The sequence below is a fragment of the Ensifer sp. genome (assembly GCF_035999135.1).
GTDB lineage: Bacteria > Pseudomonadota > Alphaproteobacteria > Rhizobiales > Rhizobiaceae > Ensifer.
The window spans coordinates 55,185-111,129 of sequence record NZ_DASYGZ010000100.1; the positions used below are offsets into that span (position 1 = coordinate 55,185).

56 protein-coding genes and 1 tRNA gene (2 of these 57 only partly in view) are annotated in these 55,945 nt (G+C 63.2%); 27 read left to right on the forward strand and 30 right to left on the reverse strand.

Going from position 1 to position 55,945, the window contains the following annotated elements:
* From VGO12_RS11755 to VGO12_RS11785, 7 genes are all read right to left on the reverse strand, one after another.
* A protein-coding gene (locus VGO12_RS11755) for a class I SAM-dependent methyltransferase (protein ID WP_327512928.1) crosses the window boundary here: on the reverse strand, positions 1–211 show its start. Its footprint begins 941 nt before the window's first position; 211 of the gene's 1,152 nt are visible here — the first part of the coding sequence; it begins with the start codon at positions 209–211; its stop codon lies beyond the left edge, outside the window.
* On the reverse strand, positions 208–1,065 hold the full coding sequence (locus tag VGO12_RS11760) for a phytanoyl-CoA dioxygenase family protein (protein WP_327512929.1): 858 nt from the start codon (positions 1,063–1,065) through the stop codon (positions 208–210). Before VGO12_RS11760 ends, VGO12_RS11755 begins: the two co-directional genes overlap by 4 nt.
* Positions 1,066–1,203: 138 nt before the next feature.
* Positions 1,204–1,914: a metallophosphoesterase family protein gene (locus VGO12_RS11765; protein WP_327512930.1), complete on the reverse strand. Its 711-nt coding sequence runs from the start codon at positions 1,912–1,914 to the stop codon at positions 1,204–1,206.
* Positions 1,911–2,909: an ATP-grasp domain-containing protein gene (locus VGO12_RS11770; protein ID WP_327512931.1), complete on the reverse strand. Its 999-nt coding sequence runs from the start codon at positions 2,907–2,909 to the stop codon at positions 1,911–1,913. The genes VGO12_RS11765 and VGO12_RS11770 overlap by 4 nt, the downstream gene beginning before the upstream one ends.
* Complete coding sequence (locus VGO12_RS11775; RefSeq protein WP_327512932.1) at positions 2,906–3,781, reverse strand: NAD(P)-dependent oxidoreductase; 876 nt, start codon at positions 3,779–3,781, stop codon at positions 2,906–2,908. Before VGO12_RS11775 ends, VGO12_RS11770 begins: the two co-directional genes overlap by 4 nt.
* Before the next feature lie 13 nt (positions 3,782–3,794).
* The gene (locus tag VGO12_RS11780; RefSeq protein ID WP_327512933.1) at positions 3,795–4,511 is read right to left on the reverse strand and encodes a WbqC family protein; all 717 of its coding nucleotides are present in this window, start codon (positions 4,509–4,511) and stop codon (positions 3,795–3,797) included.
* Between the two features lie 75 nt (positions 4,512–4,586).
* On the reverse strand, positions 4,587–5,339 hold the full coding sequence (locus VGO12_RS11785; protein ID WP_327512934.1) for a cephalosporin hydroxylase family protein: 753 nt from the start codon (positions 5,337–5,339) through the stop codon (positions 4,587–4,589).
* A gap of 189 nt (positions 5,340–5,528) precedes the next feature.
* Here VGO12_RS11785 and VGO12_RS11790 point away from each other — a divergent pair, with 189 nt between their 5' ends.
* The 5 genes from VGO12_RS11790 (at position 5,529) to VGO12_RS11810 (ending at position 8,665) form a co-directional block, all read left to right on the forward strand.
* Positions 5,529–6,074 carry a dTDP-4-dehydrorhamnose 3,5-epimerase family protein gene (locus VGO12_RS11790; RefSeq protein ID WP_327512935.1) on the forward strand — a complete coding sequence of 182 codons (546 nt, stop codon included), beginning with the start codon at positions 5,529–5,531 and terminating at the stop codon, positions 6,072–6,074.
* Positions 6,075–6,158: 84 nt separating this feature from the next.
* On the forward strand, positions 6,159–6,629 hold the full coding sequence (locus tag VGO12_RS11795; protein ID WP_327512936.1) for an aminoacyl-tRNA deacylase: 471 nt from the start codon (positions 6,159–6,161) through the stop codon (positions 6,627–6,629).
* Between the two features lie 142 nt (positions 6,630–6,771).
* Positions 6,772–7,107 (forward strand): hypothetical protein, encoded by a 336-nt coding sequence (locus tag VGO12_RS11800; protein WP_414650709.1) that lies wholly within the window; start codon positions 6,772–6,774, stop codon positions 7,105–7,107.
* Positions 7,108–7,410: 303 nt separating this feature from the next.
* Positions 7,411–8,112 carry a L,D-transpeptidase gene (locus VGO12_RS11805; RefSeq protein ID WP_327512937.1) on the forward strand — a complete coding sequence of 234 codons (702 nt, stop codon included), beginning with the start codon at positions 7,411–7,413 and terminating at the stop codon, positions 8,110–8,112.
* Positions 8,113–8,125: 13 nt separating this feature from the next.
* The gene (locus VGO12_RS11810) at positions 8,126–8,665 is read left to right on the forward strand and encodes an OmpA family protein (RefSeq protein WP_327512938.1); all 540 of its coding nucleotides are present in this window, start codon (positions 8,126–8,128) and stop codon (positions 8,663–8,665) included.
* Positions 8,666–8,690: 25 nt separating this feature from the next.
* Here VGO12_RS11810 and VGO12_RS11815 read toward each other — a convergent pair whose 3' ends face one another.
* From VGO12_RS11815 to xylF, 5 genes are all read right to left on the reverse strand, one after another.
* Complete coding sequence (locus VGO12_RS11815) at positions 8,691–9,335, reverse strand: hypothetical protein (protein ID WP_327512939.1); 645 nt, start codon at positions 9,333–9,335, stop codon at positions 8,691–8,693.
* 188 nt (positions 9,336–9,523) lie between these two features.
* Positions 9,524–9,600 (reverse strand) — tRNA-Arg (locus VGO12_RS11820).
* Between the two features lie 216 nt (positions 9,601–9,816).
* Positions 9,817–10,602, reverse strand: a complete 786-nt coding sequence (locus VGO12_RS11825; protein WP_065773423.1) for an ATP-binding cassette domain-containing protein — start codon at positions 10,600–10,602, stop codon at positions 9,817–9,819.
* A gap of 12 nt (positions 10,603–10,614) precedes the next feature.
* Positions 10,615–11,952: a sugar ABC transporter permease gene (locus VGO12_RS11830; RefSeq protein ID WP_327512940.1), complete on the reverse strand. Its 1,338-nt coding sequence runs from the start codon at positions 11,950–11,952 to the stop codon at positions 10,615–10,617.
* A gap of 228 nt (positions 11,953–12,180) precedes the next feature.
* Complete coding sequence (gene xylF, locus VGO12_RS11835) at positions 12,181–13,218, reverse strand: D-xylose ABC transporter substrate-binding protein (protein WP_327512941.1); 1,038 nt, start codon at positions 13,216–13,218, stop codon at positions 12,181–12,183.
* Positions 13,219–13,565: 347 nt separating this feature from the next.
* On the opposite strand from xylF, the gene VGO12_RS11840 reads away from it, so the two are divergent.
* Positions 13,566–14,780 (forward strand): ROK family transcriptional regulator, encoded by a 1,215-nt coding sequence (locus VGO12_RS11840; protein WP_327512942.1) that lies wholly within the window; start codon positions 13,566–13,568, stop codon positions 14,778–14,780.
* A gap of 129 nt (positions 14,781–14,909) precedes the next feature.
* Positions 14,910–17,270 carry a bifunctional diguanylate cyclase/phosphodiesterase gene (locus VGO12_RS11845; protein WP_327512943.1) on the forward strand — a complete coding sequence of 787 codons (2,361 nt, stop codon included), beginning with the start codon at positions 14,910–14,912 and terminating at the stop codon, positions 17,268–17,270.
* Positions 17,271–17,361: 91 nt separating this feature from the next.
* On the opposite strand, the gene iolG is transcribed toward VGO12_RS11845, so the two are convergent.
* The gene (gene iolG / locus VGO12_RS11850) at positions 17,362–18,354 is read right to left on the reverse strand and encodes an inositol 2-dehydrogenase (protein ID WP_327512944.1); all 993 of its coding nucleotides are present in this window, start codon (positions 18,352–18,354) and stop codon (positions 17,362–17,364) included.
* A 343-nt stretch (positions 18,355–18,697) separates the two neighbouring features.
* Here iolG and VGO12_RS11855 point away from each other — a divergent pair, with 343 nt between their 5' ends.
* Positions 18,698–18,958: a hypothetical protein gene (locus VGO12_RS11855; protein ID WP_327512945.1), complete on the forward strand. Its 261-nt coding sequence runs from the start codon at positions 18,698–18,700 to the stop codon at positions 18,956–18,958.
* 3 nt (positions 18,959–18,961) lie between these two features.
* Here the strand turns inward: VGO12_RS11855 and VGO12_RS11860 are convergent, their stop codons facing one another.
* Positions 18,962–19,411 carry a hypothetical protein gene (locus tag VGO12_RS11860; RefSeq protein WP_327512946.1) on the reverse strand — a complete coding sequence of 150 codons (450 nt, stop codon included), beginning with the start codon at positions 19,409–19,411 and terminating at the stop codon, positions 18,962–18,964.
* 96 nt (positions 19,412–19,507) lie between these two features.
* Complete coding sequence (locus VGO12_RS11865) at positions 19,508–20,488, reverse strand: LysR family transcriptional regulator (RefSeq protein WP_327512947.1); 981 nt, start codon at positions 20,486–20,488, stop codon at positions 19,508–19,510.
* A gap of 289 nt (positions 20,489–20,777) precedes the next feature.
* Between VGO12_RS11865 and chvE the strand changes: the two genes are divergently transcribed.
* The 8 genes from chvE to VGO12_RS11905 all read left to right on the forward strand — a co-directional run bounded on the left by chvE (position 20,778) and on the right by VGO12_RS11905 (position 30,973).
* A complete protein-coding gene (chvE, locus tag VGO12_RS11870; protein ID WP_113535570.1) occupies positions 20,778–21,845 on the forward strand; it encodes a multiple monosaccharide ABC transporter substrate-binding protein in 1,068 nt (355 codons plus the stop codon).
* Positions 21,846–21,945: 100 nt separating this feature from the next.
* Positions 21,946–23,481: a multiple monosaccharide ABC transporter ATP-binding protein gene (gene mmsA, locus VGO12_RS11875; RefSeq protein ID WP_327512949.1), complete on the forward strand. Its 1,536-nt coding sequence runs from the start codon at positions 21,946–21,948 to the stop codon at positions 23,479–23,481.
* Positions 23,481–24,689, forward strand: coding sequence for a multiple monosaccharide ABC transporter permease (gene mmsB, locus VGO12_RS11880; protein WP_327512950.1), 1,209 nt, complete (start codon positions 23,481–23,483; stop codon positions 24,687–24,689). Before mmsA ends, mmsB begins: the two co-directional genes overlap by 1 nt.
* Before the next feature lie 167 nt (positions 24,690–24,856).
* Positions 24,857–25,852 (forward strand): AraD1 family protein, encoded by a 996-nt coding sequence (araD1, locus tag VGO12_RS11885; protein ID WP_327512951.1) that lies wholly within the window; start codon positions 24,857–24,859, stop codon positions 25,850–25,852.
* Between the two features lie 54 nt (positions 25,853–25,906).
* Positions 25,907–27,340, forward strand: coding sequence for an aldehyde dehydrogenase family protein (locus VGO12_RS11890; RefSeq protein WP_327512952.1), 1,434 nt, complete (start codon positions 25,907–25,909; stop codon positions 27,338–27,340).
* A gap of 53 nt (positions 27,341–27,393) precedes the next feature.
* The gene (araD, locus tag VGO12_RS11895; RefSeq protein WP_327512953.1) at positions 27,394–29,139 is read left to right on the forward strand and encodes an L-arabinonate dehydratase; all 1,746 of its coding nucleotides are present in this window, start codon (positions 27,394–27,396) and stop codon (positions 29,137–29,139) included.
* 465 nt (positions 29,140–29,604) lie between these two features.
* A complete protein-coding gene (locus tag VGO12_RS11900; protein ID WP_327512954.1) occupies positions 29,605–29,997 on the forward strand; it encodes a nuclear transport factor 2 family protein in 393 nt (130 codons plus the stop codon).
* A 295-nt stretch (positions 29,998–30,292) separates the two neighbouring features.
* Complete coding sequence (locus VGO12_RS11905) at positions 30,293–30,973, forward strand: hypothetical protein (RefSeq protein ID WP_327512955.1); 681 nt, start codon at positions 30,293–30,295, stop codon at positions 30,971–30,973.
* Between the two features lie 56 nt (positions 30,974–31,029).
* On the opposite strand, the gene VGO12_RS11910 is transcribed toward VGO12_RS11905, so the two are convergent.
* From VGO12_RS11910 to VGO12_RS11925, 4 genes are all read right to left on the reverse strand, one after another.
* Entirely contained in the window at positions 31,030–31,854 is an 825-nt protein-coding gene (locus VGO12_RS11910; protein ID WP_327512956.1) for a transglutaminase family protein, read from the reverse strand.
* 15 nt (positions 31,855–31,869) lie between these two features.
* Positions 31,870–32,808, reverse strand: a complete 939-nt coding sequence (locus VGO12_RS11915) for an alpha-E domain-containing protein (protein WP_327512957.1) — start codon at positions 32,806–32,808, stop codon at positions 31,870–31,872.
* Between the two features lie 3 nt (positions 32,809–32,811).
* Complete coding sequence (locus VGO12_RS11920; protein WP_327512983.1) at positions 32,812–34,206, reverse strand: circularly permuted type 2 ATP-grasp protein; 1,395 nt, start codon at positions 34,204–34,206, stop codon at positions 32,812–32,814.
* 245 nt (positions 34,207–34,451) lie between these two features.
* Positions 34,452–35,531 carry a YeiH family protein gene (locus tag VGO12_RS11925; protein WP_327512958.1) on the reverse strand — a complete coding sequence of 360 codons (1,080 nt, stop codon included), beginning with the start codon at positions 35,529–35,531 and terminating at the stop codon, positions 34,452–34,454.
* A gap of 80 nt (positions 35,532–35,611) precedes the next feature.
* Here VGO12_RS11925 and VGO12_RS11930 point away from each other — a divergent pair, with 80 nt between their 5' ends.
* The 3 genes from VGO12_RS11930 (at position 35,612) to VGO12_RS11940 (ending at position 38,052) form a co-directional block, all read left to right on the forward strand.
* Complete coding sequence (locus VGO12_RS11930) at positions 35,612–36,481, forward strand: LysR substrate-binding domain-containing protein (protein ID WP_327512959.1); 870 nt, start codon at positions 35,612–35,614, stop codon at positions 36,479–36,481.
* Between the two features lie 57 nt (positions 36,482–36,538).
* A complete protein-coding gene (locus tag VGO12_RS11935) occupies positions 36,539–36,994 on the forward strand; it encodes a GyrI-like domain-containing protein (RefSeq protein WP_327512960.1) in 456 nt (151 codons plus the stop codon).
* Between the two features lie 179 nt (positions 36,995–37,173).
* On the forward strand, positions 37,174–38,052 hold the full coding sequence (locus tag VGO12_RS11940; protein WP_327512961.1) for a DMT family transporter: 879 nt from the start codon (positions 37,174–37,176) through the stop codon (positions 38,050–38,052).
* Positions 38,053–38,152: 100 nt separating this feature from the next.
* Here the strand turns inward: VGO12_RS11940 and VGO12_RS11945 are convergent, their stop codons facing one another.
* The 3 genes from VGO12_RS11945 to VGO12_RS11955 form a co-directional block, all read right to left on the reverse strand.
* Positions 38,153–39,694 (reverse strand): DEAD/DEAH box helicase, encoded by a 1,542-nt coding sequence (locus VGO12_RS11945; protein ID WP_327512962.1) that lies wholly within the window; start codon positions 39,692–39,694, stop codon positions 38,153–38,155.
* A gap of 295 nt (positions 39,695–39,989) precedes the next feature.
* Complete coding sequence (locus VGO12_RS11950) at positions 39,990–41,090, reverse strand: DNA alkylation repair protein (protein ID WP_327512963.1); 1,101 nt, start codon at positions 41,088–41,090, stop codon at positions 39,990–39,992.
* Between the two features lie 14 nt (positions 41,091–41,104).
* Positions 41,105–41,419, reverse strand: coding sequence for a hypothetical protein (locus VGO12_RS11955; RefSeq protein ID WP_327512964.1), 315 nt, complete (start codon positions 41,417–41,419; stop codon positions 41,105–41,107).
* A 151-nt stretch (positions 41,420–41,570) separates the two neighbouring features.
* On the opposite strand from VGO12_RS11955, the gene VGO12_RS11960 reads away from it, so the two are divergent.
* Both VGO12_RS11960 and VGO12_RS11965 read left to right on the forward strand, forming a co-directional pair.
* Positions 41,571–42,245 carry a YafY family protein gene (locus VGO12_RS11960; RefSeq protein ID WP_327512965.1) on the forward strand — a complete coding sequence of 225 codons (675 nt, stop codon included), beginning with the start codon at positions 41,571–41,573 and terminating at the stop codon, positions 42,243–42,245.
* A 126-nt stretch (positions 42,246–42,371) separates the two neighbouring features.
* Positions 42,372–42,824: a host attachment protein gene (locus tag VGO12_RS11965; protein ID WP_327512966.1), complete on the forward strand. Its 453-nt coding sequence runs from the start codon at positions 42,372–42,374 to the stop codon at positions 42,822–42,824.
* A gap of 145 nt (positions 42,825–42,969) precedes the next feature.
* On the opposite strand, the gene VGO12_RS11970 is transcribed toward VGO12_RS11965, so the two are convergent.
* Together VGO12_RS11970 and mnmD are read right to left on the reverse strand one after the other, a co-directional pair.
* Positions 42,970–44,556 (reverse strand): trimethylamine methyltransferase family protein, encoded by a 1,587-nt coding sequence (locus tag VGO12_RS11970; RefSeq protein ID WP_327512967.1) that lies wholly within the window; start codon positions 44,554–44,556, stop codon positions 42,970–42,972.
* 158 nt (positions 44,557–44,714) lie between these two features.
* Positions 44,715–45,434 carry a tRNA (5-methylaminomethyl-2-thiouridine)(34)-methyltransferase MnmD gene (gene mnmD / locus VGO12_RS11975; protein WP_327512968.1) on the reverse strand — a complete coding sequence of 240 codons (720 nt, stop codon included), beginning with the start codon at positions 45,432–45,434 and terminating at the stop codon, positions 44,715–44,717.
* 39 nt (positions 45,435–45,473) lie between these two features.
* Here mnmD and VGO12_RS11980 point away from each other — a divergent pair, with 39 nt between their 5' ends.
* Positions 45,474–46,616, forward strand: coding sequence for an FAD-binding oxidoreductase (locus tag VGO12_RS11980; RefSeq protein ID WP_327512969.1), 1,143 nt, complete (start codon positions 45,474–45,476; stop codon positions 46,614–46,616).
* A gap of 79 nt (positions 46,617–46,695) precedes the next feature.
* Here VGO12_RS11980 and VGO12_RS11985 read toward each other — a convergent pair whose 3' ends face one another.
* Complete coding sequence (locus tag VGO12_RS11985; RefSeq protein ID WP_327512970.1) at positions 46,696–47,085, reverse strand: PRC-barrel domain-containing protein; 390 nt, start codon at positions 47,083–47,085, stop codon at positions 46,696–46,698.
* A 260-nt stretch (positions 47,086–47,345) separates the two neighbouring features.
* Here VGO12_RS11985 and VGO12_RS11990 point away from each other — a divergent pair, with 260 nt between their 5' ends.
* Positions 47,346–48,146, forward strand: a complete 801-nt coding sequence (locus tag VGO12_RS11990) for a DUF1045 domain-containing protein (protein WP_327512971.1) — start codon at positions 47,346–47,348, stop codon at positions 48,144–48,146.
* An 11-nt stretch (positions 48,147–48,157) separates the two neighbouring features.
* Here the strand turns inward: VGO12_RS11990 and VGO12_RS11995 are convergent, their stop codons facing one another.
* Positions 48,158–48,598: an NUDIX domain-containing protein gene (locus tag VGO12_RS11995; RefSeq protein WP_327512972.1), complete on the reverse strand. Its 441-nt coding sequence runs from the start codon at positions 48,596–48,598 to the stop codon at positions 48,158–48,160.
* A gap of 182 nt (positions 48,599–48,780) precedes the next feature.
* Here VGO12_RS11995 and puuE point away from each other — a divergent pair, with 182 nt between their 5' ends.
* From puuE to uraH, 4 genes are all read left to right on the forward strand, one after another.
* Positions 48,781–49,710, forward strand: a complete 930-nt coding sequence (gene puuE / locus VGO12_RS12000) for an allantoinase PuuE (RefSeq protein ID WP_327512973.1) — start codon at positions 48,781–48,783, stop codon at positions 49,708–49,710.
* Positions 49,710–50,213 carry a 2-oxo-4-hydroxy-4-carboxy-5-ureidoimidazoline decarboxylase gene (gene uraD / locus VGO12_RS12005; RefSeq protein WP_327512974.1) on the forward strand — a complete coding sequence of 168 codons (504 nt, stop codon included), beginning with the start codon at positions 49,710–49,712 and terminating at the stop codon, positions 50,211–50,213. The genes puuE and uraD overlap by 1 nt, the downstream gene beginning before the upstream one ends.
* Positions 50,214–50,309: 96 nt before the next feature.
* A complete protein-coding gene (locus VGO12_RS12010) occupies positions 50,310–50,807 on the forward strand; it encodes an ureidoglycolate lyase (RefSeq protein ID WP_327512975.1) in 498 nt (165 codons plus the stop codon).
* Between the two features lie 11 nt (positions 50,808–50,818).
* Entirely contained in the window at positions 50,819–51,181 is a 363-nt protein-coding gene (gene uraH / locus VGO12_RS12015; RefSeq protein WP_275020554.1) for a hydroxyisourate hydrolase, read from the forward strand.
* Positions 51,182–51,366: 185 nt separating this feature from the next.
* On the opposite strand, the gene VGO12_RS12020 is transcribed toward uraH, so the two are convergent.
* From VGO12_RS12020 to VGO12_RS12035, 4 genes are all read right to left on the reverse strand, one after another.
* Positions 51,367–52,503: an alpha-hydroxy acid oxidase gene (locus VGO12_RS12020; protein ID WP_327512976.1), complete on the reverse strand. Its 1,137-nt coding sequence runs from the start codon at positions 52,501–52,503 to the stop codon at positions 51,367–51,369.
* 116 nt (positions 52,504–52,619) lie between these two features.
* Positions 52,620–53,936 (reverse strand): guanine deaminase, encoded by a 1,317-nt coding sequence (gene guaD, locus VGO12_RS12025; protein ID WP_327512977.1) that lies wholly within the window; start codon positions 53,934–53,936, stop codon positions 52,620–52,622.
* Positions 53,933–55,171 (reverse strand): urate hydroxylase PuuD, encoded by a 1,239-nt coding sequence (gene puuD, locus VGO12_RS12030; RefSeq protein ID WP_327512978.1) that lies wholly within the window; start codon positions 55,169–55,171, stop codon positions 53,933–53,935. The genes guaD and puuD overlap by 4 nt, the downstream gene beginning before the upstream one ends.
* Positions 55,172–55,244: 73 nt before the next feature.
* On the reverse strand, positions 55,245–55,945 hold the 3' portion of the coding sequence (locus VGO12_RS12035; RefSeq protein ID WP_327512979.1) for a LysR substrate-binding domain-containing protein. It continues 214 nt past the right edge of the window; only the last 701 of its 915 coding nucleotides appear in the window; its start codon lies off the right edge, out of view; its stop codon occupies positions 55,245–55,247.

Below are 55,945 nucleotides of genomic sequence, written 5' to 3' on the forward strand. Positions count from 1 at the left end.
CGTGGTTGTCGCTGCTCAGCGATATCCGGTACTCCGTGTCATAGAAGGCCTGAATATCCGGAATTTCGTCGCTTTGCGAATGTCCGCAGTCGCCGCACACGAACACGCGGGTCGGCACGTCGAGCAGTGTCGTGCCCGAGGTCAGGGCCGGCGCCGGCGCTTCGTAGGACGGGGCGCCGATGTGGCTGCCACAAACTCGGCATGCGGTCATGCAAGTTCTCCCTCAGGAGCGACCAGTTCCGGCAGCACTTCGGCGAAGTTGACGCCGGCGGCGAACGAACCCTTCCAGCCGATGCGGATACCGACCGGATCGGCGTAGTTGAAGTAGCGGAACTGGATGCTCCAGCGCGGCGTCTGCGACACGTTGTGGCCGGACTGGTGCAGCGTCAGGAAGTCCATCAGGATCAGGTCGCCGGGATTGCTGAGCGGGGCGACATGCTTGTAGCGCGCCAGGCGTTCCTCGCCCTTGTGCAGATACAGCGAATAGGCGCCGGTCTTGCCAAGGTCCGCTCCGTCCTCATAGACCGGAACGAAGCCCTCGGCGTGGGAGCCCTCGGCAATCTGGACAGGACCCATGTCGGCCAAGACAGGCAGCAGCGGCGTCCAGAAGACGACGCCATCGGCGCTGCGCAGCTGCGCCGGAAACTCCTGGTGCCATTGCGAACGGAACTTTTCTTCACCCGGATTGTCGATGCGGATGCCGTAGCCGCCGGCGGCGATGCCGGGCGCACTGCCCGGGCGAAGCGCCTTGAAGACCTCGTCGTTGGCGGCGGCACTGACAAGCCGCATGAAGGCCGGGATCTGCTTGACCGCATCATAGACCTCGCCACCCCAGGAGCGGTTGACGGCGATCAGCTTGCGATAGGCAATGGTCATGGCTTCATGCGCGGTTCCGGTCGGCGCTTCGACGCCGTACTTCTTGCAGAGCAATTCGAGGATCTGGCGGATGCCTTCCTGGATTGGTGCGATCTGTGCCTGAACGTCGTAGAAGCCGGGGACCACATGGTAGCCCTTGGTTTCGAATTCCTGGCGCGCGCTCTCGGAAATGATGGTGCCGTTGTTCATGATACGCCTGTTTCCTCCTTCAGGAATTCCTGCCGTGAGACGGTCGTCGGTAACAAAATGCCGGCGCGCATCAGGCTCGGTGCGCGCGGTCAGGTCCAGGATGAAAATCTAATGGGCGAAGCTTTCCCCAGGCTGTGGCTATCCCTTGGGAATGGCGGCGTCGGCGACAACGATCCTGTCGATCCGGCCGCCGATCTGCGCGCCGGCATAGAGGTTCTCATAGTAGCGGGCAGGGAAACCCGCCTCACGCATGTGGAACGCCGTCCGATCGATGTCGTATTCGACGCGATGCAGTTCGATGTCGCCCGCCGGCGACATGAGCGCGAAGGCTGCGCGCGGATCACCGTCGCGTGGCTGCCCGACCGAGCCGGGATTGCAGAACGTCTTGCCACCGATGTCGAGACGCACCTGCACATGGGTATGGCCGGCAAAAAGCCGCGCGGCGCCTTCAGGGAAATGCACTTCCGAGACCTGGTAGAGATACTCGTCGACTGGATCCTGCCAGCTCCCATGGACAAAAAAGGTCGATCCGTCGACCAGGCGGGATCGCGACCCGGCAAGCCAGGCGTGCTGTTCCGCCGAGATGATGCCCCGCTGATATTCGATGATGTCGTTGACCATCTTCGAGCGCGGGCAGCCTTCGCCGCTCACAATATAATGGTCGTGATTGCCCATGATGTTGACGATGCCGCGGGCCTTCAGGCGGTCGATGCAGTCGCCCGGTTGGGCGTAGTAACCGACGACGTCGCCGAGCGACAGGATCGTGCTGCAGCCGAGTGCATCGATGCGGGCAAGCACGGCCTCAAGCGCGGGGAGATTGCCGTGGATGTCGGAAATGACCGCGATCATTGGACGACCAGATCCTCGGCGTAGCGCCAGGCCCGTCCGGGTCTGATGTCGGGTTCTTCCGGCCTTTTGCCGTAGAGGTAGTAGTCGAGCGCCATTTCCGCCTCGTTGTAGCCGAAGGCTGCGCGCAGCGACGTGCTGCTCGAGAAACGCGGGTTGATCTCCAGCAGATAGGCTGTCGTACCGTCCAACCGGAACTGATAGTTCGTCGGTCCGAGCGGCTTGAAGTGTCGCGCGAGGCGTTGCACGGCCTCGACCACGACAGGTGCGTCGACCACCTCTGCGTACTGGGTATTGCCGGCAACCGACAGCTTGCGCTTGAAGACGATGGGCGAAAGCGTGGTGCCATCGCCGAAGCCGAAGGCTCCAACGGTGTATTCCTGGTCGTTGCTGCCGACATATTTCTGGATGACGAAGTCATCGTCGCTCTTCTTCGTCCAGTAGTCGAAGTCGGCGACATCGCGCAAAAGCGCAATACCGCGCGAACCGTTGCCGCGGCGCGGTTTGAGCAACAGGGGCAGGGGACCGAGTTCGCGCGTGCAGGCGTCAAGCGAGCGGCTGAGCGTGCTCGGGATGGCGGGAAAGCCTGCGTCGAGAAGTGCCTCGCCCATGTCCCATTTGTCCTGCCCGACGTCGATCAGCGACGGCGTGTTCAGGGCAATGCGCGCCTCGGTCTGTGCAAATTTCGCTCGGTTCTCGTGGAAGAAGGTCACGTCCAGCTCGAGGCCGGGCAGCACCAGCGCGACATTCTCTCGCTCTATCAGCGCGAGCCAGAAGTCGAGGTAGTCTCGCGAACTCTCGTCGCAGGCAGGCTTTGTGACAAAGTGGTCGCAGAAGTAGCGGCCGATGCCATTGGCGTCACGGTCGACGCCGATGATCCTGACCGGCGTTTTTGACTTGCGCAGCGACGCCACGATGCCCTGGCCAATGATTGCGCCAACCGCCGTCACCACGACCGTCACCTGCTGCGTCGATTGCTTCGTGTCGTCTTCAGTCATTTGACGTCCATCGGGCCGAATGCATCGGCCGTCCCCATTGTCTTGATCATGGCAATCCCGTCCCTCATCGTGATGAGAGGCTGCATGCCCAGATGCGCGAGCGTGGTTGCTCCGTCCGGGAAATTGACCTTTCGAAACGGCGCCTTTTCCGTCGCGATCACCACCTGGCCGCCGCGCCCGAATGTCTCGTAGGCGAGGGCAGCGATAGCATCCGAGGTCATGGCCTCGGTATGCACGGCGTCCAGCACGCCCAAGGCACCGGTTTCGGCGGCCCGTATCATCAAGTCTGCCGCGTCCTGGACGTGCAGGAAGTTGCGCACGCCGTGTGAGGTCGGCATGCGCAGGTCCATGCCGCGCGAGGCATAGGCGATGATGCGGCCGAACCAGGGTTGATGGGCGCAGCAGCGCCCTTCAACGTCATAGAGCTGCGAGAAGCGGAGGCTGCAAAAGCCAAAGCCGTGTTTCTGCGCGCTCCACTCGAGGATTTTTTCTGCCAGCTGCTTGGACATTCCATAGGAGGTCAGCGGTGCTTCATCGAGTGTCGCGTCCGAGGATAGCGATCCGGCATGGATGAGGGTCCTCGCCCGCAGCCGCTGAGCGAGCTCGGCCACGTGAAGTGCGCCCATGGTGTTGGCCGCGAAATTCTGCCGGATGCCCGAAGGGCCATCGTCACCGAAGCTGGCGGCAACATGGAAGAGTGCGTCCACGGTCAGGCCATCGGGCACGATCGGCGCGCCCTCCACGAGGTCGAAGACGATGTCATCGGTCTGCGCCCTGCCGACGCTGACCGTCTCGACGCCGAGGCGCCGAAGACGCTCGACGAGCGCGTGTCCCAGCATCGAGCGCGGGCCGATGACGGCGGCTTTCTTCATGCGGACCAGGCTTTCACGCGGTGAACTCCCTCCAGTCGACCGTTCCGGAATGCACGAGCTTTGCGCCTTCGGCGCCGCAATTGGCGACGAGGTCCAAAGCGGTCACGTAAGGGGTGAACGCGCCGTGCAGCTGCGGATAGGGCGTGCGCTCATAGTTCATGTAGCGGACCGCTATTCCGTTCTGCCCGAAGAGATCGTGATCGAGATAGTTCCGCGCGCCATGGCCGGTGATGTAAACCGTGCCTTCGAGATGCGCAGTGATGTCGTAGACCCGCTCGCTGCTCGCGCCGCCGATCACCAGGCGGTCCGACGAGACGAAGATCGGCCGGTTCAGGCCGAAATAGGCGGCGAGCGCCAGCATGGAATTGCGGGCGACATCGGCGACCGTCGCGGTGTCCCTGGCGAACACGTCGTCGACCAGGGCGAGCATGTCCTTGACGTACGGCGCCTTGCCGTAGGCCTGGCGCAGGATATCGCGATGACGGCTTTTCCAGTCGGCCCGATCGTCGATCAGCACTTCGTCGATCCGTTGCCCCAGGTGGAAGTCCTTCAGCGGAAGGGTCAGCCAGCGGATGCCGTTGTCAGTCTTGATCTGCACGCGGTTTGTAAAGCTGCCGCGGGAAAACTGAACATCGTCGTAGTGGACGAACACATCCGCGAGCTTGATCTGCTCCAGCATGCCAACCCATGGAAAGTACATGGATTGCGAGATGACAATGTTGCGAGCCATCGGGTCGTCGCCTGGGGTCGGTGTTGTCACGTGTCGCGTGCTGGAAATGGGTGCCAAAGGTCCTTGCGCCCGGGCCTACTTCCGCACGCAGCGCAGGTAGCCGCGCGGCGAGCTGGAGAGGACGAGCTTGCCGTTCAGCGCCTCGTCAATCTCGAAGCGCGTCTCCTCTTCCATGTAAGCCTTGAGCGCTGCATAGGGCTCGTCGCCGGCATGCCAGATCTTGGAGCGCTTAGTCGGCGTCTGCGTGTCGTCGCCGAAGCCGAGCAGCGTATCGGCGACAACCATGTATTGCCCCTCGGTCACCAGCGGGCCGTAGGTGCGCAATTCGTCGAGCACGTGGTCGCGGCTGTGGTCGCTGTCGAGCACCACCATGACCGAGGCGCCCTCGGGGATCTCGGCCTTGACCTTGGCGAGCGTTTCCGCCGTCGTCGAAGGACCTTCGATCAGCGTGATGCGCGACGACATCGGGTGTTTTTCGATCGAATCGCGGTTGTGGGCGCGGATGTCGATGTCGACGCCGATGACCTTGCCCTTGCCGATGAGCTGCAGCATCGCCGCCATGAAGATCACCGAGCCGCCGCGGGCAACGCCCGTCTCGATGATGATGTCAGGCTTGGTGTTCCAGATGACTTCCTGGGTCGCCATGACGTCAGCGGGCATCTGGATGATCGGCACGCCCATGAAGGACCAGAGGTAGGAGTAGTCGTACTTGTCGAGCGTGACCAGGGTGTCGAGCGACTGCTGGAAGGCGTCCCTGTCCTTGCCAAGCGCAAGGGCCATCTCCGTCTTGTGGGCTTCGAATGCGAGACGATCGTCAACTACTGTCATTGCTGCCTGACACCCTTTAGTGAATGCAATCTACGGATGCGCCTCTGGTCGCGAATCGCGATCAATGGCGTTTCAGCGATTCGTAACGTTTTCCTGTGAACGCTTTCATGTCGGCAATTGCAAATACGGTCAAGGCCGGTTTCTTAAGGGCGAAAAGACGGGTAGATCTGGGCCCTGGCGGAAGGTTGCATGTCGCGATTCGAACTGATTTCTACACCTATAGCGGGTCTCACGGTTGTCGAACGTCAACGCAGGGGCGACGACCGCGGATTTTTCTCGCGCTTCTTCTGCCGCGATGCGCTGGCCGACTTTGGGACAGGTGGCACGATCGCCCAGATCAACCATACGCTGACGCAAGCCGCAGGCACGATCCGCGGCCTGCATTTCCAGCGCCCGCCGCACGACGAGGCGAAGTTCGTCTCGTGCCTTTCGGGCGCCGTCTTCGACGTGGCTGTCGACTTGAGGCCCGGGTCCCCGACCTATCTGCACTGGCACGGCGAGGTCTTGAGCGCTCACAACGGCCGCTCGATGATGATCCCCGGCGGTTTCGCGCACGGGTTCCAGACGCTTGAAGACGATTGCGAACTGATCTACCTGCACGACAAGCCCTATGCGCCCGATGCCGAAGGCGGGCTCAACCCGCTCGATCCGGGGCTCGCCATTGCCTGGCCGCTGCCGATCGCGCAGATGTCCGAGCGCGACCAGGCCCTGCCGGTTCTGACCGCCGCGGGCTGACGGTCTTCCCCTGCGTCGTTGACTTCACGGAGGATGGGAGGAGAATGAGATCTCCGCGCCACCACGACAGAAGGGGTGTCGACGATGACGATCGCTAGAAAACTTCAGGACTACATCGACGGTGCGGGGGTCGCCTACGACACCGTTGACCATCACCGCACGGCCACCACCAGCCAGACGGCGCGGGCGGCGCATGTGCCCGGCAGCCGGCTTGCCAAGTCCGTCGTCGTCCACCACGAGATGGGCTACGTGCTCGCGGTGGTGCCCAGCACCCATCGGGTCGAGCTTTCCACCCTGCAGGACGTGATGGACCGCCGCCTGGGTCTCGCCTCCGAGGAAGAAGTCTCAACGCTCTTTGCCGACTGCGATATCGGCGCGGTGCCGCCCGTCGGAACCGCCTATGACGTGCCGGTGCTGCTCGACGAAAGCCTCGGCGAGGTGAACGACGTCTATTTCGAAGGCGGCGACCACCGGACGCTGGTGCATATGAGCGGCGCGAATTTCCGCAACCTGATGAAGGATGCGCGGGTCGCTCGCTTCAGCCACCCGGCGTGATCAGAGCCGATACCGCTTCAGCCGGGAAATGATTGCCAACCGAAGCGAGCACTGTTTTCGCGATCTCGCCGGGCGGACTTGTCAAAACGCGGGCTTGGCAGCACCATCGCAACCTTGGGTCAATCAGGTTTGGGGATCGACGATGCGCATGAGCTCGACGAACATATCCACATGCTTGGCAGCGGTGCTGGTCGTGGCCGGCGCGCAGGCTTTCGGGTCTGCCGCGCACGCCGAAGGCACCATCTTCGATCAGTTTCCGTTTGCTGTCGCCTGCGAATACAAGGGCACCCAGCATGCATTCTATCTGGCGAAAGTCGCGTCGGACGGGACCGCGACCTACATCGCCTCGGACAATTTCGCCGGAACGATCACGTTGCATGGCGAAGCCAAGGCAGTCGGATCCGACGCCGGCGGAAGCTGCCTTGGAAAGACGCTCGCTGAGCTGAGAGCATCAGGCCAGGCGCGCGATATCAAGTAGCTGGCCGGCCCGTCATGCGGGTGCGATCCCCGATCCGGTGCCTGAGGGTCGCGCGAAGAGAATAGCCAAACTATTGTCGGGACACCGCAAAATGCCGCCGGATGGCCGGGCGGCGTGACGGTTGTAACCTGTGCTTGCCGGTGTCGCGACTAAGGCAAAGTCGTTCTGAAAACCGAAGTCTACGAAAGAAGCCTACTTTTCCTGCGGTCGACGAAAGAACTGCTGCTTTAGACTTTTCTGTTGTGGCAATCCAAAAATCTGATTTACTGCACCCCGCTGCTTGGCTTTCGGGGGATATTGCCGATGGAGTTCACCCGCAGGGAAATTATGCTTGGTGGTCTGGCGCTTGTTGGCGCCGCCGCGGTTCAGAGCCCGGTCTTCGCCAAGGCGACATCCTATTTTGGCGGTCCGGCCACCGATAACGGCGTGACCTATCGCAGCACCAATTTCGCCAATATCGACCCGAAATGGCGGCGCCAGGTCGTCAAGTATTTCAGCAGCGAGCCGATCGGCACCGTCGTCGTCGATACCAGGCACCACTTTCTCTACCTGATCATGGAAAACAAGACCGCCATCCGCTACGGCGTCGGTGTCGGCAAGGAAGGCTTCAAGTGGTACGGCCGCGCCACGATCGACCGCAAGTCGCTCTGGCCGCGCTGGACGCCGCCGCCGGAAATGCGCGAGCGTCACCCGGAGCTGCCTGAGTTCGTCGAGGGCGGCTCGCCGAAAAACCCGCTTGGCCCCCGCGCCATGTATCTGCTGCGCGACGGCGTCGATACCGGCTACCGCTTCCACGGCACGCTGGAGCCCGGCAGCATCGGCAAGGATGCCTCCAGCGGCTGCATCCGCATGTTCAACGAGGATGCGATCGATCTCTACCAGCGCTGCCCGATCGGCACCGCCGTGCAGGTTCTGCCGCACATTGCCGACAAGGCCCCCGAGGTCAGCCAGGCAACGCCGGTCGCAACTTCGGCCGCCACCCCTGTCGCCACTCCGGTCGAATGAGGAATATCACCTGATGCCTATCGTGACCGGATTGACGAAGTCGCTTCTTGCGGCCGCCATGCTGATGACGCTTGCTGCCTGCAACACCACCGAGATGGCCGCCGTGGAAGAGCCGGCCGCCGCACCGATGACCGGAAAGACCGACGATCCGGCGCCGGGCTTTGAAACCGTTTCTGTCGGCACCGAAGAGGATTTCATCCTCAATGTCGGCCGCCGCACCTACTTCACCCAGGATTCCTCGGCTCTCGACAGCGTCGCCAAGGCGACGCTCGACAAGCAGGCGACCTGGCTCAACAGCAATCCGCGCTGGCTGGTGAAACTGCAGGGCTTCTCCGATGACAGCGGCTCGGCGTCCAAGATGGAGGCACTGTCACAGAAGCGCGCCGACGCGGTGATGGCCTATTTGGTCTCCAAGGGCGTGGACCCCAACCGCCTCTGGGCCAAGGGCTACGGCAACGACCGCGAAGTGCGCGACTGCACCGAGCGCTCCTGCAAGGTCCAGAACCGCCGCGTGGTGACGAACCTCAGGACGGAACGCGATGACGAGAGTTGAGGGGCGTTGCGGTATTCCGAAGCGTCTATGCCTTGCTGAAAAAGGTCGAGAGGAATCTCTGCACGGTCCGCAGAACACTGTTGTCGAAGATCGTATGCAGTTGATCTTTCCACCCGGCTGAAGGTCGCAGGGTCGCCGCAATATTGGTGACTCTGACCTGACCCAAATAAATTGCGATTTCTGCGTTTTGGCCGTCTGCGTTCGAGCTGGAAATGTGTAGGCAGAGCCTAAACTGTGTATAGGCGTTTTCGATCGTTATGTCTGGGACGGCAACCGGCTCGAAGGAAAATATGGCAGGTTCGATTGCGTTCCCACCAACGCTAAAGGGGGCGGCCGAAAACGCCTCTGCTTCCTTCAATCGGCTGAGCCAGGGACCGCCGAGCCACTTGTTTCCCGCAGGGATTTCACAGTTTTCAGCGGAAGAACTCGCGTCGTAGTAGGCGACGATCCTGTGCACTAGGGCGGGGCTATTTCCGGAATTGATAAAATTAACGCCTGCGATCAGCTTGGGACCTTCATCTTGATGCATCTCTAGATGAGTGACGAGCACGCCCAGCTTATGTCGGTCGCGTGTCTGGTCCCAATAGGTGTACACGGCCAATGCGATTGAGAAGACCGACACAAGCAGTGCCCGGTAGGCGATCTTGTCGGAGTTGGACGTGAGCCGCATGAATACCATCCCGTAACACCCTGGTGACGGGATTGATGTGTTCCATCAATACCATAACAAAGCGTTCATGGCTAAGCTGAGTGAAGGCAATTTCAAAGATCGTCTTCTTTACGCGCCGCGCGAATGGCGCACGGAGTTACGGATCGCAGTTTATGCAGTCCCGTCTGGGTGGAGATTGATCTGGAAAATGGCGCACCCGACAGGATTCGAACCTGTGACCTTTGGAATCGGAATCCAACACTCTATCCAGCTGAGCTACGGGTGCATCCGTTTGCAGCGAGGCCGCCGAAGCGGGCTGTGAAGCGGTCATAGCTTAGCTTGCGCGTCGCTTCAATGGTGAAATGACGGAGTTCGCAGGGGAATTTGTGGGCGGCTCACAAATTCATGGCCGGCCAGGGCACCCGGACAGTTGCAAGGCGCGGCGACCGGGGTCGCTGAAAGCAAATGGCCCGGCGGGGGCCGGGCCATTCGTTCAGTTGGTTCAGGCCATCTGCATGGCGCCGGGGCCGGGGATGGCCTTGGGCGGCACCTTGCCCATGATGATCATGCCGAGCACTTCGTCCTTGGTGACGTCCTCGGTGCGGGCCTGGCCGACGACCTGGCCGTTCTTCATCACCGACACGCGGTCGGCGAGATCGAAAACGTCGTGGATGTCGTGGCTGATCAGGAAGATGCCGATGCCTTCGCGCTTCAGCTGCTTGATGAGATCGCCGACCTGGGCGGTCTCCTGCGGTCCGAGGGCTGCCGTCGGCTCGTCCATGATCAGGATGCGGGCGTCGAACAGGATCGCGCGGGCAATCGCCACCGATTGTCGCTGGCCGCCCGAGAGCGCTTTCACCGGCTCCTTGAAGCGCTGGAAGTTGGGGTTGAGGCGCCCCATGACTTCGCGGGCTTTGGCCTCCATCGCCACGTCGTCGAGCGTGCCCCAGGGGGTCCTGAGCTCGCGGCCGAGATAGAGGTTGGCGGCGGCGTCGACGTTGTCGGCGACGGCGAGCGTCTGGTAGATCGTCTCGATGCCGTATTTCTTGGCGTCGCGCGGGTTGTTGATGTCGGCGGCCTCGCCGTTGATCAGGATCTCGCCGGCATCGCGCTTGTAGGCGCCCGAAAGGATCTTGATCAGCGTCGACTTGCCGGCGCCGTTGTGGCCGAGCAGCGCCACGACCTCACCGGGGTAGAGGTCGACGGAGGCGTTGTCGACGGCGTGGATGCCGCCGAAGGAGATGGAAATGTTCTTCATTTCCACAAGTGGAGTGCGTTGGTCTTTCATGGATCGTACTCCTTACTTGGCGCGGGCGCGGTAGATGGTGTCGAGCCAGACGGCGACGACGAGGACCACGCCGACGACAATGCGCTGGAACGGGCTGTCGATACCCAAGAGCACCATGCCCGACTGAAGGGATTGCATGACAAGTGCGCCGATCATGGCGCCGGCGATCGTGCCGACGCCGCCGGCAAGCGAGGTGCCGCCGATGACGGCTGCCGCGATCGTGTAGAGTTCGTCAAGCTCGCCCTGGGCGTTGGTCGCGGCATTGAGGCGGGCGGTCGAGATCGCCGCGGCGATGGCGCAGAGGATGCCCATCAGCGTGAAGATCTTGACGGTGACCCAACGGGTCTTGATGCCGGCGAGCTCGGCCGCCTCGGGGTTGCCGCCGAGCGCAAAGACGTAGCGGCCGAACCGAAGCCGCGTGGCGATGAAGGTCATGACGATGCCGACGGCGATCGCAATCAGCACCGGAATGGCGATGCCGTGCGAAATCTGCAGGCCTCCGTCCGGCCAGGCAATGCCGTTGGCGTCGGCGTATTTGCGGGCGATGTTGGTCGGCCAGTAATAGTGGTTGGCAACGGCGATCGCGCCCAGGACAAGCACGCAGCCGAGGATCGACAGGAAGTACTCCGCCCAGACCGGCCGCAGCGGGAAGCCGAAGCGCTTGCGCTGCTTGCGCGAGTTCAGGATGGCGCCGACGATGGCGACGCAGGCGAGGATGCCGACGATCCAGCTGGCTGTCGCGCCGATCGAACCTTCGGTGCCGCCGCCCATCAGGCGGAAGGTGGCATTCATTGGCGCAACCGTCTGGCCGCTCGTGACGAACCAGGTGGCGCCGCGCCAGACGAGCAGGCCGCCGAGCGTGACGATGAAGGCAGGCACGTTGAGAAAGGCGATGATCGAGCCCTGGAGCGCGCCGATGGCGGCGCCGACGGCGATGCCGCAGGCGAGCGTGATGATCCAGATGGCCGGATGTTCGAGGCCGAGGAACTGCGGCAGGAATTTCACCTGCATGACGCCCATGACCATGCCGCAGAAGCCGAGCACGGAGCCGACCGACAGGTCGATGTTGCGGGTAACGATGATCAGCACCATGCCGGTCGCCATCACGGCAACGGAGGATGTCTGGACCGTCAGGTTCCAAAGGTTGCGCGGCGTCAGGAACAGGCCGCCGGTCATGATCTGAAAGCCGACCCAGATGATGACGAGCGCGCCGACCATGCCGAGCAGCCGGGTGTCGATTTCGGTTGCGCGGAAGAACCGCTTCACCGGGTTTTCGTCGGCGACACGGGCACGGTTTGCCTGTGTGCCCTGGGTCTTGCCCTGGGTCTTGCCTTGTGTGATGTCGGCCATGGACGTGCCTTCCCCCCACTTATGTTGTTGATGTCGTCGCGTCAGGTGGCACCAAGAGCCGGGATCGACGCGACAAGTCCGGTGCGACGGCAGAAACCGAGCGTTTCCCTCGAGCTGCGGCGGTCACGCATGCGGCATTGTCCGCCGCGTCACCACCTTGTGCAAGCGCCGCAACGGGGTGCGTTGCGGCGCTTGTTTCAGCTCAGCGCTTGGTCTTGGCCGTGCGGCTTACTTGCAAGCCGCAACGTCGCCCTTGACGCCCTGGCACGCTTCAGCCTTGGAGATCCAGCCGGCGTCGATGACGACGTTCAGGTTGTCCTTGGTGATCGGCAGCGGTGCAAGGAAGACCGACTGCATGGAGACACCCTTCGGGCCGCCGTTGAAGGCGGTGACGCCGGCGATTTCTTCCATCTTCTTGCCGCTTGCGAGCTCGGCTGCGATTTCAGCCGCACGCTTGCCGAGTTCCCGGCTGTCCTTCCAGACCGAAACGGTCTGCGTGCCGAGTGCCACGCGGTTCAGGGCCGCCTTGTCGGCATCCTGGCCGGAAACCGGAACGGAGCCGGCGAGACCCTGTGCATCGAGGGCAGCGATTGCGCCGCCGGCGGTGCCGTCGTTGGAGGCGACGACCGCATCGACCTTGTTGTCGTTGGCGGTCAGGAACTGCTCCATGTTCTTCTGGGCGTTTTCAGGCTTCCAGCCATCGGTGTAGGCTTCGCCGACATTCTTGATCTTGCCGGCGTCGACGGCTTCCTTCAGCACTTCCATCTGTCCGGAGAAGAGGAAGTCGGCGTTCGGGTCGGAAGACGAGCCCTTGATGAAGACGTAGTTGCCTTCCGGCTTCACCTTGAACACTTCGCGAGCCTGCATGCGGCCCACTTCCTTGTTGTCGAAGGTGATGTAGAAGGCGGCCGGGTTTTCGATCAGGCGGTCGTAGCCGACGACCGGGATGCCTTCGGCGGCGGCCTTTTCGATGGCCGGGCCGATGGCGTCGCTGTCCTGGGCAAGCACGATCAGTGCGTTTGCGCCCTGGGCGATCAGCGATTCGATGTCGGTCAGCTGCTTGGCGGCGGACGACTGGGCGTCAGCGGAGATGTACTTGTCGCCGGAAGCTTCGAGCGCTGCCTTGATGGCGGCTTCGTCGGTTTTCCAGCGCTCTTCCTGGAAGTTCGACCAGGAAACGCCAACGACCAGGTCTTTCGCCTGGGCAACGGAATGCAGGGAAACGATGACGGCAACGCCTGCCATCAGCTTCAAAACGGATTTCATTTCATCCTCCCGAGTGACAGCCGGCCGAGCGTGCGAACCTCCCGCACCATCCTTGGCCAGCCTTGCGATGCTGTCGTAGATCGTGCCGCTACATCGTGCGGAATTATTTTCTCGACAGTCGAGAAAATGAATGTCATGGATTTTTGAGGCTGTCAACACGGCGTGAACGCGGTGGTTGCGGCATCAACAAAGGGCTTTGCGGGCGGTCGCGTCCGTGGTTTCTCGACCGTCGAGAAAATCGGTGCCACAAGGCTGTCGACAAGGCCGTGCGTGCCTTGTCTTGCCGCTCAACAGATGCTTTGGGAGGGGCATGTGTTCGAAGGATCCGCCACTGACAGGGACGTCTCATGCTGACCAAGTCCAGCACTGAGCTCGTGCGTCAGCAAAACAGCGCGCTGGTCCTGGCCGCGCTCAGGCGTGCCGGCAATCTCTCCCATACGGAAATCTCGGCCGAGACCGGCCTTGCCTCGGCCACGGTTTCGGCGATCACGGCCGATCTGGAAAAATCGGGCGTGCTTGCCAAGGCGGAACAGCATGTCCAGGGCGGGCGAGGGCGCCCGCGGGTGCTCTTCACGCCGCGCCGGGACTATGGCTTCGTCGTCGTCGTCAGGATCTCGTCCGACGTGGTGCAATATTCGCTGACCGATTATGGCGGCACGCTGCTCGACCGCTTCGACGAGGCGCGAAACCACGACGAGCGCGGTACGGCCGCTTTTGCCAGCACCTTCGTCGGGGCGCTCGACCGCCTGCTGCAGCGTTCGCGGCTTGAGCGCGATCGGGTGCTTGCCGTCTCCATCAGCAGCAAGGGCCTTGTCGACGGCGAAACGGCGCGCCTTTTGTGGTCGCCTGTGTTCGGCGGCGAGGAGTTGGACTTTGCCGCCCTGCTTGAGCCGCAGTGGCGGGCCAGGGTCATGCTCAGCAACGAGACGCTGCTGGTGGCGCAGGCGCTTGCCGCTCAGGCGGTGCGCGAGCCCGAGAGCGGCTTCAGGGCGCTTGCGGCCATCTCGCTCGGACACAGCATCGGTCTCGGCGTGGCGCGCAGGGGCCAGAGCGGCGAACTGGATGTCAGCGCTCCGAATTTCGGCCACATGCTGCATGCGCCTTCGGCGGGCCTTTGCCGGTGCGGCGCCTATGGCTGCATCGAGGCGGCGGCAGGCTTCTACGGCATCCTCAGGGCGGCGTTCGAGGTGCCGCCGGACACGATCCCCGCCAAGTTCGTTCCCGTCGCCGAACTCGACAAGATTGCCGCGAGCGCCCGCCAGGGCCATCGCATGGCGGGCTATGCGTTTCGCCAGGCGGGCATCGCGCTTGGCAACGGCATTTCGCGCATGCTCAGCCTCTACGAGCGCATGCCGGTTCATGTCACCGGCCCGGGCATCCGCTATTTCGATCTGATGCGGTCGGGGCTCGACGAGGGACTGGCGCAGTCCATGCAGGTTCGACTTCAGGGCGCGCCGGAGATTTCGGTCGTCACCGACGAGCAGCGGCTCGTCTTCGAGGGGCATCTGGAGCGCGCCCTCGGCGCAATAGACGGCGACATCGCCACGTCGGGTGCTGCGTGATGCACGGTTGAGGCCGCTTTCAGGTGCAACCATTTTTGGGGTTGTGCCGAAGGCGAACAACATCAACGATGCAATTTACAGTTATTTAGCGACTCCTTGTCAATGTGGCGGTGACGCGGGAGACACTTAATGTTTTCAGTGATTGCATGCATACGCGACGATCATGACTGGCGCCTCATTTTGGCCGCCGCGGTCGTCTGCCTCGCAGGCAGCGTCGCAACGATGCTCCTGCTCTTGCGCGCCCAGCGCAGCGAAGGCGGCCAACGCGGCCTTTGGATCGCTGCCAGCGGCTTTGCCTGCGGCGTCGGCGTCTGGTCGACGCATTTCATCGCGATGCTGGCCTATGACGGTGGTGTCCCGGTTGCCTATGGCGCTTGGGGCACGGCGCTTTCGGTGGTCGTCGCGATCGCCGCCTCGTGGCTGGCCTTTGCCATCGGGCTTTCCGGTCGCTCGCGACTGTCGATGACCTCAGGTGGATTTCTGCTCGGCGCCGGTGTCGCGGCGATGCATTTCACCGGCATGCAGGCGATCGAGATCCGCGGGCACATTTCCTACGATCCCCCGATGACCGTTTCGGCAGTGCTCGCGGGGACGCTGCTTGCCGGCGCTGCACTTCACGCCTTCCAGGTCCTGCGCCATGTCCGGCGTCTCGTGGTTTCGACGCTGCTCCTGGTGCTGGCGATCTGCGCGCTGCACTTCACCTCGATGAGCGGCATCACGCTGGTGCCGGAGGCCGAGGTCGCGGTCGAGGGAACCATACATACCTCCTGGCTTGCCGGCGGAGTGATCGTCGCCTCCACGGTGCTGATCGTGCTGGCCTTCGCCGCCGTGTTCCTGGACCGGCACCTGACGGACCTGCGCGGGCTTGCGAATGCTTCGCTCGAAGGCATGGCGATCGTGTTCGACGGCCTGATCGTCGAGGCCAACGAGCGGTTCTGCGATCTGACCGGACGCAAGCTGTGGGAGCTTTCCGGACGAGGTCCGGGAGAGATCTTCGTCTTCGGGGACGAAGGACTTGAAGGGCACAGGCGCGGCGACGGCCCCGGCGAGATCGAACTCCTGAATGCCGAGGGCAAGACGATCCCGGTCGAATTCATGTGCCGGACGATCGAATATCGTGGCCGGGAGTGCGAGGTGATCTTCGTGCGGGACCTGCGCGCCCGCAAGGAAGCCGAACGGACGATCGAGCATCTGGCCCATCACGATGCGCTGACCGATCTGCCGAACCGCGCCTTCTTTGACCGTCGGCTCGGCCAGACGCTGTCGGCGGCCGTTGCCCGGGACGAAGAGCTGGCGATCCTCTGCCTCGACCTCGATCGCTTCAAGGCGGTCAACGACATCTTCGGGCATGGCGAGGGGGACCGGATTCTGCGCAAGGTCGCCGACATCCTGCGCGAGGCGGCCGGCGAGCAGGACACGATCGCCAGGCTTGGCGGCGACGAGTTCGCGATCGTTCAGGTGGGCGGCAAGCAGCCGGAGGCGGCGCGCCAGCTGACCGATCGCATTCTGGCTCTGTTTGCAGCGGAGATGGATACCAACCGCGATCCGACGGCTGTCGGCGTCAGCATCGGTGCTGCGGTCTTTCCTGCCGACGGGCAATTGGCAGATCAGTTGCGCAACAATGCCGACACCGCGCTCTATCGGGCCAAACAGAGCGGCAAGGGCATTGCCTGCTTTTTCGATCGCGAGATGGACGAGGCGGTGCGAACGCGACGGCAGATCGAAAACGACCTGCGCCATGCGGTGGTGCGCCGCCAGTTCTTCCTCGAATATCAGCCGTTGGTCGAGGTGCAAAGCGACAGGGTGATCGGCTACGAGGCGCTGCTGCGCTGGAGCCATCCGCAGCGCGGGCTCATCGGTCCCGATGTCTTCATTCCGATTGCCGAGGAAAGCGGTTCGATCATCCAGATCGGGGAGTGGGTGCTGGAACAGGCGTGCACGGAGGCGGCGAAATGGAATGAGCCGTTGCCGATCTCGGTCAACATCTCGCCGGTGCAGTTCCTGTTGCCGAACCTCTTCGACCAGGTCGCGGGCATCTTGCGCCGGACCGGTCTCGATCCATGGCGGCTTGAGCTCGAGATCACCGAAAAGGCGTTGATGCACAATCGCGAGGATGTGCTGGCGACACTGGTTCGGCTGCGCATCCTCGGCGTCCGGATCGTCATGGATGATTTCGGCACAGGGCATTCGTCGCTGAGCAACCTGCAGACCTTCCCCTTCGACAAGTTGAAGATCGATTGCAGCTTCACCGCAGCGCTCGAAAAGGACCCCTCGGCCCAGGCGATCGTGCGGGCGATCATCGCGCTCGGCCACAGCCTCAGGCTCGCGGTTGTGACCGAAGGCGTCGAAACCGAGCGGCAACGGCAGATCCTGGCCGAGGAAGGTTGCCAGCAGATCCAGGGTTTCCTGCCGGGGCGTCCGGGGGCTGCACCGAGCATGGGGCAGGACGGTTCTTCGGACTATACCATGCCGATGCGGGCCGACGCCTGACGCCCGCTCACCGCGACTGTACTGCGACCAGACAAAAAGGCCGGGCGCGTCACGCCCGGCCTTTTTTGTTTTACGCCTGCTTTGCGCAGTGTCACGCCAGGCTGATCTGGCGCTTTTCAACGACCGACTTCACGGCGGCGTCGGCAAGCGCGAGCGCCGCCAGGCCGTCCTTGCCCGACGGCGTGATCTCCGCGCCCTTTTCAATCGCGGCGATGAAGCTCTCGATCTCGTTGGCATAGGCTTCGGTGTAGCGGGTCATGAAGAAGTCATGCAGCGGCGGGCGGGTGTAGCCGTCGCCATTGGCGATCTCGATCGAGACCGGGCGCTGGTTTTCGGCGGAGACGACGCCCTTCGAACCATGCACCTCGATGCGCTGGTCGTAACCGTAGGTGGCGCGACGCGAGTTGGAGATGATCGCCTGGCGGCCGGAAGCCGTCTGCAGGATGACCGAGACGCTGTCATAGTCGCCGGCTTCGCCGATCGCCTTGTCGACGAGGACGGCGGCGGTCGCCGTCACCGAAACCGGCTCTTCGCCCAGCAGGAAGCGGGCCATGTCGAAATCGTGGATGGTCATGTCGCGGAAGATGCCGCCCGAGCGCTTGATGTAGTCGACCGGCGGGGCGCCGGGGTCGCGCGAGGTGATCGTCACCATTTCGACGTCGCCGATCTTGCCGGCGTCGATCGCCTTCTTGACGGCCATGAAATGCGGATCGAAGCGGCGGTTGAAGCCTACCATCAGCTTGGCCTTGGTTTCCGTGACCACCTTCAGGCAAGCCTTGACGCGTTCGGCGTCGAGATCGACCGGCTTTTCGCAGAAGATCGCCTTTCCGGAGCGGGCGAAGCGCTCGATCAGGTCGGCATGGGTGTCGGTCGGGGTGCAGATGACGACGGCGTCGATGTCCTTGGCGGCTTCGATGGCCTCGATGGTGCGGACCTCGCAACCATATTGCTTGGCAATGGCATCGGCCGCCGCCGGGAAGGCGTCGGCGACGGCCACGAGCACGGCGTCCGGATTGCCGCTGACGGCTTTGGCATGAACCTTGCCGATGCGGCCGGCGCCCAGAAGACCAAATCTTACTGTCATCTCTGTTTCTCTCGAATTCCGGTTCGCAACCGGGAAGGGGCGTGATGATCGGCGCTCATCGCGCAAAGGCGCCGCGGAATGCCTTATCCGCGAATGGGTGGAAAAAATGCGGCGATGCGGCTTGCGCGTTGGAATGCCGCGCCGGCGTCTCTCCCTTGATACCTCCCACTCCACAGGGCCCAAAACAATCGCGTTCGGAACGAATTGGCCGACGTGGAGAATTTCGGAATTTTTATTCCATTTTTGTTGTGCCCGTCAAGAGGCGTGGCACGGCCTGCCCTTGCTGTTGTCGATGAAGTTCCCGTAAATGGGTCACTCAAGAACAAGGCCTTCAGAGGACAGGATGCTGAAATTTATCGACCCGGACCACCCCTTTTATCGCCCGCTGTGGATCCGTCTGCTGATCGTGCTGTTCTGCGCGGTGTGGACGGCGGTTGAATTTTACGGCGAGCAGACGCTCTGGGGCATGATCTTCCTGGCGGTGACGGCCTATGCCTCGGCGGCGCTTCTGGTTTTCTACAAGCCGAGCGAGAAGGGTGGCGAAGAGACTGGAACCGCCGAGAAAGGCGAAGCCGGCGGCGACCAGGACGGGACGGCCGGCTGAGACCTACGGCTGCGCGCCGGGCGTGCGGATCTGCCGCGCGGCTTCGTCGATCAGCATGTTGGCCAGCTTCATCCGGACCGTTGCATTGACGCGGAAGTCCTGGGGCAGGCGGTCGGGATGGTTGTCGGCGGCGAAGGTCCGCCGTTTTGCGGCAAGGGTCGCCGGCGATTCGTTGTCCGTAAGCGCCAGTTCCTCGGCGACTTCTGCAAGGCTCGTCCGCTTGAGATGGTCCGGCATGACAGGCGGTGGTGGCGGTTCGACGAAGGCGGCATCGAAGTAGGCACGTTCGACGGTGCCGAAAGCGGCAGCGGCGACGCCGTCAACCGCAAACGCCGGCGCAAACGGCGCCAGGCGCGGCGCTGCCACGTCGGCATCTTCCGATGCTATCTGCTCGTCATCCTCTTCCGTCTTCAGCCGTTCGAGCACCGACTGAAACACCGACATTCCAAACATGCGGCCTCCAACTCGGGCGGCACTATGGCGCCCGGAGATTATCCCGGGCTGATCAAACTGATCATGCCCGGGCTGATCATTTGACTACGCCGGGCGTCACGCGCGGCCCTGTTTCAGGATCAGGTCGTAGAGCAGCTTGGCGCTTGGCGGTAGCGCGCGGCCTTCGGCGGTGATGAGGCCATAGGGCTTGATGCGGATGGGGATGTCGGTCTTGAGGATGCGGATCTCGCCGGCCGGCGTGCCGTTGCCGGCGATCAGGTTGGCGACGTCGAGCGCCACGGGCGCGATCGCGTTGGTGTTGCGCACGATCGACAGGGTCAGGATGATCGAGGACGTGTTGATGACGGTTGCCGGCAGCCGGACGCCGGCCGACATGAAGCTGTCTTCGACGGCGCGGCGCAACAGCGTGCCCGGCGGCTGGAACACCCAGTCGTAGGACGGCAGGTCTTCGGCGCTGACGATGGGCTTGTCGAGCAGCGGATGACCGTCGCGTACGATCAGGCATACTTCCTCATAGCCGATTTCCACCATGTTGAAGAGCCGTGGCGGCTGGTCGTCCGGGATCCGGCCGATGATGAAATCGTGCCTTGCCGCGAGCATTTCCCGCGCGAGCACATTGCTGTTTTCAATCTGGACGTTGATCTCGATGCCGGGATAGGCGGTGATCACTTGGCGGATGGCGGGGACCGCGAGGTTGAGGGCAGGGCCGGTGACCGAGCCGAGTGAGACCGAACCGCCGCTGCCGGTTTTCAGCTCGCTGATCTCGCGCGAAGCCTCCCGAAGCTCGAGGAAAATTGTGCGGGCCCGGCGCGCCAGCGCTTCGCCATAGGGTGTCAGCTCGACGCCGCGGGCGACGCGTTCGCAGACCGGCGCCTTCAGCATCGCCTCGATTTCCGACAGCATGCGCGAGGCGGCCGGCTGCGAAATGCCGAGCGTCTCCGCAGCCGCGCTGATGCGCCTGTGGTCGTCGATTGCGAGAATCAACCGGAGATGGCTGATCTTCAGACCGGAGCGGAAAAGCGCGGAATCGAAGATCTGTCCGGTGCCGCCGGTTGCAACCGGTTTGGTATCGCGCATTTTCAACCTCCGCGATTTTTCCCTTGGTTTTCAATGATTTTCAAAAATCACACTGTTTGGGACTGCTATATCATTTTTGGTATATATTCAAAGCGATATTGTATTTGACAGTTATACGTTTTGATTCCAGTTTTTGCTTATGTGCCAGCGCATGTGGGAGCATGCGAGGCGGGGAGGGCTCTCCTTCACCTTGATCCGCGGCCGGAGACAACGATCTCGGGCGGCGGATTGCTGCGCATAGACGGGAAGGCTCGAGCCTGCCGGCTTCAACTTTTTTGGGAGAGAACTGATGAAATTGATGACTTCGCTTCTCGCAGCCGCCGCGATCTCGATCGCGTCCTTCGCTGCGCCGGTGTTCGCACAGGACAAGGGCACCGTCGGCATTTCCATGCCGACGAAGACGTCGACCCGCTGGATCTCCGACGGCGAGACGATGGAGAAGCTGTTCAAGGAAGCCGGCTACACGCCGGACCTGCAGTTTGCTGACGACGACATTCCGAACCAGCTCGCCCAGATCGAGAACATGGTGACCAAGGGCGCCAAGGTTCTGGTCATCGGCGCGATCGACGGAACGACGCTGTCGGACATCCTGCAGAAGGCCCACGATGCGGGCGTCAAGGTCATTGCCTACGACCGTCTGATCCGCGATTCGGGCAATGTCGACTACTACGCCACCTTCGACAACTTCCAGGTCGGCGTGCAGCAGGCAACCTCGCTGGTGCAGGGCCTCAAGCTCGATGGCGCCACCGAGCCGAAGAACATCGAACTGTTCGGCGGTTCGCCTGACGACAACAACGCCTTCTTCTTCTACGACGGCGCGATGTCGGTTCTGCAGCCGCTGATCGACAGCAAGAAGATCGTCGTCAAGTCCGGCCAGAAGGGCATGGACCAGGTCGGCACGCTGCGTTGGGACGGTGCCGTTGCCCAGGCCCGCATGGAAAACCTGCTGTCGTCGAACTACACCGACGCCAAGGTCGATGGCGTTCTGTCGCCCTATGACGGCCTGTCGATCGGCATCATCTCGGCGCTGAAGGGCGTCGGCTACGGCTCGGGCGACATGGCAATGCCTGCCGTCACCGGTCAGGACGCAGAACTGCCGTCGGTCAAGTCGATCCTTGCCGGCGAACAGTATTCGTCGATCTTCAAGGACACGCGCGAACTGGCCAAGGTCACCGTCGGCATGGTCAACGCGATCATGGAAGGCAAGGAGCCGGAAGTGAACGACACCAAGACCTATGACAACGGCGTCAAGGTCGTTCCGTCCTACCTGCTGAAGCCGGTTGCCGTCGACAAGTCCAACATCAAGGACGTGCTGGTTTCGTCCGGCTACTACACCGAAGACCAGATCAACAACTGATCTTTTTTGAACGGGAAGGGGCCTGTGCTGACGCACGGGCCCTTTTATCCAGATGACGGAGCCGGTACTCTCTCAAAGACTGCCGCTGGAATGACTGAACATGGACAATATCATTCTTGAAATGCGGGGCATCACCAAGACGTTTCCGGGCGTCAAGGCGCTGGACAATGTCAGCTTCAAGGTGCGCGAGGGCGAGATCCACGCGCTCGTCGGTGAAAACGGCGCCGGCAAGTCGACGCTGATGAAGGTGTTGAGCGGCGTCTATCCCGCCGGCAGCTACGACGGCGAGATCCACTACGACGGCGAAGCCCGACGCTTCTCGACGATCTCCGACAGCGAAGACCTCGGCATCATCATCATACACCAGGAGCTGGCTCTGGTGCCGCTCCTGTCGATTGCCGAAAACATCTTTCTCGGCAACGAGATCGCCAGCAACGGCGTGATCCATTGGCCGCAGACCTTTGCCCGTACCCAGGAGCTCCTGAAGAAGGTGGGCCTTGGCGAAAGCCCGGCGACGCTGATCACCGATATCGGCGTCGGCAAGCAGCAGCTGGTCGAGATCGCCAAGGCGCTGTCGAAGAAGGTGCGGCTCCTGATCCTCGACGAGCCGACCGCCTCGCTCAACGAAACCGATTCCGATGCGCTTTTGAAGCTCCTGATGGAGTTTCGCACCCAGGGCATGACCTCGATCATCATCTCGCACAAGCTGAACGAGATCCGCAAGGTCGCCGACCAGATCACCATCCTGCGCGACGGCGGCACGGTCGAAACGCTCGACTGTCACAGCGAGGACATCGGCGAGGACCGGATCATCAAGGGCATGGTCGGCCGCGCCATGGAAGACCGCTATCCGCCGCGCGAGCCCAAGATCGGCGAGACGCTGCTTGAGGTGAAGAACTGGAACGTCTTCCACCAGCAGCATCGCGACCGGCAGTTCCTGCACGACGTCAATTTCACCGTGCGCGCCGGCGAGGTCGTCGGCATCGCCGGGCTGATGGGGGCTGGGCGCACGGAAACGGCGATGAGCCTGTTTGGGAAGTCCTGGGGCCACAAGATCACCGGCGAGGTGACGATGCGCGGCAAGCCCGTCGACGTCAGCACCATCCCGAAGGCAATCGACGCCGGCCTTGCATACGTCACCGAGGACCGCAAGCAGCTCGGCCTGGTGCTGATCAACAACATCAAGGAGAACACGACGCTCTCCAACCTGAAGGCGGTTGCGGCCAACGGCGTCATCGACGATCGCAAGGAAGCGAAGGTCGCCTCCGACTATCGTTCGAAACTGCGCATCCGCTCGCACTCGATCTATCAGGAAACGGTCAACCTCTCGGGCGGCAACCAGCAGAAGGTCGTCCTGTCCAAGTGGCTGTTCACCAATCCGGAGGTTCTCATTCTCGACGAGCCGACACGCGGCATCGATATCGGCGCGAAGTATGAGATCTACACCATCATCAACCAACTTGCCGCCGAGGGTAAAGGCATTCTGATGATATCATCGGAAATGCCGGAGCTGCTTGGAACCTGCGATCGCATCTACGTCATGAACGAGGGCCGCATCGTCGCGGAGCTCTCGAAGGCGGAAGCGAGCCAGGAATCCATCATGCGTGCCATCATGCGTTCAGGGGAGAAACACTAATGGTCGCCGATACGAGCACCCAAGCCAACAAACCCTCGATCGGGGATTATCTCAAGAACAACATCCGCGAATACGGCCTCCTGGTCGCGCTCGTTGTGATCATGCTGTTCTTCCAGTTCGTCACCAACGGCGTCCTGTTCAAGCCGGTCAACATCACCAACCTGGTGCTGCAGAATTCGTTCATCGTGATCATGGCGCTCGGCATGCTCCTGATTATCGTTGCCGGCCATATCGACCTGTCGGTCGGCTCCATCGTCGCCTTCATCGGGGCGATCTCGGCGATCATGCTGGTGAAATGGGGCCTGCCAGCCATCATCGTCATTCCCGCCTGTCTTGTTGTCGGCGGCATCATGGGGGCGGCGCAGGGCTACTGGGTCGCCTACCAGAAGATCCCGTCCTTCATCGTCACGCTTGCCGGCATGCTGGTTTTCCGCGGGCTTACCTATGTGGTGCTCGGCGGCCGTCCGATCGGTCCGTTCCCGAAGGAGTTCCAGCTGCTGTCGACCGGCTTCGTCCCGGACTTCCTCTATTTCCTCAACCCGGCGCCCGAGACGATCCAGAACATGGTGGCGCTCGTCGCTGTCATCGCGCTCGTCGGCTACGCGATCTATGCGGGGATCCGCGACCGCAAGATCAACGAGCAGCACGGCACCGAAAACGAGCCCTTCATCTTCTTCGCGGTGCAGATGGCGGTCATCGCCGCCGTCGCGTTGTTCATCGGCTTCCAGCTTGCGACTTATCGCGGCCTGCCGAACGTGCTGATCGCCATGGCCGTTCTCATCGCGCTCTATACCTTCATCACCACGCGCTCGACCATCGGCCGGCGCATCTATGCCATGGGCGGCAACGTCAAAGCGACGAAGCTTTCGGGCATCAACACCGAGCGGCTGACCTTCTACACCTTCGTCAACATGGGCGTACTGGCCGCCTTGGCCGGCATGATCATCACCGCTCGCCTCAATTCGGCAACCCCGAAAGCGGGCGTCGGCTTCGAGCTCGACGTGATCGCGGCCTGCTTCATCGGCGGCGCCTCGGCGTCCGGTGGTGTCGGCAAGATCATCGGTGCGGTGATCGGCGCCTTCATCATGGGCGTGATGAACAACGGCATGTCGATCATGGGCATCGGCATCGATTACCAGCAGCTGATCAAGGGCCTCGTGCTCCTCGCTGCCGTGTTCTTCGATGTCTACAACAAGAACAAGGGTTGAGCGGAAAGCCATAAGACCCGGCGTAAACCAGTAACATTCACCGGCAGCCGCGGCTGCCAGGATCGGCGGATTTTCTGCCGGAATTGGGTGGCGAGAGCCACCCACGGGGACGCTTTTGCCTTCAACAGGCGATCGCTGCGACCCGAGACCATAGGAAGGATAGCATCGTGCTGATTTCGCAGATCAGGAACGAAGACGGGACGATCGTGGTTGCAGTGCGCGCGTCCGGTGAAACCGCGCATGTGGTGAAGGGTGCCGCGAGCGTCTATGCACTGGCGCTGGAAGCGGCCAATGTCGGACGCAGCCTGAAGGAAACGATCGAGGCCAAGGGGCTTGGTGCGGCCATCGACCTCGACAAGGCCTATGCGGAAGGGCGCCTGCTGCCGCCGATCACCCATCCGGATCCGGCGCACCTGCACCTGACCGGCACGGGGCTGACCCATCTCGGCTCCGCTGCGACCCGCGACGCCATGCACAAGAAGACGAGCGAGGCGGCGGAGGAGACGCTCACGGACTCGATGAAGATGTTCCGCATGGGGCTCGAAGGCGGCAAACCGAACAGCGGCGAGACCGGCGTTCAGCCGGAGTGGTTCTACAAGGGCAACGGCACCAGCGCGGTTGCGCCGGGCTCCGCGCTCGTTTCGCCCGCCTTTGCCGAGGATGGCGGCGAGGAACCGGAAATGGCCGGCATCTATGTGATCTCGGACAAGGGCGTGCCGTTCCGCATCGGCTTTGCCGTCGCCAACGAGTTCTCCGACCACAAGACCGAGCGGGTCAACTATCTCTGGCTCGCCCATTCGAAGCTGCGCCAGGCGAGCTTCGGCCCGGAAATCCGCATCGGTGTCGCCCCTGAAGATATCCGCGGCATGTCGCGCATCCTGCGTGGCGGCAAGGTGCTGTGGGAGAAGCCGTTCCTGTCGGGCGAAGCCAACATGTCGCACAGCTTTGCCAATCTCGAGCATCACCATTTCAAGTACGGCCTGTTCCGCCAGCCGGGCGACGTGCACGTGCACATGTTCGGCACGGCGACGCTGTCGTTCGGCGACGGCATCCGCACCGAGGAAGGCGACGTGTTCGAGATCGAGGCTTCGGACTTCGGCTTGCCGCTTCGAAACGCCCTCGCCATCGCCGCCGACGAGCCGGTCGCCATCCAGCAACTCTGATCGCAGCGCCGGCGCGTGACGCCGGATTGCGCGGGACGGAAGGAGCCTTACGCCATGACATTGCACCAGAACCTGATTGCCGGCGAATGGGTCGGCGGCGACGGGGTCGCCAACATCAACCCGTCCAACACCAACGACGTGGTCGGAGAGTACGCCCGTGCGTCGGCCGACGATGCGCGTCTGGCCATCGCCGCTGCCAAAGCGGCCTTTCCCGCCTGGTCGCGCTCGGGCATTCTCGAGCGCCACGCGATCCTCAGAAAGACCGCCGACGAGATCCTTGCCCGCAAGGACGAGCTCGGAAAACTGTTGTCACGCGAGGAAGGCAAGACATTGGCCGAAGGCATCGGCGAGACGGTGCGCGCCAGCCAGATCTTCGACTTCTTCGCCGGCGAGTGCCTGCGGCTGGCGGGCGAAGTGCTGCCATCGGCAAGGCCCAACATTGGTGTCGAGATCACCCGCGAGCCAGTCGGCGTCGTCGGCATCATCACGCCCTGGAACTTCCCGATCGCCATTCCCGCCTGGAAGATCGCGCCGGCGCTTTGTTACGGCAACACCGTCGTCTTCAAGCCGGCCGAACTGGTGCCGGGCTCCTCCTGGGCGATCGTCGATATCCTCCATCGCGCCGGCCTGCCGAAGGGCGTGTTGAACCTCGTCATGGGCAAGGGCTCGGTCGTCGGCCAGGCGATGCTCGACAGTCCGGATGTGCACGCGATCACCTTCACCGGCTCGACCGGGACGGGCAAGCGCGTCGCGATGGCCTCGGTCGAGCACAATCGCAAGTACCAGCTGGAGATGGGCGGCAAGAACCCCTTCGTCGTGCTCGACGATGCCGATCTCAATGTTGCGGTCGAGGCTGCGGTCAATTCCGCTTTCTTCTCCACCGGCCAGCGCTGCACGGCGTCGTCGCGCATCATCGTCACCGAGGGCATCCACGACCGTTTCGTTGCCGCCATGGGCGAGCGGATCCAGGGGCTCGTCATCGACGACGCCTTGAAGGCCGGCACCCAGATCGGCCCTGTTGTCGATGAGAGCCAGCTCAACCAGGACACCGACTACATCGCCATCGGCCGCCAGGAGGGCGCCAAGCTCGCCTTTGGCGGCGACCTCCTGAAGCGCGACACGCCCGGCTTCTACCTGCAGCCGGCGCTCTTCACCGAGGCGACCAACCAGATGCGGATCTCCCGCGAGGAAATCTTCGGGCCGGTCGCAGCCGTCATCCGCGTTCGGGATTACGACGAGGCGCTTGTTGTCGCCAACGATACGCCCTTCGGCCTGTCGTCGGGCATCGCTACCACCAGCCTCAAGCACGCCACCCATTTCAAGCGCAATGCCGAGGCCGGCATGGTGATGGTCAACCTGCCGACGGCGGGCGTCGACTTCCACGTACCGTTCGGCGGTCGCAAGGGCTCGTCCCACGGCTCGCGCGAGCAGGGGCGTTATGCCGCCGAATTCTACACCACCGTCAAGACGGCCTACACGCTCGCCTGAAGCGCGCCGTCACAGGCCCGCGTGATGGCGCGGGTCGCATAAGGAAGGACAACATGAAGAAGAAAGCTGAATGGCCGCGCAAGCTGCGGTCGCAGGACTGGTTCGGCGGCACCGGCAAGAATGCCATCATGCATCGCTCCTGGATGAAGAATCAGGGGCTGCCGGCCGACACCTTCGACGGCCGGCCGATCATCGGCATCTGTAACACCTGGTCGGAGCTGACGCCCTGCAACGCGCACCTGCGCGATCTCGCCGAGCGGGTGAAGCGCGGTGTCTACGAGGCCGGCGGCTTCCCGGTCGAGTTCCCGGTGTTCTCCGTCGGTGAAAGCACCCTGCGCCCGACGGCAATGATGTTCCGCAACCTTGCGGCCATGGATGTCGAAGAGGCGATCCGCGGCAATCCGGTCGATGGCGTCGTGCTGCTCGGCGGCTGCGACAAGACCACGCCGAGCCTTTTGATGGGGGCCGCCAGTGTCGACATTCCGGTCATCCTCGTCTCCGGCGGGCCGATGCTGAACGGCAAGTGGCGCGGCAAGGACGTCGGCTCGGGCACGGCGATCTGGCAGTTCTCCGAGATGGTGAAATCCGGCGAGATGTCGCTTGAGGAGTTCATGGATGCGGAGCAGGGCATGGCGCGCTCGGCCGGCAGCTGCATGACCATGGGCACGGCCTCGACCATGGCATCCATGGCGGAAGCGCTTGGCATGACGCTGCCCGGCAACGCGGCAATTCCTGCGGTCGACGCCCGCCGCCGGGTGATCTCGCAACTGTCAGGCCGTCGCATCGTCGACATGGTGAAGGAGGACCTGAAGCCTTCTGATATCCTGACCAAGGAAGCCTTCGAGAACGCCATCCGCGTCAATGGTGCAGTCGGCGGTTCGACCAACGCAGTGCTACATCTGCTTGCGCTTGCGGGCCGTATCGGCGTCGAGTTGAGCCTCGACGACTGGGATCGCCTTGGGCGTGACGTGCCGACGATCGTCAACCTGCAGCCGTCGGGCAAGCACCTGATGGAAGAGTTCTATTATGCCGGCGGTCTGCCGGTCGTGATCAAGGCGGTCGGCGAGATGGGCCTGCTGTACAAGGACGCGCTCACCGTTACCGGCGAGACCATCTGGAACGGCGTCAAGGATGTGGTCAACTACAACGACGACGTCATCGTGCCGCGTGAGAAAGCGCTGACGAAGTCGGGCGGCATTGCGGTGTTGCGCGGCAATCTCGCGCCGAAGGGCTGCGTGCTGAAGCCGTCGGCCGCTTCGCCGCATCTGATGCAACACAAGGGCCGCGCGGTGGTGTTTGAAAGCATCGAGGACTACCACGCCCGCATCAACCGTGATGATCTCGACATCGACGAGACCTGCGTGATGGTGCTGAAATATTGCGGTCCGAAGGGGTATCCCGGGATGGCCGAGGTCGGCAACATGGGTTTGCCGCCGAAGGTGCTGAAGAAGGGTGTCACCGACATGATCCGCATCTCGGATGCGCGCATGTCCGGTACAGCCTATGGCACGGTGATCCTGCATACGGCACCGGAGGCCGCCGACGGTGGCCCGCTGGCGCTGGTGCAGAACGGCGACATGATCGCCGTCGACGTGCCGGCCCGTACCATCCATCTCGACGTTTCGGACGAAGAGCTTGCTAGACGCCGCGCGGCCTGGGTGTCGCCGGTCAAGCCGCTCAAGGGTGGTTATGCCGGCCTCTACGTCAAGAGCGTGATGCAGGCCGACACGGGTGCGGATCTCGACTTCCTCGTCGGCCCGCGCGGCGCGGAAATCCCGATGAACCGCGACAGTCACTAGCACTGTCGCCGCGCGAGCGGAGTGTCCGCTCGCGCTTTCGGCCCTCACGCCCAGCATGGGTCATCACAGACGCGCAAAGGTCGCCGTCGCACCCGGATTGCGGTGAGACGTCCCGGGCGCCGGCGTCGACGGCGCCACTGCGAGCTGACAAGGTTCGGCGCCCCCGCAAGCGTTGTCGCGGTACAGGGATGTAACCGCTGCGTTGGCACTGGCCCGCGACCGTCTCCATGGTCAGCCCTCGTCCGCTGGCGTGTTCATCGTCCCTTACCTCCGAGTAACCACTTACCGCTCGGTGCCTATTGGCGTCGCAGCCACGCCGTCATAGTTTCCCCCGCGGCGTTGCGCGCCTGCAGGCTGCGCGGTTGCGGCCGTCAGCCATTTTGCGGCAAGATGGAACAGGCACCTTGGCTTGATCGTCTGAGCAAGGGCCGTGTCGGAACCCATGAACGACAGGAGTGAAACAGCGTGCCGTTAACAGATCTCATCGATACCTATTGTGCCGCCTGGTCGTCGGAGGACGCTGAGCAGAGACGGGCGTTGCTGGTGCCAATCTGGGCCGATGGCGCAACGTATACGGATCCAACGGTTCATGCCGCCGGTGTAGAAGAGCTGCTCGCACACATCGCCGGCATTCAGTCCAAGCATCCGGGCGCGCGCATTACACGGACAAGCGACGTGGACGTTCACCACGGGATCGCACGTTTCGCCTGGCGATTTGTGATGCCCGACGGAACATCCTTTCCCGAGGGTCTGGACATCGCATTCCTCGATCCCGCCCAGACGCGCATTACGCGCATCATCGGCTTTTTCGGGCCATTGGCGAGCCTTGCACCGTCGCGCGTCGCGTCAGACGCGTAGGTCGGTCCAGAACTTTGAACGGCTGCATGTCCTTGAATCGGCCAGGACCAGGAAAGCCTGCTGGTAAGTCGGCCGAGCCTGAGAGCGATCATGCGTACCGCATTCGGTGCGGTGATCCGGTCGGCCGTGTCGTCGTTTCGAAAAGGCACGCATCCGGTCGCATCTTCGCCTTGCGTTATCCACACCGGGCAAAACCCTCCCTTTCCGGCTGATCTGCTGCAACCGACGGCAATTCCTGAACGTATCCCCTTTTGCCGGGGCCATTCCGGCCCTGAGCCTGAAAAGGAGGACGATCATGCGGAGAAATGTTCTTGCGTTGTCGCTCGGTCTTCTTGCGACGGTGGCGCTTGCTGCGCCCGCACTTTCGCAAAGTGCAAACGGTCTCGGTGTCGGCGTGTCCGTCGGCGGCCCGAGCGGGTTGAATGCCAATGTGGGTCTCGGCGGCTCGAACGGCCTTAAGGCCGACGTCGATGCGTCGCTTGGCGGCGCAAACGGGGTCAATGCCAACGCTAACGCGTCTGTCGGCGGTTCACAGGGCGTCAATGCCGATGTGCGGGCGAGCGCCGGCGGAAGCGGCGGCATCAACGCCGATGCCGATGTCGGTCTTGGTGGCGGTAAGGGGCTGAATACCTCGGTCAATGCCAGCGTTGGCGGGCGAAGCGGCCTGAATGCCGGTGTCACGGCGAATGCTGGTGCCGGTAGCGGTGTCGGGCTTGGGCTCGGCCTCGGCCTTGGAACCGGCTCGGGCGGCGGGAGTTCCGGTGGCGGCGGCAGCGTCGGTGGCGGCACGGGCGGCGGCAACGGCGGCGGTTCGGGCGGCGTGACTTCACCGCGCGCGTCGATCGCCGCGTTCAATGCGCTGCCCGCCGGCGAAAGGGTGAAGCTGATCAAGCGGTGCCGCGATGTCGTCGGCGGCGGCTATGACAGCGGGCTGGTTTCGCTCTGCCGCATCCTGCAGGCAAGCGCCTCCCGGTAACTCCCAAGCTTCGGTCTGGGTGGACGGGACGCGCGCTCGCGCCCCGTCGATGGCGGCTACTGACTTTGCGACTGGCTCTGGCTTTGCTGCTCTTCGACCGTCACCGATACCTTCAGCGTCTCCTTCGCCTCGCCATGGATGAGACCGGAAATGGGGGCGGCATCGCGATAGCACAGCCCCGAGGCGATGCGGACATAACGATCGTCCGGGCAGATCTTGTTGGCGGCATCAAAACCGACCCAGCCGAGCCCGTTGAGGTGCACCTCGGCCCAGGCATGGCTTGCGGTCTGCTCCGGGTGGCCCTCCATCATCAGGTAGCCTGAAATGTAGCGGGCCGGCAGGTCGAGCGAGCGCGCCGCCGCAATCAGGATATGGGCATGGTCCTGACAGACGCCCTGGCCGCTTTCGAGCGCGTCTTCGGCGGTGGTCTCCGCGTGGGTCTCGCCGGGCTTGTATTCGACCGCCCCGTGGATCGTCGCCATCAGTGCGTGCATGCGGGCAAGGTCGGTTTCGCCCTCCGCCGACTTGGCGAGTTCGCGGATCAGTTTGCCCGCCTTGGTGAGCGGCGTTTCGCGCGCAAAGAGCCAGAGCGGCACGTAGGACTGGTGCGGCCCGAACACGCCGGCGCGATCCTCTGTGTGCAACTCGCCCGAAGCGGTGATGCGGATCGCCTCGCGGTCGCCGTCGATGCTGACGAGGTGAACCCGATTGCCGAAGTGGTCGTCGTAGCTGACTTCGATCGCAGCACCGTCGACGAGCGTCTGCCAGCCGAGCACGGTCTGGCCGGCGAGCGTCAGCGGCGTCAGCCGCAGCCGCTGCAGCGCGTACTGCACGGGTTCATCATAATGATACTCGGTCGTGTGGCTGATCTTCAGGTGCATGCCATCCTCCCGAGCCTAATAGAATCGATAACCGTCGGAGATTTCCTGCCCCAGACGGTTGTTGTGGCTGATGAAGTCCTCGAGATACTCGTGCAGCCCCTGATCCATGATGTCCTTGATCGACTGGCTGCGCAGCGACGCGAGCGTGCGGTCGGCGGTTTCGTGGGCCGCGTGGCGTTCGCCATATTCCCGTTCGAGATAGCCGAGGTTGCTGGCGATCTTCTCGTAGCAATAGGCGAGCGAGCGCGGCATGCGGCCGTTGGAAATCAGGAAGTCGGCAATATTGGCGGGGCGAAGCTCGGCGTCATAGACCCAGCCATAGGCGCGATGGGCCGAGACCGAGCGCAGGATCGATTCCCACTGCACGTTGTCCATCGACGAGCCGACGGCGGCGACCGCAGGCAGGAGCACGTAATACTTCACGTCGAGGATGCGGGCAGTGTTGTCGGCCCGCTCGATGAAGGTGCCGATGCGCGAGAAGTTGAAAATCTCGTTCCGGAGCATCGTGCCGTGGAAGGCGCCGCGGATCAGTCCGGCGCAGCGCTTGATCGTGTCGATGATCTCCGGCATGTCGGTCGGACGCGCCTTCTTCGAGAGCATCGCCTTCATTTCCAGATAGCACTCGTTGGTCGCTTCCCAGGTCTCGCGCGTCAGCGCCGTGCGCACCATGCGGGCGTTGTGGCGTCCCGCCTCGATGCAGGACATCACGCTCGACGGGTTGGCCCGGTCGCGCAGAAGGAAATCGATCGCGTCGATGCTCGTCAGCGTTTCGTGCACCTCGTCATAGAGTTCGCGCACGCCCGCACTTTGCAGCACGCCGTCCCAGTCGCCTTCCGTCGCCTCGCTGCGGGTCAGCGCCATGCGCAGGCCGGCGTCGATCAGCCGGGCACTGTTTTCGGCGCGTTCGATATAGCGGAACATCCAGTAGAGGCCGTTTGCAGTTCTTCCCAGCATCTCTCAGTCCTCCAGCACCCAGGTGTCCTTGGTCCCGCCACCCTGGCTGGAATTCACGACGAGCGAACCGGCTTTCAGCGCCACGCGCGTCAGGCCGCCGGGGATGATCTGGACCTTGTCGGAGACGAGGACATAGGGGCGAAGGTCGACATGCCGGGGCGCAATGCCCTTGTTGACAAGGATCGGCACGGTGGAAAGCGAGAGCGTCGGCTGGGCGATGTAGTTGGCCGGACGGCTTTTCAGTTTTTCGGCGAAGACGGCGCGTTCCTTGCGCGTCGCCGTCGGGCCGACCAGCATGCCGTAGCCGCCGGAGCCGTGGACTTCCTTGACCACCAGCTCTTCCAGGTGCTCGAGCACATATTTCAGGCTCTGCGGCTCCGAACAGCGCCAGGTGGGCACGTTTTCGAGCAGCGGCTTGCGGCCGGTATAGAACTCGACGATCTCGGGCATGTAGGAATAGATCGCCTTGTCGTCGGAAATGCCGGTGCCGGGTGCATTGGCAATCGTGATGTTGCCGGCCCGGTAGACGTCCATGATGCCGGGAATGCCAAGCGCTGAATCCGGCCGGAACGTCAGGGGATCAAGGAAGTCGTCGTCGACGCGGCGGTAGAGCACGTCGATCGCCTCGTAGCCGCGGGTGGTGCGCATCTTCACCTTGCCGTCGATGACCCGCAGGTCCGACCCCTCGACCAGCTCGACACCCATCTGGTCGGCGAGGAAGGCGTGTTCGTAGAAGGCGGAGTTGTAGATGCCAGGGGTCAAGACCGCGACGCGCGGCTTGCCGCTGCAGCCGGGAGGGGCAAGCGACGCGAGGCTCTGACGCAGGAGATAGGGGTAGTTTTCGACCGGGCGCACGCGGTTCTGATGGAAGAGTTCCGGGAACATCTGCATCATCGTTTCGCGGTTTTCCAGCATGTAGCTGACGCCGGACGGGGTGCGGGCATTGTCTTCCAGCACATAGAACTGGTCTTCGCCGGTGCGAACGATGTCGGTGCCGACGATGTGGGTGTAGACGCCGCCCGGCGGACGGAAGCCGATCATCTGCGGCAGGAAGGCCACGTTCTTTTCGATCAGTTCGCGCGGGATGCGGCCGGCGCGGATGATTTCCTGCTTGTGGTAGATGTCGTCGAGGAAGGCGTTGAGGGCGATGACCCGCTGTTCGATGCCTTGGGCGAGCTTGCGCCATTCGCGGCCGGAAATGATGCGGGGGATGAGGTCGAAGGGGATGAGCTTTTCGGAACTGTCTGCGTGTCCGTAGACCGCGAAGGTGATGCCGGTTTTCCGGAAGATGTTCTCGGCGTCCTTGGATTTCGCTATGAGCCGATTTCTGTCCTGGCTGGCATACCAATCATGATAGGTCGAATATGGCTGGCGCGGGCTGCTGTCCGCATTCATCATTTCGTCAAATGCCAAAGGCGTGGTCCCCTTATTTTTGACCATTTGAGTACAACGCTGGTTGCAATGCAAGAAGCGTGCTCAGTCGCGGGACAAGAAAGTTGAAGCCGGCCCCGGCCAGCCATTCCGGGCAAAAACTGCCCAAGGACAGGGCAGCGAGGTCAGGCCTCCAAAAGGGCTGGGCGCGCTGCCGGCCATAAAACATGCACATGCTCTAAAATTGGGCGGCGGACGTTTGAGGATGTGGCTCAGCCGAGACCCAGGCAAGCGATCGCCAGAGCCGAGAGGATGCACAGCACCAGCAGCGACAGCATGGCGGCGGCGCTCGCGCGCGGACCGGCATTTGCGAGAGACCGGATATCCACCTCAAGGCCGAGCGCCGCCATGGCGATGACGGTCAGCCAGGTCGAGACCTTGACCGCACCCGTCGCAACCGTGTCGGGGATCGCGCCGCTGTTGCGGGCAATCGCGACGGCGATGAAGCCGAGGATGAACCAGGGGACGAAGCGGGTGATCGTTGTAAACAGCGATCCCTCCCGCCCGCCTTCCGGATTGAGAGCCCCGGCATCGCGGCTGCCCACCAGCGAGAAGCAGAAGACGACGGGGCCGAGCATCAGCACGCGCACCAGCTTGACCAGCGTTCCGACCTGGACCGAGAGCGAACTGAAGGGGCTGGCGGCGGCCAGCACCTGGGGCACGGCATAGACCGTCAGGCCGGCAAAGACACCGTAGCCCTGTGGCGACATGCCGAGCCAGCCGCCGACGAAGGGCAGGGAAAGAACGACCGCGATGCCGAGGATCGCCGTAAACGAGATGGCGGCGGCCACCTCTTCGCCACGGGCGCCGATCGCCGGGGCGACGGCGGCGATCGCCGAGTTGCCGCAGATGGCATTGCCGCAGGCAATCAGCGTCGCTAGGCGCTTCGGCAGGCCGAGCAGGCGCGCAATCAGGTAGCCGGTCGTAATCGACAAGAGAACCATGGCGACGATGGTCAGGAGCAGGGTCGGTCCGCTTTCGGCGATGGCGTCGAAGCTCAGCATCGCGCCGATCAGCACGATCGCCGCCTCGAGAAGATACTTGGCCGAGAAATGGATGCCGGCCAGGAAGCGGGCGCCCGGCGTCCAGAGCGTGCGGACGATCGCACCGAGCAGGATGGCGAGCACCAGCGCCTCGAGCCACGCTCGACCGGTTAAAAGCCGCTCGATCCATTCGAGGCCGATGGCCGCGAGGGCGACGAGACAGCAGAGGACGAGGCCCGGAAGGATGGGGGCCGTCTGTGCGGCGGCGGATGAACAGGCGGGGCGGGATGTGCGATGCGATCTGGACATGACCGCAACCTACGCCGATCCATGAATCAGTCTAACGGATTGTTCTTGTCATTCTGATCGATTTTTGCGATTGATTGGCCATGACCCTTGATCAGCTCAAGATTTTCGTCGCGGTTGCCGAGCGCCTGCATATGACGAAAGCCGCCGAGGCGATGAACGTGACCCAGTCTGCGGCGAGTGCCGCGATCGCCGCCCTTGAGACCCAGCACGACGTGCGCCTGTTCGATCGTGTCGGTCGCGGCTTGGCGCTGACGGAGGCGGGAAAGACGTTTCTGCCCGAAGCCCAGGCCGTCCTTGCCCGGGCGAGGGTGGCCGCCGCCTGTCTTGCCGACCTGTCGCAGCTTCGCCGTGGCGAACTGTCGATTGCCGCCAGCCAGACGGTTGCAAGCTACTGGCTGCCCGCACGGCTTGCCCGCTTCACTCACGATTATCCTCAAGTCGACGTCAAGCTGACGGTGCGCAACACGGCCGTGGTCGCGGAAGCCGTGGAGGAAGGGACAGCGCAGCTCGGCTTTATCGAGGGCCGCGTCGAAGGGGTGAAGCTCGATCACCGTCGCGTCGCCGTCGATCGCATCGCCGTCTATTCGGCCCCGGGCCATGCGCTCGTCGGTGCCGCGGTCGATCTGGAAAAGCTGCTTGCCGCCCGCTGGGTGCTGCGAGAAGAGGGCTCCGGGACCCGGGCCATGTTCCTGCAATCGATGGGCGATCACGGCGCGGACCTCGATCGGTTGAAGATCGAGCTCGAACTTCCCTCGAACGAGGCGGTGCTGACGGCGGTCGGCAGCGGCCCCTTCGTGACGGCCGTCTCGCGGCTCGCCGCCCAGCCCTTCGTCGACAGCGGGCGGCTGGTTGAGCTGCCGTTCGAACTCGCCGAGCGGAGTTTCGAACTGCTGACCCATCGTGAAAGGCAGTTCAGCCATGCTGCGCGTGCCTTCGTGGAACTGCTTTGAGGCAAGCGCATTGTTGGTTGCAGTGACAACAGGGGCGTTTCGCCGAGTGAGGGAGCGATGACCTTCGAAATCGTGGAACGGCCGGCCGAGCGCATCGCCGGCGCCTTCTGGGAGGGAACCTTCGGCGAGGCGGCCGATGGCGCCGTGCGGCGGCTGATCTCCGACATGCAGGCGCATCACCAGCATCTCCATCCCGGCGATCATGCGACGCTCGTCGGCATCTCCTGGAACGACCGGCCGGATGGCTTCCGTTATCTGGTCGGCTATGTCGCGAACAAGGCCGAGGCGACCGTACACCCAGGATATGTCGACCTGCCGGCGATGCGGTTCGTCACCGCCCGGCATCGCCCTGAAAGCGGCGACGTCTTTGTGCATTACCAGAAAATGTTCGACTGGATGGCTGCCGAAGGGCATGCGGTCGATACCGCCCAGATGCACTATCGCGAGGAGTATGAACCGGGCTTCGTCTCGCTGTCGCTGTCGTCGCTCAGACTGATGGTTCCGATTGGCTGATCCATTCCATCAGAAAAATTGCTTTGACCATCAGCGCTTGCGCAACTACTTGCGTGATGGCTCACTTCACCAGGGTCTGAGCTGAAATCATTCGGCAGATCAAAGCATTACAGCGACATTGCGCCGCCTTTGGGCGGTTGGCTGTAGGCCACCGATCCGCCCGCTGCCCGGATATCCCCATGCTCGCGCGTCTCGCCCCCGCCATCTTCGTTCTACTTTGGTCGACCGGCTGGGTCGTGGCGAAATACGCCGCCGCCTATGCCGATCCCCTGACCTTCCTGGTGTTGCGCTACACGCTGGCGATCGTGCTCTTCATCCTGTTTTGCGTCGTCACCGGCGCCAAGTGGCCAAAGTCCTGGACAATGGCTGGCCACGCTGTGATCTCGGGCATGTTCCTGCACGGCCTCTATCTCGGCGCCGTCTGGTGGGCGATCGGTGAGGGTGTGCCCGCCGGCATTTCCGGCATCATCGCCGGCCTGCAGCCGCTGATGACGGCGGTGGCCGCGGCTTTCGTCATCGACGAGAAGCTGAGCGTGCAGCAGAAGCTCGGTCTGGTGCTCGGCTTCTTCGGCATCGCACTTGCCGTTCTGCCGAAGGTATTGGCGATCGACACCGGTGCGACGCCGATCCATATGCTGCCTGTTGTCGTCAACGTGCTCGGCATGGCGGCCGTCACCTATGGAACGCTCTATCAGAAGCGCCACCTGCAAGGCGCAGACATTCGCACTACCGCGGCCCTTCAGTATCTCGGCGCGCTGATCGTGACCATTCCGCTGGCGTTGATGCTGGAAGACCTGCACGTGACCTGGAACCTGCAGGTCGTGCTGGCGCTCGGTTGGTCGGTGCTCGGGCTTTCGATGGGGGCGATCGCGCTTTTGCTCTACCTCATCGGGCGCGGCCAGGTGTCGCGCGCCGCCTCGCTCATCTATCTCGTGCCGCCGCTTGCCGCGGTACAGGCCTGGATCTTCTTCGGCGAGGCGCTGACGCTGCCGATGGTCATCGGCACGGTGATTGCCGTGGCCGGCGTCTATCTCACCAACCGCAAACCACAGGCATGACGCCTGTCGCGGCCGTTCTGCGATAACGACAGACGAACGACCAAAACAAAAACGGCGGGTCGAAACGACCCGCCGCTCATAATGGACCTATGGCTGAAGATCAGCCCTGGTGGCCGCGGTTGCCGCCGTTACCACGGCGCTGGCCCTGGCCGCCGTCGCGACGCTCGCCGCCGCCACGGTTCTCGTTGCGGCCGCCATGGTTGCGGTCACGACGCTCGCCTTGCTTCTGGCCCGGACGTCCGTGGTGCTTCTTGCCCTCGTGGTTGCGGTTGCCTTCGCCACGGCCGTCGGTCTGCGGATGACCGTGGTCGCGGCGCTGCGGGCGGCGCTCGTCGCGCAAAAGGTCGTCACCGGTGAAGCCGCTGGTCGCGGCAACCGGCTCGCCGGCCGGGCGCTCGCGGCGCGGGGGACGGCCGCCATTGTGGTTCTGGCCGCCGCCATTGCCCTTGCGATGGCCGGCGCCATTGCTGCCACGGCCGCTGCGGCCCTTGGACGGGCGCGCCTGGTCGGCCGGCGCTTCGCCGCTGGCCACGGCAATGTTGATGCCCATCAGCTTCTCGATGTCGCGCAGCAGGCGGATTTCGTCGGGCGCGCAGAAGGCAATCGCGATGCCGTCGCGGCCGGCGCGGGCGGTGCGGCCAATGCGATGAACATAGGCGTCCGGCACTTCCGGCAGGTCGTAGTTGTAGACGTGGGTGACGCCGGGGATGTCGATGCCGCGGGCAGCGACGTCGGTGGCGACAAGAACGCGGATCTCGCCGTCACGGAAGGCCTTGAGCGCGCGCTCGCGCTGGCCCTGGCTCTTGTTGCCATGGATCGAGGCGGCCTTGAAGCCGACGTGGTCGAGATGCTTCATCAGCTTCTCGGCGCCGTGCTTGGTGCGGCTGAAGATCAGCGACAGGCCGTCCGGGTTCTCGGTCAGCGTCTTCTTGAGGATGGTCGTCTTCAGGTCCTTGCCGGGAACGAAGTGAACATACTGTTCGACCTTGTCGGCGGCCTTGCCCGGAGGCGTAACCTGCACCTTGACCGGGTCGGTCAGGTACTCGCCGGCGAGTTCGGCGATCTGCTTCGGCATGGTGGCCGAAAACAGCAGCGTCTGGCGGTTCTTCGGCACCAGCTTGGAGATCTTGCGCAGGTCGTGGATGAAGCCGAGGTCGAGCATCTGGTCGGCTTCGTCAAGCACGAGGTAGCGGCCCTGGGTCAGGGTCACAGCCTTGCGGGCGACGAGGTCGAGCAGGCGGCCGGGGGTGGCAACCAGGATGTCGACGCCGCGGGCCAGCTGCTCGGTCTGCTTGTTGATCGAGACACCGCCGACGACGACGCCGATTTTGAGCGGCGACTTCTTGACGAACAGCTTGAGGTTGGCGGCGATCTGGTTGACCAGTTCGCGGGTCGGGGCGAGCACGAGTGCGCGGATGTTGCGCGGATCGGGGCGCTTGCCTTCGGCGACGAGCTTTTCGATCATCGGCAGGCCAAATGCGGCCGTCTTGCCGGTGCCGGTCTGGGCGAGACCGATGAGATCGTTGCCCTTCAGTACTTCAGGGATCGCCTGGGCCTGGATCGGGGTCGGCTTTTCGAAGCCGTTGGCAGACAGGGTCTCGAGAATGTGCTGGGAGAGGCCGAGATCTTTAAAGGTGGACAAATGCATATACCTTTTGGGGGCGCCAAACGCATTCGCCGGAACCGCGTTGTTGCTGTTCCGGTGTCGTTCGGCGTCAAGAACCCCGCGTGAATTGGGAACTTGTGGGTTGAATTAAGTCGTCAAGCGCCTGTGCTGTGCCGCCTGTTGCGGCGATATGTGCGCTATACCTTCTTCACGGCTTTCAGTGCTTGCCGAGGGCGCGCTCACGCGGCGGCCGGAAGGTGACGCTGGGCACCATGTCGTCGTTTTCGCCCGAAAAGTCAAGGTGCATCTTTTCGCAGGTGCGAAATGAGGGCTACTCCAACGCGAGATCGAAGTCGGCAACGGCCGCTTCCTGACCGTTGACGAGCACGACGATCCGGTGGCTGCCTGGGTAGTAGCGGCGGGTGGTGATGGGCCGGATCGCGTGGCGTTTCTCGATTTCGATCCACGCGCCGGGGGCGAGCATCGTCGACGTCCATTTGAAGACTTTCGGTGACGTGGTGCCATTCGCCTTGCGATGATGCACGGCGTAATCGATGATCACCTTCTGGCTTGTGTCTGCATCGTGGCTGACGGCGAGGCGCAGGTTCAGGCTCTCGCCAAGGATGATCTGCGACCGATCCAAGACGAGCCTCGCATCGATGCCGGCAGGGGCGGCAAAACCGAAATTCGAGAGGGCCGCGGGGTGGCCTTGCTTCAACAGAGTGCGCGAGGCATGGCGCAGGAGTTGGCGACGCTCCGGCGAAGCGGTGCCGATATGTCTTGCGACGAAATCGACCACGATGTCCGGGTGATCCTTGGCGATGTCGTTGAGGCTGTTGGCGACCGAGCGGCGCACATAGTCCTCGGGGTCGTCGATGAGTGCTGTCAGGATCGGCAGGATCGGGCCGGGGTCACGGATGAGCTTGGGCAGACGCATAGCCCAGGGCAGGCGGGGACGCGTGCCTTCGCTGGCGAGCCGCCGGACATGGTGGTTGGCGTCGGCAACCCATCTGCTGATCGTTTGAAGGGCACGCTCCTGGTCACGGTCGATGAAGACGCGAATGCCGAACTCGGCGGTGAAGTGCGGCGTCAGAACCTTGAGCATCGACAAGGACAGGTCGAAGTCGTCAAGGCCGCGCAAGGCGATGTACTGGCTGACGGGCAGAAGCGACCAGCCACTGAGCCCGGGCGTGTGATCGTTGGGCAGGCAGCTCGCCAGGACGGGTGCAGCCAAGGCAAAGCGCTGCGGCAAGGTCTCGACCAGCGCGTCGCGGATCTGAAGCGAGCGTTGCATCAGTTCGAGTGCTTCCAGGCCGTCGCCCGCAAGCGCCTTGAACCTCACGCCGTCGAAGTTCGCGGTGTTGCTGCCGATCGCGTCGGCGATGGCTGTGACGACGCCGGGGTGCAGCAGGTTCTTCAGTGGTTCGGCCATCGACGCCCTGTCCTTCAGTTCGGTTTTCCGGAGATCTTCTGACCATCGGTGAAATGCTGCACCAGCATAACCGCGCTGATCGTCGCCGCATAAGGGGCGAACTCCGGGTCGACACGCACCCGTTCGCCAGCCGACTGGGCCGCCTCCAGCGTCTCCCATTCGACGAGATCGGCAAACATTCCCGATGTTTCGCAACTGTCGACGGCGCGCCAGGAAATAAATCCGGGATAACGGGAGACTGCCTGCATCGCCCGCTGCCGGGTCGCCGTTGCCGCCGGCTTGTCGAGAACGATGCAGACGGCAAGTTCGAGGATGTGGTCGTTGGTCATCTCAGGCTCCAAGTCAGGCTCCATCTCATTTGCCCTTGATCTAGCACAGGGCTACTGACAGCCTTATGGCCATAGCCGGCGACGGCCCGCTTGTGCGGCTTGATCGGCGGCTATAGCCCTTGGATACCCCTGGAAAGGATGGAAGGCTGCCATGAGACCTGCCGACCGGCTGTTTCGCATCATCCAGCTCATGCGCGCCACCGGGCGGGCAATGACGGCGCGCGAGATCGCCGAGAAGATGGAGGTGGCCCAGAGGACCATCTATCGCGACATGGAGCATCTGATCGCTTCCGGTGCGCCGATCGACGGTGAGCGTGGGGTCGGGTATCTCCTGCGCGGGGCTTTCGACGCGCCGCCGCTTGCCTTCACCTTCGAGCAGCTTGAAGCGCTCGCGTTTGGAGCCCGCGCGGTGCAGATGCTCGGCGACGGTAGGCTTGCCCAGGCCGCCCGCGAGGCGATGGAGAAGATCGCCCACGGACTGCCGCCCGACCATCGCCAGCGATTGACGGCTGCACCGCTTCGCGCCTTTCGCTCGGCGCTGCAGCCGGAGCCGCCGGCACTGCTTGGCGACCTGCGCCAGGCAATCGCCGAGCGGCGCAAGCTTCGTCTTCAGTATGACAGCCTCAAGGACGAACACACCGAGCGGACGATCTGGCCGCTGGGATTGAGCGTCTTCGGTCACTTCTGGCTGCTGACGGGCTGGTGCGAGCTGCGGTCGGATTTTCGCGATTTTCGCGTCGACAGAATCAGTGCCGTTCACGTCGAGCGCGAGCGTTATGAGGCCATGGCCGAGCGCAGCTTCGAGGCCTATCTCGCCCGGATGTGATTGGTTTCAGCTGCAAATAACTCGTGTTGAATGTTGATCGTCGCGGAACCGAACCGGCCCTTGTGCGTTTCTTTTACAGGGCCACTTCGGCCCGCCACGATCCACAGCCTACACTGGGAGATAATCGTGCAGAACCGGACATGGATACTGGCCGCGGACGGCAACACCGCGCGCATCGTCAAGGGCGTGAACCTTCTGAAGGAAGATCGCCAGCGGCCGGACGAGGAGACGTTTCACACCGAACCGAAGCGGGTTCAGGAGATCATGGCCGACAAGCCCGGCCGCTCGCATTCATCCGTCGGCCACGGCCGCTCGGCGATGGAATACAAGAGCGATCCCGTTCGCGAAGAGCAGCAGCGTTTCGTCGCTGACGTCGCCGAACGCCTGGAAAGCTACGCCGCCGACCGTGCCTTCGACAGCCTGGTGATCTGCGCGGCGCCGCGCACGCTCGGCGACCTCAGAAAGCAGCTTTCTGCGCATGTGAGAGATCGAACCGTCGCTGAAATCGATCGCAACTGCGTCGCTGCGACGACCGAACAATTGATCGCCACGGCCCGGGCGGCCGTCTTTCCCGCTTAGATCATGTCGTCGTTTCATCGAAACAGTGAAATGATCTAACTCTCTTATCACGCAATTCCGGACGGAGAACCACTTCGAAAATCTCCCGGAATTGCTCCGAGCGCGGCCGTGCTGAAACGCCCGTTTGCGCGGGCGAGGCGTCCCGTCAGAAATCCGTCGGGACGCCGCCCTCGGCCTTGCGCCGGGCGACAAAGGCGTCGAGTTCCTCTTCGATTGCCGGATCGAGCGGCGGGCGCTCGTATTCGTTGAGCTTCTGCTTGAAGATCCGGTTGGCGTGATCGTAGGTGGTCGGACGCCCGGCTTCCGTCCAGGTCTCGAAGTTGCGCCAGTCCGACAGGATCGGCGAATAGAAGGCGGTCTCGTAACGCTGCAGCGTGTGCAGCGTGCCGAAATAGTGGCCGCCGGGACCGACATCACGCACGGCGTCAAGGCCGAGCGCATCCTCGCTGACGTCGAGCGGGGTCAGGTACTCCGCCACCATCTGCAGCATGTCGACATCGAGAACGAACTTTTCGAACGAGGCGGTAAGCCCGCCCTCGGTCCATCCGGCGGCATGCATGACGAAGTTGCCGCCCCCTTGCGTCAGGGCCCAGAGCGACATGGCGGACTCGTAGGCCGCCTGCGCGTCGAGCGTATTGGCGGCGTTGGTGTTGGAGGTGCGGTAGGGGATATTGTACTTGCGCGCAAGCTGCCCGCCGGCGATCACCGCCTTCATGTATTCCGGCGTGCCGAAGGCAGGCGCACCGGTCTTCATGTCGACGTTCGAGGTAAAGCCGCCATACATGACCGGCGCACCGCGCCTCACCATCTGGGTAAAGGCGATGCCGCAGAGCGCCTCGGCATTCTGCTGGACAAGGGCGCCTGCGATCGTCACCGGGGCCATGGCGCCGGCGAGCGTAAACGGCGTGACCACGACCACCTGGTTGCGAGAGGACATCTCGATGATGCCCTGCAGCATCGGCCCGTCGAGGCGCAGCGGCGAGGAGGTGTTGATGATGGTGAAGAGCGAAGGCTCGCGCTCCATCTGCTCCATCGAGATGCCGCGGCCGATGCGGGCGATCTCGATGCCGTCGGTGTTGCGCTGTTTGCCGAGCGAATAGACGTGGAAGACCTTGTCGGTCAGCTTCACCATGTCCGACAGGCAGTCGAGATGGCGCACGGACGCATGGATGTCGACGGGCTCTACCGGATAGCCGCCTGTGGTGTGCACGATGTCGTAGGATTGCGCGAGCTTGACCAGCTTGCGGTAGTCTTCCTGGTTGCCGGTGCGGCGGCCGCCTTCACGGTCGGCGACGAAGGGGGCACTGGCGATCTGGGCAAAGACGAGGTTGTTGCCGCCGATCTGGACGTTTCGGGCCGGGTTGCGGGCATGCATGGTGAAGGCGGGCGGAGCGTGCGCGATCATGTCGAGGATCAGGCCGCGGTCGAAACGAACCCGGTCGGTGCCTGGCGTCACGTCGGCGCCGGCGGCCTTCATGCGGTCGCGGGCTTCCGGCAGGATGACGTCCATCCCGATTTCTTCGAGGATCGTCAGCGACGCCTCGTGCACCGCTTCAAGCGCATCGTCCGAAAGGACCGTGGACTTCGCCAGCGAATTGACAAGATTGAGATATTTTCCGCTCGGCGATTTGCGGGTCCGTTCTGCGCTGCGCCCGCCAGGCCTGCGCCGCCGTTCCAATGGTGTCGAGGCCGCATCACCCGTTGTTGAATCCGGAAACTGATCGTCGTTCATGAAGGACCCACCGCGTTGCCGATGGGAGTGTGTCGCAGATTCTCGATGGCGATGGCCCGCCATTTGCGACAGTTGAGGCCTCTTGTGAAGAAAATTGCCTTTCGTTCGAGGGGGTCCCGGTCGAACGAGGCTGGCGGTTTCGCCGTCGATTGTGGCCGTCAGGCGGGCCGGTCGCCGCGCAGCATCTCGCGCTTGCCGGCAAACCCCTTGCGCTTTTCGACAAGAAAGCCGGCGGCCTGGAGATTGCGGCGAACGAAGCCCGCGGCCGCATAGGTCGCAAAGCTGCCACCGCGTGTGGTCTTCTCAAAGACCTGCCGCATCAAATCCTGCGACCACATGTCGGGGTTGCGCGAAGGGGCGAACCCGTCGAGGTACCACGCGTCGAAACTGTGCGCGGTGCCCGCAACGCTTTCGAGCGCCGGGCCGCAGATGACCCAGAGCGTGACGGCGTCGTCGAAGTCGATCTGGATGATGCCGTTGCGCTCGCCCGGCCAGCGCTCGACCAGTGCCTGCCGCTCCGCGTCGATTTCCGGCCATTGGCCAAGAGCGCGGGAAATCTCGTCGGCCGCCATCGGAAACCGTTCGAACGACACGAAGTGCAGGCGGTCTCCTGCGGTGACGGTCATCTTCCACTGGCGCCAGGTCTCGCAGAAATTGAGCCCGGTGCCGAAGCCGAGTTCGCCAATCGTGAACGTCCCCGCGCCTGTCCAGCGTTCCGGCAGACCGCTGCCGGACAGGAACACGTGGCCGCACTCCAGCCGCCCGTCGGTGCGGCAATAAAAGTGATCGCCAAACTCCCGGGAATAGGGCATATCGCCCTCGTGCCAATCAAGGCTCTGGTGGTCAGGGGGATCGATCGGGTCTGCTGGTGCTGTCATGGCCAAGGCGATAGTCCGCCGGCCGGAGAAGGTCAATCGATGAGCGAGCTATTGGTCGTCGGCGGCGGCATCATGGGGTTGTGGGCGGCCCTTTGCGCTGCGCGCGACGGCATGTCGGTGCGGCTTGTCGAACAACGGGCGATCGGCGCCGGCGCGAGCGGCGGCCTGCTCGGTGCGTTGATGCCGCACATGCCGGACCGCTGGAACGCCAAGAAACAATTTCAGTTCGATGCGCTGGTCTCGCTGGAAGCGGAGATCGGCGCGCTTGAAGCTTCGACCGGGCTTTCCTGCGGCTACCGGCGCTCAGGCCGGGTCATGCCGCTTGCCAAGCCGCATCTGCGCGATATCGCGCTCGGTCACGAGCAGGATGCGCTTGCACACTGGCAGGCGGACGGCCGGCAATTCCACTGGCATGTACAGGATCAGACGGTGGAGGATTGGCTCAGCGCGGACGCGACCGGGAACGGCGTGGTCTTCGATACGCTCGCAGCAAGGGTGTCGCCGCGCCGCATGCTGGCTGCCTTGCGGGCGGCCCTGGCGCAGTCTGGAAACGTCAGGCTCGACGAGGGTACCGGTGTTCGCGCGATCGACCCGGCGCATGGTCGGGCAGAACGCGAAGACGGTAGCAGCATCACCTTCGATCGTTGCATCATCGCCGCCGGCGTCGGCAGTTTTCCGCTCATCGACGTGTTGTCCGGTCCGCTGAAGGCCAGGAGCGGAACGGCGGTCAAGGGACAGGCGGCGCTGCTGAAAGCGGACATCGATCCTGGGCTGCCGGTGATCTTCACGGATGGCGTCTACATCGTCGCCCATGAGGACGGCCAGGTGGCGGTGGGCAGCACCAGCGAAAACAGCTTTGCCGATCCGCTGTCGACCGACGAGCAGCTCGACGAACTTCTTCGCCGGGCGGCGTCGCTCGCGCCATGTCTTCAGACGGCCCCTGTCATCGAGCGCTGGGCCGGTCTGCGGCCGAAGTCGGCCGGACGGGAGCCGACCGTCGGGCGACACCCCGATCACGAAAATCTCTTCGTCCTGACCGGCGGCTTCAAGGTGAGCTTCGGCATTGCTCATCGCCTTGCGCGCTTCGTCGTCGACGAGATCGCCGGGCGTGCGACGATCGAGATCCCGGAATCCTTCATATGCCGGAATCACATAGCGGCTCTTCGCGAGAAACACCTTTAGGCGATTGAACCACCGTGCCAAATGAAAGGCCCCGCCAGAGCGGGGCCTCGAAGGGTTGGATGATCAGTCGCGCCAGCCGTTACATCCAATAGGGCGGCACGCCGTAATAGTCATAGACTCGACGGCCGTTCTCGGCGTTCCAGTCGTATTCCTCGGTGCCGTGATATTTCGGCGCCCGTTCGACCTGATCACGAGTCACATCAGTGCGATAGCCGCCGAGCCTCTCGTCATAGGTCAGCTTGGCCCATGGCAATGGGTAGTGGTCCTCGCCGATCCCGAGGAAGCCGCCGAAGCCGAGCACTGCATAGGCGACGCGACCGCTGCGCTTTTCGATGATCACGCGCTCGATCGAGCCGATGTGCTTGTCGTCAGCGCCGTAAACCTTCGTGCCTTCGACCTTGTCGCTTGCGATCAGGTCATGGGTTTCCTTGATGCGGGCGTCCTGAAGGTTTGCATTGTGATAGGTCACGCTTCTTCTCCATGCTTGTTGCTACCTCTGGGAAACGGCTGGCTGCCGGGATGGTTCCGAAATTCGCGCCGTTGCGGCCCGGCCGAGGCGCATCCTCCACGGGCGACTTCGTCAATCTGTCATGCAAATCACCTAATAGGCGGCCAACGGATCACGGTGATTGCGGGTCGGATCGCCCTACAACAGATACGTGATCGATCGCCAATGGTTGGAGCGGGATATCGTCCTTGTCCCGCTCTGACGGATACCGGAGCCTGTTCATGCGCTACGCCATTTGTTTCACCCCGCCGATGGCCGACCCGCTTTCCGCGACGGCCGCGAGCTGGCTCGGGCGCAACGTCTATTCCGGCGAACCTGCGGAGCTTCCTTCGGTGGCGGGCCTCAGCACCGCCGACATCGCCTATCACACCGCCGTCCCGCGCCGTTTCGGCTTTCACGCGGTCATGATGTCGCCCTTTCGGCTGCATTCCGAGAGGACCGAGGCGCAACTCCTGAAGGCGCTGATGCACTTTGCCGGCGCCCAGACGCCCTTCGAGGTCGATCGCCTCGAGGTCGCGCGCATCGGTCGCTCATGGGGGCTCGTGCCGCAGGTCCCCAGTGCTGCCATGCATTTGCTGGCGGCCAATGTCGTGCAGGAATTCGATGCTTTCCGGGCGCCACTATCGGAAGACGAGATCGAGCGGTCCGATCCGGACCGGCTGACTGCGCCGCAGTTCTCCAACCTCTATCGCTGGGGCGATCCGCACGTGATGGACGAGTACCGCTTTCACATGATGCTGACCGGGCCGCTTGCCAACGACGCCTTGCGCCAGGTGGAGGCGCCGCTGCGCGAACTGTTCGATCCGTGCCTGGCAAGGCCGATTTCGATCGGCAGCCTGGCCCTCTTCGTCGAACAGGAAACCGGCGCCCCGATGCGGGTGCATTCGCAGCATCCGCTCGGCAAGATCTCGACGAACTCGCGGCTCGAGCGGGCCAAGCGCGCGGTCGTTGACCCGTCGATCGGGTCGGGCGCGATGCGGCCCCTGCCGCTCATCGTTGCAGCGCTGATGGCGCAGCGGTAACTCGAAGTATGCTATCGCCCAAACAGCAGTGAAGCCGGATAGGGCAGCGCCAGCGGCGGCATGTCGGCGGCCGAGACATAGCGAAGCGATTTCGTCTCGCCGTCGAGGATGGGTTTCTGGGCTCCCGTGATGCGGCAGCGGAAGAGGGTCACGACGTATTCGACCCGGTCGCCGTTTGGATAGGTGTAGCGGAAGTCCTTGCCGCCAAAGACGCCGAGGATATTGTCGATCGAAACCGGAAAGCCGGTTTCCTCCATGACTTCACGGATGATCGCTTCGGCAGGCGTCTCGCCCAGCTCGATCGCGCCGGCCGGCAAGCTCCAGCCTTCGCCGCTCGCCTTCTCCTGCAACAATAACTGCGCCTCGGCGTTATGTATGACGGCGGCGACGGATGGGCAGAGCAGGAGATCGGATCCGATCTTTTCGCGAAGATTTTGGATGTAGGATTTCATCGTCTTGTGCCGGTCGGTTGACGTCACCGGGCAGCTAAGTTCGTTTCGCGCGCGGCCGCAACTCTGGATCTCGAGAGATCGCCGTGGCGTGGCGAGAAAGGGCACGCTTCCCGGACAGATTTCGGTATCGACAATCCGCCCGGCGGTGATACCGTCGCCCAAAAATACCGAAGGATGATTTGATGTCTGAGACCAGCTATCCGCGCGACCTCGTAGGCTATGGCCGCAATCCGCCAAAGGCGAACTGGCCGGGTGACGCGCGTATCGCCGTGCAGTTCGTGCTGAATTACGAAGAAGGTGGCGAAAGCTGCATTCTCGATGGCGACCCGGCTTCCGAGTGCCTGCTGTCGGAAATCGTCGGCGCGCAGCCCTGGGCCGGCCAGCGCAATCTCAACATGGAATCGATCTACGAATACGGGTCGCGCGTCGGTTTCTGGCGGCTCTGGCGCATGTTCACCAGCCGCAACGTGCCGCTGACCGTCTACGGCGTCACCCAGGCCATGGCCCGCAACCCCGAGGCTGTCGCCGCGATGAAGGAAGCCGGCTGGGAAATCGCCAGCCACGGGCTGCGCTGGCTCGAATACAAGGATTTTCCCGAAGAGGTCGAGCGCGAGCATATTCGCGAGGTCGTGCGGCTGCACACGGAACTCACCGGCGAGCGGCCACTTGGCATCTACCAGGGCAAGCCTTCGGCCAACACGCTGAAGTTGGTGCTGGAGGAGGGCGGCTTCCTCTATTCCTGCGACAGCTATGCCGACGAGCTGCCCTACTGGGTGCCGGGTCTTTCCGCCGACAAGCCGCACCTGATCATCCCCTATACGCTCGACGCCAACGACATGCGCTTTGCGACCAACCAGGGCTTCAACTCCGGCGACCAGTTCTTCACCTACCTCAAGGACACGTTTGATGTGCTCTACGAGGAAGGGCGCGCCGGCGACGCCAAGATGATGAACATCGGCCTGCACTGCCGTCTCGTCGGCCGCCCGGGCCGGGCCGCGGCCCTTGCCCGCTTCATCGATTACGTCATGTCGCACGACAAGGTCTGGGTACCCCGGCGCATCGACATCGCCAACCATTGGTACCAGCATCACAAGCCGGAAGGGGCGCTCTGATGTCCGATCGCGATGACTTCGTCGCCCGTTTCGGTGGCGTGTTCGAGCATTCTCCCTGGGTTGCCGAACGCGCCTTCGACCGCGCCGCTGCGACCGGGCTGACGGCAGGCACCGTGCATTCGGCGCTTTGCCAGGCCTTCCGCACGGCGCTGCCGCGCGAGAAGATGCAGGTGCTGCGCGCGCATCCGGATCTGGCGGGCAAGCTCGCGGTCGCCGGCAAGCTGACGGCGGATTCGACGGCGGAGCAGGCGTCTGCCGGCCTCGACCGGCTGACGCCGGAGGAACACCAGCGCTTCACGGCGCTCAACGACGCCTACACCCAGAAATTCGGTTTCCCCTTCATCATCGCGGTGAAGGGACTGACCAAGGGCCAGATTCTCTCGGCCTTCGAAAGACGCATTGACAATTCGCCGGAAGAGGAATTTGAAACCGCTTGCGTGCAGGTGGAGAAAATCGCCCGCCTGCGGCTGCAGTCGATGCTTCCTGGAGACGAAAATGCCTGACAATACCGTTCGATCCGTGTTCTTGCTCTTTCGAAGGGCAGTCGAGCCGGATCGTACGCCCGCAATTGGCGCGACCGCCTGCGAGGTCCGTGCCTGATGCCCCGCCTGCTCAAGATCGAACCACTGACGCGTGAAGCCTTTGCACCCTTCGGAACCGTGATCGAAGCGGACCCGGCAACGATGCGCTACATCAACGGTGGCAACACGGAACGCTTCCACGGGCTGGCGCGGGCCGATGTCGTCGGCGAGGGCGCGGGTGTCATCATCAATATCTTTCGCGGGCAGCCGCGCGCCTTTCCTTATGCGGTCTCGATGATGGAGCGCCACCCGCTCGGCAGCCAGAGCTTTTCGCCGCTCGACGATCGCCCCTGGCTGGTCGTCGTCTCCGAGGACGAGGACGGCCGGCCGGGCACGCCACGGGTGTTCCGGGCGAGCGGCAAGCAGGGTGTCAACTACGGCCGCAATGTCTGGCATCACCCGCTGATGTCGGTCGGCGCCGTCAGCGATTTCCTCATTGTCGATCGCGAAGGTCCGGGCAACAATCTCGAGGAGTTCTCCTATGATGAGCCGTTCGTCATCGAGAGCGCCACTTGAAGGGAGAAGCGATGAGCAGCACCGGCCGCCTGACGACCCACGTTCTCGATACGGCCCTCGGCAAGCCGGCCGAAGGCCTGCGCATCGATCTCTATTGGCTGGAAGGGGAAGAGCGGCAGCTGATCCGCACCGTTCACACCAACAGCGACGGTCGCGTCGACGGGCCGATGGTCGAAGGCATCGGCTTCATGGCCGGCAATTACGAGCTGGTCTTTCACGCCGGCGACTACCTGCGCCGCTCGGGCGCGACGCTGCCGGAGCCGGCCTTCCTCGACCGCATCCCCTTGCGCTTCGGCATCGCCGATCCGGCGAGCCACTACCACGTGCCGCTGTTGCTTTCGCCCTACGGGTATTCGACCTATCGCGGGAGCTGATTAGGGGTCTTGCGGTCGCTTCGCGTTGTGCGAGAAGCTCCCTCATCCTCGCCCCTGGGGCGGGGATCCAGCGACCCGACGTCTGTCGGGTCAAAAGACCTTCCAGCCCAAGGACTTGGGCTGCTGGATTCCTGTGACGAGCACAGGAATGAGGGATGTCCTGTTTAGAACCAAGCTGCCTGCTCTCACTCCGCCAATATGCTGCGATCCACATAGTTGATGTCGCGCTTGCCGCAGAGCGCCATGGTGATGTCCATCTCCTTGCGGATGATTTCGAGCGCCTTGGTGACGCCGTCCTTGCCCATGGCGCCGAGGCCATAGAGGAAGGGGCGGCCGATATAGGTGCCCTTGGCGCCCATGGCGACGGCCTTCAGGACGTCCTGGCCCGAACGAATGCCGCCGTCGACATGCACCTCGATCTGGTGGCCGACCGCATCGACGATGCGTGGCAGCATGCTGATCGAGGAATGGGCGCCGTCGAGCTGACGGCCGCCGTGGTTGGAAACGATGATCGCGTCGGCGCCGGTCGCTGCTGCCATCTTGGCGTCCTCGGGGTCGAGGATGCCCTTGAGGATCAGCGGCCCGCCCCAGCGTTCCTTGATCCAGGCGACATCCTTCCACGAGAGCTGCGGGTCGAACTGTTCGGTCGTCCAGGCGCCGAGCGAGGAGAGGTCGGTGACGCTCTTGGCGTGGCCGACGATGTTGCGGAAGGTGCGGCGCTTGGTGCCGAGCATCTTCATGCACCAGCCGGGGCGCGTCGCCATCTGCCAGAGATGCTTCGGCGTCATCTTCGGCGGTGCGGACAGGCCGTTGCGCAGGTCCTTGTGGCGCTGGCCGAGGATCTGCAGGTCGAGCGTCAGCACCAGCGCCGAGCATTTTGCCGCCTTGGCGCGATCGATGAGGTTGAGCACGAATTCGCGCTCGCGCATGACGTAGAGCTGGAACCAGAAGGGTTTCGTCGTCACCGAGGCGACGTCCTCGATCGAGCAGATGCTCATGGTCGAGAGCGTGAAGGGCACACCGAAAGCTTCGGCGGCCTGCGCCGCCAGCATCTCGCCGTCGGCGTGCTGCATGCCGGTGAGGCCGGTCGGGGCGAGGGCCACGGGCATCGACACCTTCTGGCCGATCATCGTCGTTTCGAGCGACCGGTTGGTCATGTCGACCAGCACCCGCTGTCGCAGCTTCACCTTGGCGAAATCCTCCTCGTTGGCGCGATAGGTGCCCTCCGTCCACGCGCCGCTGTCGGCGTAGTCGAAGAAGAGTTTGGGCACCCGGCGCTTGGCGAGCGCCTTGAGATCGCTGATTTCGAGGATTTGCGTCATGGAAATAGCCTTCGTCCAACAGGGATTGAACGAGCCATTACCATGTTTGCCGGAGGCTTGTTAATAGCGAGAACGCAAAGAGGTCAATTTTCTTGACCTCTTTGCGTTTAAGTGGATCAGGCAGTGGCCAATGCCGATTTCGCCGGCTTGCCGGCGACATAGGTTTCGACGATGGCGCGATCATCGCCCATGGTCTGCAGCAGGAAGAGCTCGTCGGCGAGAGAATTGACGACTTCGGCCCGAAGCGCCATTGCCGGCGTTGCCGCCATGTCGAGCACGATGAAGTCGGCGTCGGTGCCGGTTTCGAGTGTGCCGATCCTGTCGACCAGCGATAGTGCCTCGGCATTGCCGCGGGTCATCATGAAGAAGCTGTCGAACGGGTTCAGCCGTTCGCCCTGCAACTGCAGGATCTTGTAGGCCTCGTCGAGCGTCTTCAGCATGGAATAGCTGGTGCCGCCGCCGATGTCGGAGGCGACCGAGGTGCGCACCGGCTTGTCGCGGCGGGTCAGCGCCCGCAGCGGGAAGAGGCCCGAGCCGAGGAAGAGATTGGAGGTCGGGCAGAAGACGGCGACCGAGCCGGTTTCGCTCATGACGTCCGCCTCGCGCTCGGAGAGATGGATGCAGTGCCCGAACAGGCTCTTCGGCCCGAGCAGGCCATAGCGGGCGTAGACGTCGGTATAATCCTTGGCTTCCGGGTAAAGCTCGCAGGTGAAGGCGATCTCGTCGCTGTTTTCCGAAAGATGCGTCTGCACGTGCAGATCCGGGAATTCGCGCACCAGCGATTTGGCGACGTCCATCTGCTCGGGCGTCGAGGTGATGGCGAAACGCGGGGTGATCGCCACGTGGTTGCGGCCCTTGCCATGCCAGTCGCGGATGACCGCCCGGGTTTCGTCATAGCCCATTTGAGGCGTATCGAGCAGGCCCTGCGGGGCATTGCGGTCCATCATCACCTTGCCGGCGACCATGCGCATGTCACGGCGGAACGCCTCGGCGAAGAAGGCGTCGGCGGACGCCTTGTGGACCGAGCAATAGGCGGCCGCCGTCGTCGTGCCGTGACGCACCATTTCGTCGAAGAAGCGCGTCGCGATGCGCTCCGCATGGGCTGTCTCGACGAAGCGGCATTCTTCCGGGAAGGTGTAGGTGTTCAGCCATTCGAGCAGGTTGGCGGCATAAGAGGCCATGACCTGCATCTGCGGGAAATGCAGGTGCGTGTCGATGAAGCCCGGCACGATCAGGTGCGGGCGGTGATCGATTTCTTCGACGCCTTCGGGCGCGGTTTGCTTGACCTCGGCATAAGCGCCGCTGGCAACGATCAGGCCACCCTCCACCAGAAGTGCGCCGTCGCTCTCGTAGCCATAGGCGGCGCTGTCGTCGATCGACGTTGGCGCGCGGTGAAAGCTCAAGAGCCGGCCGCGAATGAGGGTGATGGTCATTGTGTCTTGCCTTCCTCGACGGCGCTTTCGAACCAGGCCGTCAGAAGCTGGCGCTCGTCCGTCGTCATGTCCGTTACATTTCCAGGCGGCATCGCATGGCTGCGCCCGGCCTGGATATAGATTTCGCGGGCATGGGCGGCAATCTCCGCGTCGCTTTCGAGTACGACACCTTTCGGCGCCTGGGTGATGCCCTCATAGACCGGTTCTGTCGCATGGCACATGGAACAGCGCGTCGAGACCGTGTCCTTGACGGCGGGGAAATGGGCATTGGCGGCGAAGCGCTTGAAGACCGGGGCCACGTCCGCCTTCTCGCCGCCGGTCAGCACCTTCGGCACGGTCGACAGCCACATGATCATGATGAAGAGAAGAGCAGTGACCAGCCAGGTCCAGGTCGGCCTGCCTTTGCGCGCGTGGGTGGTATTGAACCAGTGGCGGATGGTGACGCCCATCAGGAAGACGAGTGCGGCGATGATCCAGTTGAATGCCGTGGCAAAGGCAAGCGGATAGTGGTTCGACAGCATGAAGAAGATGACGGGCAGCGTCAGGTAGTTGTTGTGCAGCGAGCGTTGCTTGGCCTGGGCGCCGAGCTTCGGATCGGGCGTGCGGCCGGCGATCAGGTCGGCAACGACGATCTTCTGGTTGGGAATGATGATGAAGAAGACGTTGGCCGACATGATCGTTGCGGTAAAGGCGCCGAGGTGCAGGAACGCGGCGCGGCCGGTGAAGACCTGGGTGTAGCCCCAGGCCATGACCACCAGCGCCACATAGAGCAGCGCCATCAGCCCCCAGGTGTTCTTGCCGATCGGCGACTTGCAGAGCAGGTCGTAAAACAGCCAGCCGATGCCGAGCGAGGCGAGCGAAATCAGGATCGCCGTGGTGGCCGAGATGTCGAGCACGTGGCGGTCGATCAGGAAGAGATCGGCGCCGCCGTAATAGACGACACAGAGCATGGCGAAGCCCGAAAGCCACGTCACGTAGGATTCCCATTTGAACCAGGTGAGGTGTTCGGGCATCGAGGCTGGCGCCACCAGATACTTCTGGATGTGGTAGAAGCCGCCGCCATGGACCTGCCATTCTTCGCCATAGGCGCCAACGGGCAGGTGGTCGCGCTTCACCAGGCCGAGATCGAGCGCGATGAAGTAGAAGGATGAGCCGATCCAGGCGATGGCCGTGATCACGTGTAGCCAGCGCACGGCAAAGGCCAGCCATTCCCAGGCGATGGCGAACTCGTACATTCAGATCCCCTTGTCTCTCTGTCGCTTCACCTTGCGCAAAAACGAGCGACGGGAAAAGGGGGCTATCAGGTCCTCAAGCGCTATTTGCCTGCAGGAATTGCGGCGGGCAGAGTTCGCCGAGGATCCAGTCGCGGAAAATCCGGATCTTCGGCGTGTTGCGGCGGGCATGCGGATAGGCGAGCCAGTAGTCGCAACCGTCGCTGCAGCGCAGATCAAAGGGCTGGTAGAGACGGCCGAGTGCCACGTCGTCGGGGTAGAATTCCGGAGTGAGGATCGCGACGCCCTGGCCGGCGACGGCGGCGCGCGCCTCGAAGGTCTGGGCACCAAGCCGGCTGTGCGGCCGTCCCTCGAGGTCCGGGTCCTTGACGCCGGCGGCCTTGAACCACATCGGCCACCAGGGATCGCCGGCATCGATGATGCGAAGCTTCAGGAGGTCGCGCGGTTCATGCACGCCGCCGATGGTGGCCGCGAGCGCCGGGCTGAGCATCGGGTTGAATTCGACCCGCATCAGCGGATGGGTGTCGAGGCCCGGCCAGACGCCGCCGCCCGAGCGGATCGCCAGATCGGCGGGCTCGCGGGTAAAGTCGGTGAGCGAGTCGCTGGTCGTCAGCCGGACGGCGATGTTGGGATGGGCGAGCTGGAACGAGCCGATGTTGCGGGCAAGCCATTGCGAGGCGAAGGTCGGCGTCGAGCTGATCAGAAGTGCGCTGTCGATATCGCCGCGGGCATTGGAAACGGCCTCCTGCAGCATCTCGAAGGCTTCGGTCACCCGTG

Coding starts and splice junctions, on each gene's coding strand:
- VGO12_RS11815 (WP_327512939.1), bottom strand. CDS start 9,335: ATGCGGCTCACGTCCAACTCCGACAAGATCGCCTACCGGGCACTGCTT.
- VGO12_RS12010 (WP_327512975.1), top strand. CDS start 50,310: ATGCCCCGCCTGCTCAAGATCGAACCACTGACGCGTGAAGCCTTTGCA.
- VGO12_RS11990 (WP_327512971.1), top strand. CDS start 47,346: ATGCGCTACGCCATTTGTTTCACCCCGCCGATGGCCGACCCGCTTTCC.
- VGO12_RS11765 (WP_327512930.1), bottom strand. CDS start 1,914: ATGATCGCGGTCATTTCCGACATCCACGGCAATCTCCCCGCGCTTGAG.
- mmsB (WP_327512950.1), top strand. CDS start 23,481: ATGGTCGCCGATACGAGCACCCAAGCCAACAAACCCTCGATCGGGGAT.
- VGO12_RS11910 (WP_327512956.1), bottom strand. CDS start 31,854: ATGCACCTGAAGATCAGCCACACGACCGAGTATCATTATGATGAACCC.
- VGO12_RS11860 (WP_327512946.1), bottom strand. CDS start 19,411: ATGTTTGGAATGTCGGTGTTTCAGTCGGTGCTCGAACGGCTGAAGACG.
- VGO12_RS11940 (WP_327512961.1), top strand. CDS start 37,174: ATGCTCGCGCGTCTCGCCCCCGCCATCTTCGTTCTACTTTGGTCGACC.
- uraH (WP_275020554.1), top strand. CDS start 50,819: ATGAGCAGCACCGGCCGCCTGACGACCCACGTTCTCGATACGGCCCTC.
- VGO12_RS11960 (WP_327512965.1), top strand. CDS start 41,571: ATGAGACCTGCCGACCGGCTGTTTCGCATCATCCAGCTCATGCGCGCC.
- guaD (WP_327512977.1), bottom strand. CDS start 53,936: ATGACCATCACCCTCATTCGCGGCCGGCTCTTGAGCTTTCACCGCGCG.
- VGO12_RS11920 (WP_327512983.1), bottom strand. CDS start 34,206: ATGATGAATGCGGACAGCAGCCCGCGCCAGCCATATTCGACCTATCAT.
- uraD (WP_327512974.1), top strand. CDS start 49,710: ATGTCCGATCGCGATGACTTCGTCGCCCGTTTCGGTGGCGTGTTCGAG.
- VGO12_RS11790 (WP_327512935.1), top strand. CDS start 5,529: ATGTCGCGATTCGAACTGATTTCTACACCTATAGCGGGTCTCACGGTT.
- VGO12_RS11970 (WP_327512967.1), bottom strand. CDS start 44,556: ATGAACGACGATCAGTTTCCGGATTCAACAACGGGTGATGCGGCCTCG.
- VGO12_RS12020 (WP_327512976.1), bottom strand. CDS start 52,503: ATGACGCAAATCCTCGAAATCAGCGATCTCAAGGCGCTCGCCAAGCGC.
- VGO12_RS11845 (WP_327512943.1), top strand. CDS start 14,910: ATGTTTTCAGTGATTGCATGCATACGCGACGATCATGACTGGCGCCTC.
- VGO12_RS11865 (WP_327512947.1), bottom strand. CDS start 20,488: ATGCGCGATACCAAACCGGTTGCAACCGGCGGCACCGGACAGATCTTC.
- mmsA (WP_327512949.1), top strand. CDS start 21,946: ATGGACAATATCATTCTTGAAATGCGGGGCATCACCAAGACGTTTCCG.
- VGO12_RS11905 (WP_327512955.1), top strand. CDS start 30,293: ATGCGGAGAAATGTTCTTGCGTTGTCGCTCGGTCTTCTTGCGACGGTG.
- VGO12_RS11800 (WP_414650709.1), top strand. CDS start 6,772: ATGCGCATGAGCTCGACGAACATATCCACATGCTTGGCAGCGGTGCTG.
- VGO12_RS11825 (WP_065773423.1), bottom strand. CDS start 10,602: ATGAAAGACCAACGCACTCCACTTGTGGAAATGAAGAACATTTCCATC.
- VGO12_RS11995 (WP_327512972.1), bottom strand. CDS start 48,598: ATGAAATCCTACATCCAAAATCTTCGCGAAAAGATCGGATCCGATCTC.
- VGO12_RS11770 (WP_327512931.1), bottom strand. CDS start 2,909: ATGACTGAAGACGACACGAAGCAATCGACGCAGCAGGTGACGGTCGTG.
- VGO12_RS11805 (WP_327512937.1), top strand. CDS start 7,411: ATGGAGTTCACCCGCAGGGAAATTATGCTTGGTGGTCTGGCGCTTGTT.
- VGO12_RS11925 (WP_327512958.1), bottom strand. CDS start 35,531: ATGTCCAGATCGCATCGCACATCCCGCCCCGCCTGTTCATCCGCCGCC.
- araD (WP_327512953.1), top strand. CDS start 27,394: ATGAAGAAGAAAGCTGAATGGCCGCGCAAGCTGCGGTCGCAGGACTGG.
- VGO12_RS11780 (WP_327512933.1), bottom strand. CDS start 4,511: ATGGCTCGCAACATTGTCATCTCGCAATCCATGTACTTTCCATGGGTT.
- VGO12_RS11890 (WP_327512952.1), top strand. CDS start 25,907: ATGACATTGCACCAGAACCTGATTGCCGGCGAATGGGTCGGCGGCGAC.
- VGO12_RS11795 (WP_327512936.1), top strand. CDS start 6,159: ATGACGATCGCTAGAAAACTTCAGGACTACATCGACGGTGCGGGGGTC.
- xylF (WP_327512941.1), bottom strand. CDS start 13,218: ATGAAATCCGTTTTGAAGCTGATGGCAGGCGTTGCCGTCATCGTTTCC.
- chvE (WP_113535570.1), top strand. CDS start 20,778: ATGAAATTGATGACTTCGCTTCTCGCAGCCGCCGCGATCTCGATCGCG.
- VGO12_RS11840 (WP_327512942.1), top strand. CDS start 13,566: ATGCTGACCAAGTCCAGCACTGAGCTCGTGCGTCAGCAAAACAGCGCG.
- iolG (WP_327512944.1), bottom strand. CDS start 18,354: ATGACAGTAAGATTTGGTCTTCTGGGCGCCGGCCGCATCGGCAAGGTT.
- VGO12_RS11810 (WP_327512938.1), top strand. CDS start 8,126: ATGCCTATCGTGACCGGATTGACGAAGTCGCTTCTTGCGGCCGCCATG.
- VGO12_RS11830 (WP_327512940.1), bottom strand. CDS start 11,952: ATGGCCGACATCACACAAGGCAAGACCCAGGGCAAGACCCAGGGCACA.
- puuD (WP_327512978.1), bottom strand. CDS start 55,171: ATGTACGAGTTCGCCATCGCCTGGGAATGGCTGGCCTTTGCCGTGCGC.
- VGO12_RS11955 (WP_327512964.1), bottom strand. CDS start 41,419: ATGACCAACGACCACATCCTCGAACTTGCCGTCTGCATCGTTCTCGAC.
- VGO12_RS11915 (WP_327512957.1), bottom strand. CDS start 32,808: ATGCTGGGAAGAACTGCAAACGGCCTCTACTGGATGTTCCGCTATATC.
- puuE (WP_327512973.1), top strand. CDS start 48,781: ATGTCTGAGACCAGCTATCCGCGCGACCTCGTAGGCTATGGCCGCAAT.
- VGO12_RS11950 (WP_327512963.1), bottom strand. CDS start 41,090: ATGGCCGAACCACTGAAGAACCTGCTGCACCCCGGCGTCGTCACAGCC.
- VGO12_RS11855 (WP_327512945.1), top strand. CDS start 18,698: ATGCTGAAATTTATCGACCCGGACCACCCCTTTTATCGCCCGCTGTGG.
- VGO12_RS11785 (WP_327512934.1), bottom strand. CDS start 5,339: ATGACAGTAGTTGACGATCGTCTCGCATTCGAAGCCCACAAGACGGAG.
- VGO12_RS11760 (WP_327512929.1), bottom strand. CDS start 1,065: ATGAACAACGGCACCATCATTTCCGAGAGCGCGCGCCAGGAATTCGAA.
- VGO12_RS11930 (WP_327512959.1), top strand. CDS start 35,612: ATGACCCTTGATCAGCTCAAGATTTTCGTCGCGGTTGCCGAGCGCCTG.
- VGO12_RS11775 (WP_327512932.1), bottom strand. CDS start 3,781: ATGAAGAAAGCCGCCGTCATCGGCCCGCGCTCGATGCTGGGACACGCG.
- VGO12_RS11935 (WP_327512960.1), top strand. CDS start 36,539: ATGACCTTCGAAATCGTGGAACGGCCGGCCGAGCGCATCGCCGGCGCC.
- mnmD (WP_327512968.1), bottom strand. CDS start 45,434: ATGACAGCACCAGCAGACCCGATCGATCCCCCTGACCACCAGAGCCTT.
- VGO12_RS11980 (WP_327512969.1), top strand. CDS start 45,474: ATGAGCGAGCTATTGGTCGTCGGCGGCGGCATCATGGGGTTGTGGGCG.